Raw genomic sequence first — 54,286 nt, forward strand, 5'->3', positions numbered from 1 at the left:
TTGCCCTGCTTGCCCTTGTCCTTGCCGGTGATGACCTGGACCAGGTCGCCCTTCTTGATCTTCATGCTTACAGCACCTCCGGCGCGAGCGAGATGATCTTCATGAACTTCTTCTCGCGCAGCTCACGGCCGACCGGGCCGAAGATGCGGGTGCCGCGAGGGTCGCCGTCGTTCTTCAGAATGACGGCGGCGTTCTCGTCGAAGCGGATGTACGAGCCGTCCGGACGGCGGCGCTCCTTGACGGTGCGAACGATGACCGCCTTGACGACGTCACCCTTCTTCACGTTGCCACCGGGGATCGCGTCCTTGACGGTGGCGACGATGACGTCACCGATGCCCGCGTAGCGGCGACCGGAGCCACCGAGCACACGGATGCAAAGGATCTCCTTCGCACCAGTGTTGTCGGCGACACGCAGTCGCGACTCCTGCTGGATCACGTCTATCTCCTGATCGTCTGCCGGTTCCCCGGGGGCCGCCTCTCAGCGGCCCCCGGAGCCTGGCGGAACTGACCTGCGGGGTTTGCCCCGCAGGAATTACTTGGCCTTCTCGAGGATCTCGACGACGCGCCAGCGCTTCGTCGCGGACAGCGGCCGGGTCTCCATGAGGAGGACGCGGTCGCCGACGCCCGCAGCGTTCTGCTCGTCGTGGGCCTTGAGCTTGTTCGTACGGCGGATGACCTTGCCGTACAGCGCGTGCTTCACACGGTCCTCGACGGCGACGACGACGGTCTTGTCCATCTTGTCGCTGACGACCAGACCCTCACGGGTCTTGCGGAAGCCTCGGGCTTCGGTGTTCTCAGTCACGTTGCTCTCGCTCATCAGGCGCTCTCCACCGTCTCGATGCCCAGCTCGCGCTCACGCATCAGGGTGTAGATCCGCGCGATGTCCTTGCGGACGGCCTTCAGCCGACCGTGGTTCTCGAGCTGACCCGTCGCCGCCTGGAAGCGGAGGTTGAACAGCTCTTCCTTGGCCTCGCGGAGCTTCGCCAGAAGCTCCTCGTTGCCCAGCTCGCGCAGCTCGGACGCCTTGGTACCGGCCGACATCACGCTTCACCTGCCTCGCGCTTGACGATCCGGCACTTCATCGGCAGCTTGTGGGCCGCACGCGTGAGCGCCTCACGGGCGATCTTCTCGTTGGGGTACGACAGCTCGAACATCACACGTCCGGGCTTGACGTTGGCGATCCACCACTCCGGAGAACCCTTACCGGAACCCATGCGGGTCTCGGCCGGCTTCTTGGTGAGGGGACGGTCCGGGTAGATGTTGATCCAGACCTTGCCGCCACGCTTGATGTGGCGGGTCATCGCGATACGAGCCGCCTCGATCTGGCGGTTCGTCACGTAGGCCGGGGTCAGCGCCTGGATGCCGTACTCGCCGAACGCAACCTGCGTTCCACCCTTGGACATACCGTTGCGCTTCGGGTGGTGCTGCTTGCGGTGCTTGACCCTACGGGGGATCAGCATGACGGTCAGGCCTCCGTTCCGGTGCTCTCAGCCGGAGCGGCGGCGGGAGCCTCGGCCTTGGGGGCCTCGGCACCGGCAGCCTGCTGCGGCTTGCGACCGCGCCGCTCGCCACCGCGGCCACCACGGGCCGGGCGGTCGGCGCCACCGCGGGCCGGGCGGTTACCCGCACGGGCGGCAGCGTTCTCGGCGCGGACCTCGGCGATGTTCTTGACGTCGCCCTTGTAGATCCAGACCTTCACACCGATGCGGCCGAAGGTCGTCTTGGCCTCGAAGAAGCCGTAGTCCACGTTCGCACGGAGCGTGTGCAGGGGCACACGGCCCTCGCGGTAGAACTCCGAGCGGGACATCTCGGCGCCGCCGAGGCGGCCACCGCACTGGATCTTGATGCCCTTGGCGCCGGCCTTCATGGCGGACTGCATGCTCTTGCGCATGGCCCGACGGAAGGAGACGCGGGAGGAGAGCTGCTCGGCGACGGCCTGGGCCACGAGCTGAGCGTCGGTCTCGGGGTTCTTGACCTCGAGGATGTTCAGCTGGACCTGCTTGCCCGTGAGCTTCTCGAGGTCACCGCGGATGCGGTCGGCCTCGGCGCCACGGCGGCCGATGACGATGCCCGGACGAGCGGTGTGGATGTCCACACGCACGCGGTCACGGGTGCGCTCGATCTCGACCTTGGAGATGCCGGCGCGCTCCATGCCGGACGTCATCATCCGACGGATGGCGACGTCTTCCTTGACGTAGTCCTTGTACAGCTTGTCGGCGTACCAACGCGACTTGAAGTCGGTCGTGACACCGAGCCGGAACCCGTGCGGGTTTACCTTCTGGCCCATTACCGGGTTCCTTCCTTGCTGCTGACGACCACGGTGATGTGGCTGGTCCGCTTGCGGATCCGGTAGGCACGGCCCTGGGCACGCGGACGGAACCGCTTCAGGGTCGGGCCCTCGTCGACGTAGGCCTCGGAAACGAAGAGGCTGTCGACATCGGTGTGGTCGTAGTTGTGCGCGGCGTTGGCAATGGCGCTGTCCAGCACCTTGCCCACCGGCACCGAGGCGGCCTGCGGAGCGAATCGCAGGACGGCCTGGGCCTCCGTGGCGTCCATGCCACGGATGAGGTCCACCACGCGGCGGGCCTTCATGGGCGTGACGCGGATGTACCGCGCCTGGGCCCTGGCTTCCATGGTTGTCCCTTCAGTTACTTACGTGTCTGAATGCGATCCGCTACTAGCGGCGCTTCGACTTCCGGTCTTCCTTGACGTGGCCCCGGAAGGTGCGCGTCGGCGAGAACTCGCCGAGCTTGTGGCCGACCATCGACTCGGTGACGAACACCGGGATGTGGGTCTTGCCGTTGTGCACCGCGATCGTGTGACCGAGCATGGCCGGGACGATCATCGAGCGACGGGACCAGGTCTTGATGACGTTCTTAGAGCCCGCTTCGTTCTGGGCGTCCACCTTCTTGATCAGGTGGTCGTCGACGAAGGGTCCCTTCTTCAAGCTACGAGGCATCTCAACCCGTCCTTAGCGCTTCTTGTTCGTCTTGCGGCGGCGGACGATGTACTTGTTCGACGCCTTCTTGGGCGAACGAGTACGGCCTTCCTTCTTGCCCCACGGGGACACAGGGTGGCGACCACCGGAGGTCCGGCCCTCACCACCACCGTGCGGGTGGTCAACCGGGTTCATGACCACACCACGGACGGTCGGGCGAACGCCCAGCCACCGCTTGCGGCCCGCCTTGCCCCAGTTGATGTTGCTCTGCTCGGCGTTGCCGACCTCGCCGACGGTGGCGCGGCAGCGCACGTCGACCAGGCGGATCTCACCGGACGGCATGCGCAGGTGGGCGTAGGCGCCCTCCTTCGCGAGCAGCTGCACGGAGGCGCCGGCGGAGCGGGCGAACTTGGCACCGCCACCGGGACGGAGCTCGATCGCGTGGATCGTGGTACCGACCGGGATGTTGCGGAGGGCCAGGTTGTTGCCCGGCTTGATGTCGGCCCCGGGACCGTTCTCCACGGTGTCGCCCTGCTGCAGGTTGCGCGGGGCGAGGATGTAGCGCTTCTCGCCGTCGGCGTAGTGCAGCAGCGCGATGCGCGCGGTGCGGTTGGGGTCGTACTCGATGTGCGCGACCTTCGCCGGCACGCCGTCCTTGTCGTGACGACGGAAGTCGATCACTCGGTAGGCGCGCTTGTGTCCGCCACCCTGGTGGCGAACGGTCACACGACCGGCGTTGTTACGGCCGCCCTTGCTGTGCAGGGGACGGACCAGCGACTTCTCCGGCGTGGACCGCGTGACCTCGACGAAGTCGGCAACGCTGGCGCCACGACGGCCCGGCGTAGTCGGCTTGTACTTGCGGATTCCCATTTCTCAGTCCTCGTCCGATATCGGACGATCCGACCCGCTTACGCGGTCGGACCGCCGAAGATGTCGATACGGTCGCCCTCGGCGAGGGTCACGATCGCGCGCTTGCTGCCGGCACGCTGACCGAAGCCGGTCTTCGTGCGCTTGCGCTTGCCCTGGCGGTTGATCGTGTTGACCCCGGTGACCTTGACGTCGAAGACCGCCTGGACGGCCTGCTTGATCTGGGTCTTGTTGGCGTTCGGGTCGACGATGAACGTGTACTTGTTCTCGTCGAGGAGCGCGTAGCTCTTCTCGGAGACGACCGGCTTCAGCAGGACGTCACGGGGGTCCGTGTACGACTTGCTGAGCGGGGTCTCGACGGTGTTCTTGCCCTCGGTGGCGTGGCGACGCGCCTTGGCGACGCGCGCGGCCTTGGCGGCCTTGGCGGCCTTCGAGGCGATAGCGGGGTGACGGATGGCCATCAGACCTCGCTCCCTTCGGTGTCGTTGGCCTTCGGGCCGGCGACGAAGGACTCGAAAGCGGCCTGGGTGAAGACCACGTCGTCCGAGACGAGAACGTCGTACGTGTTCAGCTGGCCCGGCTCCAGGATGTGGACCTGGGGCAGGTTGCGGGCGGACAGCCACGCGGCCTCGTCGGAGCGCTCGGCGACCAGGAGCAGGTTCTTGCGCTCCGAGATCTTGCCGAACAGGCTCTTGGCGGCCTTCGTGGAGATGTCACCCTCGACCACGCCGGAGACGACGTGGATGCGGTTGTGACGCGCCCGGTCGGTGAGGGCACCGCGCAGGGCGGCGGCCTTCATCTTCTTCGGGGTCCGCTGCGAGTAGTCACGCGGCACGGGACCGTGCACGACGCCACCACCGGCGAACTGCGGCGCGCGGGTCGAACCCTGGCGGGCGCGACCGGTGCCCTTCTGGCGGTACGGCTTCTTGCCACCACCACGGACTTCACCGCGGGTCTTGGTCTTGTGCGTGCCCTGACGGGCAGCGGCCAGCTGCGCGACGACGACCTGGTGGATCAGCGGAACGCTGACCTTGGCGTCGAAGATCTCCGCGGGGAGCTCGACGGAACCGGCCTTCTCGCCAGCCGGCGAAAGGATGTCAACAGTGCTCATCGGTTACCTCAGGCCCCCTTGGCCGCGGTGCGGACCAGGACGAGGCCGCCGTTCGGACCGGGAACCGCGCCCTTGATGAGCAGCAGACCCTTCTCCGCGTCAACGGCGTGGACGGTCAGGTTCTGGGTGGTGACCCGCTCGTTGCCCATGCGACCCGCCATGCGGAGGCCCTTGAACACACGGCCCGGGGTGGCACAGCCACCGATGGAACCGGGGGAGCGGTGCTTGCGCTGGGTGCCGTGTCCGGCGCCGAGGCCACGGAAGTTGTGGCGCTTCATGACACCGGCGAAGCCCTTGCCCTTGCTCTTGCCGGTGACGTCGACCTTGACGCCGGCCTCGAACACCTCGGCGGTGATCTCCTGGCCGAGGGTGTACTCGCTGGCGTCAGCGGTACGGATCTCGACGAGGTGGCGGCGCGGGGTGACGTCGGCCTTGGCGAAGTGGCCCTTGAGGGGCTTGTTCACCTTGCGCGGGTCGATCTCGCCGAAGGCGATCTGGACCGACTCGTAGCCGTCGACGTCGTTCGTACGGACCTGGGTCACGACGTTGGGGCCGGCCTTGACGACGGTGACCGGAACAACACGGTTGTTCTCGTCCCACACCTGCGTCATGCCGAGCTTCTCGCCCAGGATGCCCTTGATCTGCTTAGCCATTCTCAGCCCACCAGCCTCAGAGCTTGATCTCGATGTCGACACCGGCCGGGAGGTCGAGTCGCATCAGAGAGTCAACGGTCTTGGGGGTCGGGTCGAGGATGTCGATCAGGCGCTTGTGCGTGCGCATCTCGAAGTGCTCGCGCGAGTCCTTGTACTTGTGCGGCGACTTGATGACGCAGTACACGTTCTTCTCAGTGGGCAGCGGCACCGGGCCCGCGACCGACGCACCAGTGCGAGTCACCGTCTCGACGATCTTCTTCGCCGAGGAGTCGATGACCTCGTGGTCGTAGGCCTTGAGCCGGATGCGGATCTTCTGTCCCGCCATGGCTACTCAGTAGTCCTGTCTCTTCTTACGCTCTGGAACCCGGCGGATTCCGTCTGCTGCCTTCGTTTCTCCGACCCACGCGGTCGGGCGTGTCGCGTTCCCGCTGACACAGATGTCCCTTGTTCGAACATCCCTGCGGGAATGCACACGGCCCTTCCGGAACCGCAAGCCGGGGGCGGAAGGCCCACCGGGTGCCTGGCCGGTGCCGCGCCCACGCTTCCCGGAAGATTCCCGTACGTCCGCCCCAGCGCTGCCTTACGGCAGTTAGGGCGACGAGTACTGTGGGACTCGCTTCCGGTCCTCCCGGCGGGAGGCGCGCAGCATCAACACTCGACCGAGCAACTCCGACAGTCTGCCATATGGGGCAGGCGCTCCGCCAATCGAGCCGAAGAGATTACCCCGAAGGTGACGTAGGTCAAACGGGGGTCTGCGCTCACGGCCAGTCCATGATCTTGACCTGGCCGCACCCGCGCTGCTCCGCCTCGTGCTCGGCGAAGGCCTTCAGACCGTCTCGTGGCTGGACCGGGGACAGGGCGCGGTAGCCACCACGGATTCGTGATCGAGTCCGCCGAACCCGGTCGACTCGAAGTCCTTGGCGGCGACGCCGTAGTACGCGTACAGCCCGTAGCCGGGCCTCTTCGCGCCGGTCACCAGGTAGCAGTTGGTCTGCGGGGGGTCCGGGTCCGCCGCATACTCCATGATCCCGGACGTGCCGCTCCCCGCCGGCGACGTGTCACGCAGCGCGATCGCAGGCCCCCTGCGCCCGCGCGAGCCGCTTCGCCGTGCCGGGCCTGCCGAGGCGGGCCGTGGACACCCGGGTGAGCGGCTCGCCGGCCTTCACCTGGCAGCCGTACTTCCCGGCCGCCTTCCGGGCGGTCTCGGTGGTCACCCGGCCGAGCCCGGTGACCGCGGTCCCGCCGGAGGCACCGTAGAGATCACCGTAGGCGACGAGCGCCTTGTCCTTCTGGTGCGCGCAGTCGAGCACGACCATGATCTGCCAGGTTCCGTCGTACCGGACGACGCCGGACCACCCGTTCCCGAGCGGTGCCGCCTGCGCCCGCACCCCGTGGTAGTCCGAGTCGTACCAGACCAGGCTGCCCGAGGGGGCGTCCTCGGTGCTCCAGCGCAGGGTGATCCGCACGGCGCGCCCACTCCCGGGGGACGTCATGACGGTGCACCCGGCCAGGGCTCCGGCGTCGCCCTTCTCGGCCTTCAGGTCCGAGGAGCCCAGCGCCGCGGCCAGCCCGTCCTGGGCCAGGGTGCCGTCGCAGGCCCTGCCCAGCGAGCGGCCGTCACGCCAGACGTTCGGAGGCCGGACACGGGCTAGGCGTTCCGGGAGGCGTACGTGACGAAGGCGGACCAGGTGGCGGGGGCGACGGCGAGCCGGGGACCCTCGGTGTTCTTGGAGTCGCGGATGTGGATGGTGGTGGGGGTGGGGGCGACTTCGAGGCAGTCGCCGGGTTCGCTGCTGTCGCTGTAGCTGCTCTTGAACCAGTGGAGTTCTGCGGTGCTCATAGTCTCCCCAGCGCTCGCTCGATGAAGGCTCGCGACTCCCCCGGAGTGAGAGCCTGCGCCCGGATCATGCCATAGCGGAGTTCAAGGATCCGGAGCTCCTTTGGGTTCGAGACCGGGCGGCCCTTGAACACGCCACTGGAACGTCCGATCGCCGTGCCGTCGGCGAACTTCAGCACCTGGATCAGGCCCGACGCTCCGGCGTTCTCCTCCCGGTCGGTCGGCATGACCTGGAGCACGACGTTCCTCAACTGCGCCACCCGCAAGAGGTGTTCGAGCTGTCGGCGCAGCACCATCTTCCCACCGTAGGGACGTTCGAGCGTCACCTGTTCCTGGACGAAGCTGAGCGTCGGTGCGGGCTCCCGCTCGAAGACAGCCTTTCGAGCCATGCGTGCCGCAGTTTCCCGTTCCACGACGTCTTCACTGAGCGCGGGCTGCCTCATCTCGAACAGCGCTCGCGCGTACTCCGGCGTCTGAAGCAGGCCGTGGATGTTGTGGGTGCCGTACAGCAGCATCTCCACCGCCCGCCCCTCCATCTCCGCCAGCTCCCGCACCTTCTTCGGATAGCGGGCCTTCTTCATGTCCTCCGTGAAGGCCCTCAGATGACCCTGCGCCTTCAGGAACGTGTCCGCCCTGTCCAGCAGCTCCGGCCGGGGAATCCGTGCCCCGCGCTCGATCTTGCGGATCATGTCCTCGCCGTACCCCATGGCCTCGCCCAGCTCCGGCACCGAGACCCCGGCCGCCTCCCGGCAGACCTTGAGCAGGCGCCCCACCGCCTGCACCACCGGCTCGATCTCGTCGCCGGGCTCGACATCCCAGCCGGCCTCGTCCACTCCCTCGCCCATGGCTCCTCCTCCGGCGCGCACTCGTACCCGTACAACGCCCGAGACAGCCGAGACAGCCGAGACAAAGCCGGGACAGTCACCGTACGTACAGGCGCAGTCACTCCCTTCACGGAAGCAGAATCCGCCACGCTCAGTGACATGAATCAAGAAATGGCTGCCCCTGAAATCCAACTCGGCGGCACCATCCCCCACTTCAGCGTCCGCCTGTCCCCCACGCCACGCGGCGCCCGTCTCGCCCGGCTGCTCACCGAGCAGCAACTCCGCACGTGGGAGTTGCCATTGGAGACGCCCACGCAGATCGTCGCCGAACTCGCCGCCAACGCCGCCACCCACGGCCGCGTACCCGGCCGCGACTTCCAGCTGCTGCTCTACGTCGTCGGCGGCACGCTCCGCATCGAGGTCACCGACACGCGCGGTGACCGGCTCCCCCGGCTCAGTCCCCCGGACGACGAGGGCGAATCAGGCCGCGGCCTGGTGCTCGTAGCGGCTCTCGCCGACCGCTGGGGCGTCACCGAGGGGCGGCACCCGCGCAAGACCGTCTGGGCGGAGATCGCCCTCCCCGCACCGGAACCCGACGCCCCCTGCTCCGGTGCCACGGGCGGCCTTTCCCCAAGGAACAGCCGGGTGAAAGAACCCCACCAAGCCCCACCCCTCCCGCCCACGGCGCCGACTCACCCGCGAGGGTGAATGCGCCCAACTCGGCTGGATTTCGGACGGCTTGCCTGCCTTACGCTCGGCGCAACACCGCCGCAGACATGCGACGGCCCTCGCCGGGAGTAGCGATCCCATGCGAGGGCCTGACCACCGAGGAAGGCTTCATCTTCCTGATGGACGTTGAAAACCCTAGCGCGCACCCGTACGCCCAGTCCCGTGTTACCGCCGACAACCACCCGAACCGGGCCCGTCACAGCGGCGGGCTCATCCACGACCACACCCGCCACACCACCCGGTTCACGGTGATCGGCAACCACCTCGCCCAGCACCCGGACCTCTCCCTGCTCGCGATCGGCCTGGCCTGCCACATCCAGTCGCTGCCGCCCGGCGCCCGCGTCGACATCAAGACCCTCGCCGCCCGCTTCCCCGAGGGCGCGACCCGTATCGCCGCCGCCCTGCGCGAGCTGGAGGCCCACGGCTACCTGCGCCGCGAGCGCACCCGCGTCCCCGGCGGCCGGATCGTCACCCGCACGATCTCCTGCAACCAGCCGGGTAGGCGGCGTGAGGCGTCCGAGGCCCCGCGCACCCGCCGCGCGGCCACAGCAGGACAGCAGAAACCCGCCCGTCGCGCCGCCCTCCCCGCCGTACCCAAGCCCGCGTACCCCTCCCCCGGCCTTCTGCGCGCGGCCACCGACGTACTCGCCGGCCTGCGCCGCACGGACCCTCGCCTGCTCCTGTCCGCCACCGACGCCGAGCACCTCGCGCCCGGTGTCGCGGCCTGGCTGGAGCGGGACCTCACCCCCACCGCCGTACGCCACGCCCTGACCACGGGCCTGCCGGAGGAACCCCTGATCCGCCCGGCCGCGGTCCTGGCCCACCGCCTGACGGCCGGGCTCCCGCCCCTGCCCCCGTACCGCGCACCCGAGCCGCCCCCGGCCGTCCGGGTTCCCTTCCAGACCTGCGACGGCTGCGAGCGCGCCTTCCGCGGGCCGCGCCCCGGCCACTGCCGCGACTGCCGAACCGCCCTCCAGGAGGCCGCCTAGCATGAAAGCGACGATCCTTGCCCCTGGGCACAGACGAGGAGCGAGCGCCATGACCATCGCACCGGGCAACGCGCGGCAGGGCGCTTCCCACCGCTACCGGGCCATGCGGGATTTCGTTCAGTCCGCGGACGACACCCTGCCCGGCAAGTTCGAGATCACCCAGGAAGGGATCGTCCACGACATGATGTCGCCCGTCGGTCCGCATGAGTTGACCACTGTGCACCTGCGGAGGCGCCTGGAAAGGGTGATGCCGGAGGAGATCGTGGCGCACACGGGCGAGCCGGATGTCGAGGACGAGGCCCAGGGCCTCATGCGCCGACCCGACATCATGGTGATCACCATGGAGGACATGGACGTCCCGGGCTCCTTCGATCCCCGCACTCTCATCGCCGCCATCGAGATCGTCTCCCGCTCCAACCCGGACAACGACTGGGTGGGCAAGGTCCGCGACTACCCCCTGATGGGTGTCCCGGTCTACGCGGTCTTCGACCCCCGCACCGGCACCGGCGCCGTCTTCACGGACATCCACCCCACCCCGGACGGCCCCCGCTACGCCACCCGCAAGGACTTCGTCTACGGCGAGGACGTGACGATCGCCGACTGGACGATCTCGACGGAGGGGCTGCCGCTCTACGGGTGACCCACGCGGCGGCTCTCCAGCGGGCCCAGGTACAGCTGCGGCAGGCCCCCCGTGTCGATCAGCAGGCGTTGCAGGACCACCGTCGGGTCCACCATCCAGAACTTCAGCCGGTGGACGCCCGGCTCCGTCACGGTGTGCGTGGTCGCCGTCGCGTTGACGTTGTCCGAGGTGTGACGGGCCCAGACCGTGTTCAGGGCGCCGTCGTCCGCGCCCGCGGTGATGTCCACCGTGCGGATCGGGCCGTCGTCCAGCGAGATGCCGTAGCGCAGGCCCGGGACGCCGGGGAGGGCCGGGTTGCGGGGGGACAGGTGGGCCCACACGGTCACCTCGGTGGCAGCGGACAGCAGCGTCACCTCGTATTCCAGGCGGGGTGAGTCGCCACCCGGGGTCCGGCTGGGGGCCGTCACCGGCCAGGGGGTCAGGCCCGCCCCGGTCCGGCCGATGCCGTCGATGCGGCGCCACCGGCCGACGGCGCGGTGGTAGTGCCCGGCGTCGATGGCCACGTAGCCGCCGGCCTCCACGAAGCCCCGCACCGGCCCGCCCGAGGGGCGTGCCGCCACGCAGCGGACCGGGACCGACGCGCCCGCGCCGTGCACCGTCAGGGTCGCCTCCGCGCGTCCGGCCGGAGCCCGGGACCAGTCCACCTCCACCTCCAGGCGGACCTGCTGGTCCACCCGGCCCCGGGGACGGTCCACCCGCAGCCACGGCGCCGAGAGCGACACCTCGTAGGGGAAGGGCGTACGGCCCCGGTTGAAGATCTCCACGTACTGCCGGGGGCGGGTCTGGTACGGGCTGAACGGCGGCAGGGACGCGGCTGAGGAGGAGCCCCCCGGCCACCACTCCCCCGCGTCCTCCGCCCCGTCCACGGACACGCCCAGCTCCGCACCGGAGGGCACCTCGATGCGCCGCACCGCCGGGAACAGCACGTCCGGCAGGGCCACGTTGTCCTTCTCGGGCTGCTGCCAGCCCGCGTTAGGCCCGTAGCGGTCGACGTCCCCGTAATCGATGTGCGGCTGGGTCTGGAAGCCCTGCCATTTGCCGCCCGCCACGCGGGAGCCGAAGCGGTCGGCCAGGGCGAAGTCCCGGCCGAGGGCCGCTTCCGCCTGTGCCGCGCGGTCGTTCGTCGCGGCCCGGCCCTGCGCCGCGTACAGCAGGTTCGTGAACTCCGCCGCCCGCAGCGCGTAAAGGTTCGCGGTCGCCGTGACCGCGTAGCCGGCCAGTTCGAACCACGCGTCCTTCAGGTGCGGCGGGAGTCTGCGTTCGACGCGTTCCGCGCGGCGGCCCAGCTCCCGCCACTCCTCGGTGACCCGTTCCAGTTCCCGGTGCGCGAAGTAGTACGGGGTCTGCTGGTCGTCGTAGACCACGCGGTCGCCGGAGAGGGTGATCCGGCGGTTCAGCAGCTCCGGTTTGCGGCGGGCCTGGAGCCGGCCGTAGGCGGCCAGCAGCGAGGCGATCTCCTCGGCCTGCGCGGCGCCGAAGTTCTGCCGGGCGTAGCGCTCCTCCCAGGCGCCGAGGCGTTCGAGGGGCCAGGCGTCGGGGTTCCAGGCGTAGCCGAGGAAGAACTCGGTGGGCAGTTCGTTGCCCTTCAGGTCGCCGACGTTGGCCACCCACAGGCCGTGGTTGCCGTAGGCGTGCGCCTGGTGGAGCTGGTCCCAGACGTTCCTGAGGTTGGCGGTGTCCACCCACTTGTAGTTGCGGCCGGCGCCGACGTAGTCGAAGTGGTAGTAGAGGCCGTAGCCGCCGGGGCGCGGGCCGTCCGGGTGTCTGCGGATGTTGCCCCAGTTGTCGTCCGTGAGGACCACGGTGACGTCGTCCGGTGCGCGCAGCCCGCGGTCCCAGTAGCGCTGCACCTCCTTGTAGAGGGTCCAGACCTGGGGGGTCTCGGCAGCCGGCCTGCCGGTCACCTCCGCGATGATGCGGCGCTGGTCGGCGATGATCTGCTGCATCAGTTCGATGCCGTCGCCGTCGGGGAGGCTGGTGTCGCCGTTGCCGCGCATGCCGAGGGTCACCACGCCCTCGAAGCCCTGGTCGACCATGCGCTGGATACCGGCGCGCCAGTACGCGCGGATCGCCTCCGCGTTGCGGCGGTACGACCATTCGCCCGTTCCCCCGTAGGGGTCGGTCCCGGAGCCGGCGTGCCGGTTCCACTCCTCGATACCCCGCATCATCGGCGCCTCGTGAGACGTGCCCATGACGACGCCGTACTGGGCGGCGCGCCGGTGGTTCTCCGGGTCGTCCTCCGCGAACGCCCGGCCCCACACCGCCGGCCAGAGGTAGTTGCCCTTCAGGCGCAGCAGGACCTCGAAGACCTTGGCGTAGAAGTCCGCCGTGAAGCCGCCGGGGTGGCCCGGGGCCTTCCCAGGGCCGAAGTAGGCCGGCGCCCAGGTGCCGAGCGCGGGATTCTCGTCGTTGACGAAAATGCCCCGGTACTTCACCGCCGGGCTCCCCTGGGTGAAGCGGCCGGGCCGCACCCACACCTGCTCGCGCCGCGCCGGCGGCACGTCGTCCCACCAGTGCCAGGGCGAGACCCCGATGCCGTACGAGACGTCGTACGCCCCGAAGATCGTGCCCCGCGGGTCGCTGCCCGCGATGACGAACGCCCGCTCCACACCGGGCATCGGCCGGTCCACGACCGTCTGCAGCGAGGCCTCCCACCTGCCCCGCACGCCGGTCACGTCCAGCTTCCCGGACCGGATCAGCCCGTCGATCAGCGGGCTGCGCCCGATGGTGCCGAGAAGCACCGGAAAGCGGCCGACCGTGCTGCCCGGACGGACGCCCGTCACCCGTTCGAGGTCGTCCCGGAGATCCCCGGCGACCCGTACGACTCCGGGATGATCCTCCGGGCTCACCACCACGGGCGCGCCCACCAGGGAGAACGCCCCACCCGAGAAGGAGATGTACGCCCCCGGGTCCGTCACCGCCGGGCCGCCCTCTGCGCCGGCCCACGCGACCCCCGAGGCCAGCACCGGCACAGCGGCGAGCCCCGCGCCCAGCACAGCCCTGCGCGCCACAGACATACGTCCCCTCCCACTCCCGGGGTCACTTCCCTCCGCCCCCCGAGCCATTTGCTCAGCGGCATGACAAATAGTGGAGGGAGGCCGCGGCGAGGGGAACGGGTCGTAGGCGCCGAATAGTTTCGAAGGGCCGCGAGTGCTCAGGGGCCGTCCGGCACCAGGTTGTCCGCGCTCAGGACGTTGCCGTCCGGCGGGAGCCCGAGTGACGTGCGCAGGACTCCGACGCCCGGGTCACGGACGGACACCGTCAGGGTGTAGGACGGCTGGCCGGTGATGGTGCGCGAGGAGTCGGTGGGCGGCGCGAGGTGCCCGCCCACGGCCGCCGCGTCGTATCCGGGGCACATCGCCTCAGGCGGCAGGGACAGCTCGGCGCCGCCGCCGTCGGTGAGGTCGATGCGTGTCTTGCCGGCGTCGCCGGGCTGTACGGGCGCGTCCCAGGTGACGGGCACCCCGTGGGCGCCGCCGACCAGTCCGTCCGGGCCCTCGATCTCGACCGCCGCACCCTCGCCGCCCAGGGTCCGCGACAGCTGCAGCGAACCCTTCGGGCCCGGAGCGAAGAGCAGGCCGACGGTGAGGCGGCCAGGGGCGCGGCGGGATAACTTCACGTACCCGTAGGACCGGAGGACGAGCTGCGGGCCGGGCGGCGGATCCGCGGACTTCGGGGCCGGTGCGGAGGCGGCCGCCGGCAGCGGGAAGTGGTGGTGGCCCCTGGCCCCGCAGTGGTCGCCGTCGGAGACACCGCCGCCCGGCAGGGCGACGGCCCGGGCCGGGCCCGGCTCGTCCGCCCCGCCCCACGAGAGCAGGCCCTGCTCCCAGGCGCCGTAGACGACCACGGCCGCCGCGGCCAGCCAGGGCACGACCGCCTGCAGCCCCGCGCGTACCGAGAAGCGGGCGGGACGCCGGAGCCCGCGGCGCAGTCCGGCCAGGAGCCGGCGGAACCGCGTCCTGGCGCGGGCGGACGGCTCCCTGGGGGCGCCGGCACCGCCGCCCTCGACGGCGTCGCGCAGGAACGCCGCCCACTGCTCGTCGGACAGGGGAAGGCGGTCGGGCCCTTCGGCGGGCGGCACGGTACTCACGCGGAGAACCGTATGCGCTCCCGGCCGACAGGCCTCGGGAAAGCAGAAGAGGCCCGTACGACCGAAGTCGTACGGGCCTCCCCTAGGTCAGCCAGTGACCCTCAAGCAAGCGGAACTTACTTGACGATCTTGGTGACCTGGCCGGCGCCCACGGTGCGGCCACCCTCACGGATGGCGAACTTCAGGCCCTCTTCCATGGCGACGGGCTGGATGAGCTCCACCTTCATCTCGGTGTTGTCACCCGGCATGACCATCTCGGTGCCCTCGGGGAGGGTCACCACGCCGGTCACGTCCGTCGTACGGAAGTAGAACTGCGGACGGTAGTTGTTGAAGAACGGCGTGTGGCGGCCACCCTCGTCCTTGGACAGGATGTAGGCCTGCGCCTCGAACTCGGTGTGCGGGGTGACCGAGCCCGGCTTGATGATGACCTGGCCGCGCTCGACGTCCTCGCGCTTGATGCCACGGAGGAGCAGACCGACGTTCTCACCGGCCTGGCCCTCGTCGAGCAGCTTGCGGAACATCTCGATGCCGGTGACCGTGGTGGTGGTCTTCTCGGTCTTGATGCCGATGATGTCGACGGTCTCGTTGACCTTGAGGACACCACGCTCGATACGGCCGGTGACGACCGTACCGCGACCGGTGATGGTGAAGACGTCCTCGATCGGCATGAGGAACGGCTTGTCGACGTCGCGCTCCGGCTGCGGGATCGACTCGTCGACGGCCTTCATCAGGTTGAGGACGGAGTCCACCCACTCCTGCTCGCCCTCGAGGGCCTTGAGCGCGGAGACCTTGACGACCGGAACGTCGTCGCCGGGGAACTCGTACTCGGAGAGGAGCTCACGGACCTCGAGCTCGACGAGCTCCAGGATCTCCTCGTCGTCCACCATGTCGGCCTTGTTCAGGGCGACGACGATGTACGGAACGCCGACCTGGCGGGCCAGGAGCACGTGCTCCTTGGTCTGCGGCATCGGGCCGTCGGTGGCGGCGACCACCAGGATCGCGCCGTCCATCTGCGCGGCACCGGTGATCATGTTCTTGATGTAGTCCGCGTGACCCGGGCAGTCGACGTGGGCGTAGTGACGCGCCTCGGTCTGGTACTCGACGTGCGCGATGGAGATGGTGATACCGCGCTGACGCTCCTCGGGCGCCTTGTCGATGTTGTCGAACGGGGTGGCCTCGTTCAGGTCCGGGTACGCGTCGTGCAGCACCTTGGTAATGGCGGCCGTGAGGGTCGTCTTACCGTGGTCGATGTGACCGATGGTGCCGATGTTGACGTGCGGCTTAGTCCGCTCGAACTTCGCCTTCGCCACTGGGGTCCTCCTGGGAGTGGTTCTGGTACGCCTTACTTCATCGGCGCCAGGTGATCTTTGCTGTAAAGGCCCGGAACCCGGGGCAGACGCTCACGATTGCGGACGTTTGCCCCTTGAGGCTCCGGAGTCAAGCCTACGGCGTGTGAACGCGGTGCGTTACTCGCCCTTGGCCTTCGCGATGATCTCCTCGGCGACGTTCCGCGGAACCTCGGCGTAGGAGTCGAACTGCATCGAGTAGCTTGCGCGACCCGACGTCTTGCTGCGGAGGTCGCCGACGTAGCCGAACATCTCCGACAGGGGCACGAGGCCCTTCACGACACGGGCACCGGCCCGCTCCTCCATGGCCTGGATCTGGCCACGGCGGGAGTTGATGTCGCCGATGACCTCACCCATGTAGTCCTCGGGCGTGGTGACCTCGACGGCCATCATCGGCTCGAGCAGCACGGGGCTGGCCTTGCGCGCGGCCTCCTTGAAGGCCTGCGAACCGGCGATCTTGAAGGCGAGCTCGGAGGAGTCGACCTCGTGGTAGGCGCCGTCGTGGAGGATGACACGGACACCGGTCATCTCGTAGCCGGCGAGGATGCCGAACTGCATGGCCTCCTGCGCACCGGCGTCCACCGAAGGGATGTACTCCTTCGGGATACGGCCACCGGTCACCTTGTTCACGAACTCGTACGAGACGTCGCCGCCCTCGAGGGGCTCGATGCCGATCTGCACCTTCGCGAACTGACCGGTACCACCGGTCTGCTTCTTGTGGGTGTAGTCGACGCGCTCGACGGCCTTGCGGATCGTCTCGCGGTAGGCCACCTGCGGCTTGCCGACGTTGGCCTCGACCTTGAACTCGCGCTTCATGCGGTCGACGAGGACCTCGAGGTGAAGCTCGCCCATACCGCCGATGACGGTCTGGCCGGTCTCCTCGTTGGTGTGCACCTGGAAGGAGGGGTCCTCCTCCGCGAGACGCTGGATGGCGACACCCAGCTTCTCCTGGTCACCCTTGGACTTGGGCTCGATCGCGACCTCGATGACCGGCGCCGGGAAGTCCATGGACTCCAGGATCACCGGGTTCTTCTCGTCGCAGAGCGTCTCACCGGTGGTGGTCTGCTTCAGGCCCATGACGGCGACGATGTCGCCGGCGCCCACCGAGTCGATCTCCTCACGCTTGTTGGCGTGCATGCGGTAGATCTTGCCGATGCGCTCCTTCTTGCCCTTGACGGAGTTCAGCACCGAGGTGCCGGACTCCAGGCGGCCCGAGTAGACCCGGACGAAGGTGAGCTTGCCCAGGTGCGGGTCGCTCATGATCTTGAACGCCAGCGCCGACAGCGGCTCGTCCTCGGACGGCTTGCGCTTGACGACCGTCTCGGCGTCCTTGACGTCGTGGCCCTCGATGGCCTCGATGTCGACCGGGGACGGCAGGTAGCGCACGACCGCGTCGAGCAGGGGCTGGACGCCCTTGTTCTTGAACGCGGTGCCGCAGAACACCGGGGTCACGGTGGTGCCGGTGCCCTTGCCGGACGCGATGGTGATACGACGGATCGCGGCGTACAGCTGCTCCTCGGAAGGCTCCTCGCCCTCGAGGTACAGCTCCATGATCTCTTCGTCGTTCTCGGCCACGGCCTCGATCAGCTTGCCGCGGTACTCCTCGGCAGCCTCGGTGTGCGTGGCCGGGATGTCGACGACGTCGTACATCTCGCCCTTGGTGGCCTCGGCGGACCAGACGAGCGCCTTCATGCGGACCAGGTCCACGACGCCCTGGAAGTCGGCCTCGGCACCGATCGGGAGCTGCATGACGATCGGCTGCGCGCCCAGGCGGTCCGAGATCATGTCCACGCAGCGGTGGAACTCGGCGCCCGTGCGGTCGAGCTTGTTGACGAAGCAGATACGCGGAACGCCGTAGCGGTCCGCCTGACGCCACACCGTCTCGGACTGCGGCTCGACACCGGCGACGCCGTCGAACACCGTCACGGCACCGTCGAGCACGCGCAGGGAGCGCTCCACCTCGACGGTGAAGTCGACGTGACCCGGGGTGTCGATGATGTTGATCGTGTGGTCGACGTCTTCCAGCGACCAGTGACAGGTGGTGGCAGCAGAGGTGATCGTGATGCCACGCTCCTGCTCCTGCTCCATCCAGTCCATGGTGGCAGCGCCGTCGTGGACCTCACCGATCTTGTAAGACACACCGGTGTAGAACAGGATCCGCTCGGTGGTGGTCGTCTTGCCCGCGTCGATGTGGGCCATGATGCCGATGTTGCGCACCTTGGCCAGGTCAAGTGAAGTGGTAGCCATAAGGCTTCAGTCTTCTCTCGGTCTCGATGTGGGTAGCGACTACCAGCGGTAGTGCGCGAAGGCCTTGTTGGACTCGGCCATCTTGTGGGTGTCCTCGCGCTTCTTCACGGCCGCACCGAGGCCGTTGGAGGCGTCGAGAAGCTCGTTGAGGAGACGCTCGGTCATGGTCTTCTCGCGACGGGCGCGGGAGTAACCGACCAGCCAGCGCAGCGCCAGGGTGTTGGCGCGGCCGGGCTTGACCTCGACCGGCACCTGGTAGGTGGCGCCACCGACACGGCGGGACTTGACCTCGAGGGTCGGCTTGATGTTCTCGAGAGCGCGCTTCAGCGTGATGACCGGGTCGTTGCCGGTCTTCTCGCGCAGGCCCTCCATGGCGCCGTAGACGATGCGCTCGGCGGTGGAGCGCTTGCCGTTCAGCAGCACCTTGTTGATCAGGGAGGTCACCAGAGGAGAGCCGTAGACCGGGTCGATGATGACCGGGCGCTTCGGGGCGGGGCCCTTACGAGGCATTCTTACTTCTCCTTCTTGGCGCCGTAACGGCTGCGAGCCTGCTTGCGGTTCTTGACACCCTGGGTGTCGAGCGAGCCGCGGATGATCTTGTAGCGAACACCCGGCAGGTCCTTCACACGGCCGCCGCGCACGAGCACGATGGAGTGCTCCTGCAGGTTGTGTCCCTCACCCGGAATGTAAGCAGTGACCTCGATGCCGCTGGTCAGACGCACACGCGCGACCTTGCGGAGGGCCGAGTTCGGCTTCTTCGGGGTGGTCGTGAACACACGCGTGCAGACGCCACGACGCTGAGGGGAACCCTCGAGTGCGGGCGTCTTGTTCTTCTCGACCTTGTCCTGCCGGCCCTTACGGACCAGCTGCTGGATCGTAGGCACTACTTCTCCGGTTTCTGTGTGCCGATCGGGTACAGCTAACCTGGAACGTCGCCGACCCACGCGGTCGGGTGTGTCGAATCCGCCAGACTCCCGCCGCAAGGCGAAAAGGGCGCGAATTACGGTGGCCGCTCGCGGCTCGCCATGCGGTTAACAGGCACGCACAGGAGCCAGGGCACACCCCAGGCACAAGGTCTGAGCGTACCTACCTCATTGGCTGCGGTCAAAACAAATGGGGTGCACCTGATCACACCCGGCGCGCCGACGCGGTAAGGGCCGGGGCGCAGCACGGCCGCCAGGGCCCGTCAGGCTCCCGCCCGCGCCCGCGGGGGGCCGGCGTCGGTCTCCGCCGCCCGGGTCACCGCCACAGCCGTCCTGCGGCGGCGTGGACCCCCTCACGGGCGTCGGCACACCGGACAACGCCGAAGGGCGGCCACCCCGTGGGGTGGCCGCCCTTCAGTGGACGTGCGCCTTACTGGTTGTACGGACCGTAGTCGTAGTCCTCCAGCGGAACGGCCTGGCCGGAGCCCGTGCCGAACGGCGAGTAGTCGATGTCGTCGTAGCCGACGGCCGAGTACATCGCGGCCTTGGCCTCCTCGGTCGGCTCGACCCGGATGTTGCGGTAGCGGGACAGACCCGTACCGGCCGGGATGAGCTTACCGATGATGACGTTCTCCTTGAGGCCGATGAGGCTGTCGGACTTGGCGTTGATCGCCGCGTCCGTCAGGACTCGGGTCGTCTCCTGGAAGGAGGCGGCCGACAGCCAGGATTCCGTCGCCAGCGAGGCCTTGGTGATACCCATCAGCTGCGGACGACCGGAGGCCGGGTGACCGCCCTCCTGGACCACACGACGGTTCTCCTGCTCGAAGCGGGAGCGCTCGACCAGCTCGCCGGGCAGCAGCTCGGCGTCGCCGGACTCGATGATCGTCACGCGGCGCAGCATCTGCCGGATGATGATCTCGATGTGCTTGTCGTGGATCGACACACCCTGCGAGTTGTAGACCTTCTGGACCTCGCCGACCAGGTGGACCTGGACGGCACGCTGGCCCAGGATGCGCAGCACGTCGTGCGGGTTGGTGGCACCCACGGTGAGCTGCTGGCCCACCTCGACGTGGTCGCCCTCGCGGACCAGGACCTTGGCACGCTTCGAGATCGGGTACGCCGTCTCGTCGCTGCCGTCGTCCGGGGTGACGACGATCTTCTTGGTCTTCTCGGTCTCCTCGATCCGCACGCGGCCGGAGGCCTCGGAGATCGGGGCGACACCCTTCGGGGTACGGGCCTCGAAGAGCTCGACGACACGGGGCAGACCCTGGGTGATGTCGTCACCGGCCACACCACCGGTGTGGAAGGTACGCATCGTCAGCTGGGTACCGGGCTCACCGATGGACTGGGCGGCGATGATGCCGACCGCCTCACCAATGTCCACCAGCTTGCCGGTGGCCAGCGAACGGCCGTAGCACATCGCGCAGGTACCGACGGCGGACTCGCAGGTCAGGACCGAGCGGGTCTTGACCTCCTCGACGCCACGGCCCACGAGCTCCTCGATGAGGACGTCGCCCAGGTCGGTGCCGGCCGGGGCCAGCACCTGGCCGTCGACCACGATGTCTTCGGCGAGGCAGCGCGCGTACACGGACGTCTCGACGTTGTCCGTCTTGCGCAGCACCCCGTCGGCACCGCGGTCGGCGATCCGCAGCTTGAGGCCGCGCTCGGTACCGCAGTCCTCCTCGCGGATGATGACGTCCTGCGAGACGTCCACCAGACGACGGGTCAGGTAACCCGAGTCGGCGGTACGCAGGGCGGTGTCCGCCAGACCCTTACGGGCACCGTGCGTGGAGATGAAGTACTCCAGCACCGACAGACCCTCACGGAACGAGGCCTTGATCGGACGCGGGATGGTCTCGTTCTTCGCGTTCGACACCAGACCACGCATACCGGCGATCTGCCGCATCTGCATCATGTTTCCTCGGGCACCCGAGTCAACCATCATGAAGATGGGGTTGGTCTTGGGGAAGTTCTCGTTCATCGCCTCGGCGACCTCGTTGGTCGCCTTGGTCCAGATCGCGATGAGCTCCTGAGTGCGCTCTTCCTTGGTGATCAGACCGCGCTCGTACTGCTTCTGGACCTTCTCGTCCTGCGCCTCGTAACCGCGGACGATCTCCTTCTTCGCCTCGGGAACGACGACGTCGGAGATGGCCACGGTGACACCGGAACGGGTCGCCCAGTAGAAGCCGGCCGCCTTCAGGTTGTCGAGCGTCGCCGCCACGATGACCTTGGGGTAGCGCTCGGCCAGGTCGTTGACGATCTCGGAGAGCTGCTTCTTGCCCACCGAGTAGTCGACGAACGGGTAGTCCTCGGGCAGCAGCTCGTTGAAGAGCGCGCGGCCCAGGGTGGTGCGCAGGCGGAACGAGTCACCCTGCTGCCACTCCGGCTCGCCCTCCTCGCGCGTCGGCGGCGTCCAGCCGCGCGGCGGGATGGTGCCCACCGGGAAGCGGATGTCGATCGGCGACTGGAGCGCGAGCTCGCCGGCGTCGAACGCCATGATCGCCTCGGCCGTGGAGCCGAACGCGCGGCCCTCGCCCTTGGTGTCACGCAGCTCGCCGTCGGTGGTGAGGAAGAACAGACCGAGGACCATGTCCTGGGTCGGCATCGTCACCGGACGGCCGTCGGCCGGCTTGAGGATGTTGTTCGAGGACAGCATCAGGATGCGGGCCTCGGCCTGCGCCTCCGCGGACAGCGGCAGGTGCACGGCCATCTGGTCACCGTCGAAGTCCGCGTTGAACGCGGTGCAGACGAGCGGGTGGATCTGGATGGCCTTGCCCTCGACCAGCTGCGGCTCGAAGGCCTGGATGCCGAGGCGGTGCAGGGTGGGCGCACGGTTCAGCAGCACCGGGTGCTCGGCGATGACCTCTTCGAGGACGTCGTACACGACGGTGCGGCCGCGCTCCACCATGCGCTTGGCGCTCTTGATGTTCTGCGCGTGGTTCAGGTCGACCAGACGCTTCATCACGAACGGCTTGAACAGCTCCAGCGCCATGGCCTTGGGCAGACCGCACTGGTGCAGCTTCAGCTGCGGGCCGACGACGATGACGGAACGCGCCGAGTAGTCGACTCGCTTACCGAGCAGGTTCTGCCGGAAGCGACCCTGCTTGCCCTTCAGCATGTCCGACAGCGACTTCAGCGGACGGTTGCCGGGGCCCGTGACCGGGCGGCCACGACGGCCGTTGTCGAAGAGCGCGTCGACGGCCTCCTGGAGCATGCGCTTCTCGTTGTTCACGATGATCTCGGGCGCACCGAGGTCGAGAAGGCGCTTCAGGCGGTTGTTGCGGTTGATGACACGGCGGTACAGGTCGTTCAGGTCGGAGGTCGCGAAGCGGCCACCGTCCAGCTGCACCATCGGACGCAGGTCCGGCGGGATGACCGGGACGCAGTCCAGGACCATGCCCTTGGGGCTGTTGGAGGTCTGCAGGAACGCGGAGACGACCTTCAGCCGCTTGAGGGCACGGGTCTTCTTCTGGCCCTTGCCGGTGCGGATGATCTCGCGGAGACGCTCGGCCTCCTCCTCGAGGTCGAAGGACTCCAGGCGCTTCTGCAGCGCCGCGGCACCCATCGAGCCGTCGAAGTACGTGCCAAAACGGTCACGCAGCTCGCGGTAGAGCAGCTCGTCGCCCTCCAGGTCCTGGACCTTGAGGTTCTTGAACCGGTTCCACACCTCGTCGAGGCGGTCGATCTCGCGCTGCGCGCGGTCGCGCAGCTGCTTCATCTCGCGCTCGGCACCCTCGCGCACCTTGCGGCGCACGTCGGCCTTGGCGCCCTCGGCCTCCAGCTCGGCCAGGTCGGCCTCGAGCTTCTTGGCGCGGGCCTCCAGGTCGGCGTCCCGGCGGTTCTCGATCTGCTGGCGCTCGACGGAGACGTGCGCCTCCAGGGAGGGCAGGTCGCGGGTACGGCGCTCCTCGTCGACGTACGTGATCATGTACGCCGCGAAGTAGATGACCTTCTCGAGGTCCTTGGGCGCCAGGTCCAGCAGGTAGCCGAGGCGCGAAGGAACACCCTTGAAGTACCAGATGTGCGTGACGGGCGCCGCCAGCTCGATGTGGCCCATCCGCTCACGGCGCACCTTGGCGCGCGTGACCTCGACACCGCAGCGCTCGCAGATGATGCCCTTGAAGCGGACGCGCTTGTACTTGCCGCAGTAGCACTCCCAGTCCCGGGTCGGACCGAAGATCTTCTCGCAGAAGAGTCCGTCCTTTTCGGGCTTCAGGGTGCGGTAGTTGATGGTCTCGGGCTTCTTGACCTCGCCGTGGCTCCACTGACGGATGTCGTCAGCGGTGGCCAGGCCGATCCGGAGCTCGTCGAAGAAGTTGACGTCGAGCACTATGCGTCAATCCCTCTCAGGGTCGAAAGTCTGTGGTCTGATACGGGGGCCTGGGGGTCGGCGGGGCCCTGTGGGTGAGGGCCCCGCCGGACTCCCGTCAGACCTCTTCGACGCTGCTCGGCTCGCGCCGGGACAGGTCGATACCGAGCTCCTCCGCAGCGCGGAAGACGTCCTCGTCGGTGTCGCGCATCTCGATGGACATGCCGTCCGAGGACAGCACCTCCACGTTGAGGCACAGGGACTGCATTTCCTTGATGAGCACCTTGAAGGACTCGGGAATGCCGGGCTCAGGGATGTTCTCGCCCTTGACGATGGCCTCGTAGACCTTCACGCGGCCGGTGACGTCGTCGGACTTGATGGTCAGCAGTTCCTGGAGGGCGTACGCGGCGCCGTAGGCCTCGAGGGCCCACACCTCCATCTCACCGAACCGCTGGCCACCGAACTGGGCCTTACCACCCAGCGGCTGCTGGGTGATCATCGAGTACGGACCGGTCGAACGGGCGTGCAGCTTGTCGTCGACCAGGTGGTGCAGCTTGAGGATGTACATGTAGCCGACCGAGATCGGGTCCGGGAACGGCTCACCGCTACGGCCGTCGAACAGCCGCGCCTTGCCGGTCGGGAGCACCATGCGCTCGCCGTCCCGGTTCGGGATGGTGTGCTGCAGCAGACCCGCCAGCTCGTCCTCACGCGCACCGTCGAACACCGGGGTGGCGACGTTGGTGCCGGGGGCGACCTGGTCGGCGCCGATGGCCTGCAGGCGCTGGGCCCACTCGTCGGCGAGACCGGAGACGTCCCAGCCGCGGCTGGCGAGCCAGCCGAGGTGAATCTCCAGAACCTGTCCCGGGTTCATTCGGGACGGCACACCCAGCGGGTTGAGGATGATGTCGACCGGAGTTCCGTCCTCGAGGAACGGCATGTCCTCGATGGGCAGGATCTTCGAGATGACACCCTTGTTGCCGTGGCGGCCGGCGAGCTTGTCACCGTCGGTGATCTTGCGCTTCTGCGCGACGTAGACGCGGACCAGCTGGTTCACGCCCGGCGGCAGCTCGTCGCCCTCCTCACGGTCGAAGACGCGCACGCCGATGACCTTGCCGGTCTCGCCGTGCGGCACCTTCAGCGAGGTGTCACGGACCTCACGGGCCTTCTCACCGAAGATCGCGCGCAGCAGGCGCTCCTCGGGGGTCAGCTCGGTCTCACCCTTCGGGGTGACCTTGCCGACGAGGATGTCACCGGCGATGACCTCGGCACCGATACGGATGATGCCGCGCTCGTCCAGGTCCGCGAGGACCTCCTCGGAGACGTTCGGGATGTCCCGGGTGATCTCCTCGGGGCCGAGCTTGGTGTCACGGGCGTCGACCTCGTGCTCCTCGATGTGGATCGAGGAGAGGACGTCGTCCTGCACGAGGCGCTGCGACAGGATGATCGCGTCCTCGTAGTTGTGACCCTCCCACGGCATGAACGCCACGAGCAGGTTCTTGCCGAGGGCCATCTCGCCGTTCTGGGTGGCCGGGCCGTCGGCGAGGACCTGGCCCTCGATGACGCGGTCGCCCTCGTTGACGATGACCTTCTGGTTGACCGAGGTGCCCTGGTTGGAGCGGGCGAACTTGGCCAGGCGGTACGTGATGTACGTGCCGTCGTCGTTGGCGGTGGTGATGTAGTCCGCGGAGACCTCCTGGACCACACCGGCCTTCTCGGCCTTGACGACGTCGCCGGCGTCGACGGCGGAGCGGTACTCCATGCCGGTACCGACGAGCGGGGCCTCCGACTTAATCAGCGGAACGGCCTGGCGCATCATGTTCGCGCCCATGAGGGCACGGTTGGCGTCGTCGTGCTCGAGGAAGGGGATCATGGCGGTCGCGACCGACACCATCTGGCGCGGCGAGACGTCCATGTAGTCCACGTCCTCGGGGCCGACGTAGTCGACCTCGCCGCCACGACGGCGGACGAGCACGCGGCTCTCCTCGAAACGGAGGTCGTTCGTCAGCGGCGCGTTGGCCTGCGCGATGACGAAGCGGTCCTCCTCGTCGGCGGTCAGGTAGTCCACCTCGTCGGTGACCTGGCCGTCGATGACCTTGCGGTACGGGGTCTCGACGAAGCCGAACGCGTTGACCCGGCCGTAGGAGGCGAGCGAGCCGATCAGACCGATGTTCGGGCCTTCCGGCGTCTCGATCGGGCACATACGGCCGTAGTGCGACGGGTGCACGTCACGGACCTCGAAGCCGGCCCGCTCACGGGAGAGACCACCCGGGCCAAGAGCCGACAGACGGCGCTTGTGGGTGAGACCCGACAGCGGGTTGTTCTGGTCCATGAACTGGGACAGCTGGCTGGTGCCGAAGAACTCCTTGATGGAGGCGACGACCGGCCGGATGTTGATAAGGGTCTGCGGCGTGATCGCCTCGACGTCCTGGGTCGTCATGCGCTCGCGGACGACACGCTCCATACGCGCCAGACCCGTACGGACCTGGTTCTGGATGAGCTCGCCGACGCTGCGCAGACGACGGTTGCCGAAGTGGTCGATGTCGTCGGTCTCGACGACGACCGTCTCGCCGTTGTCGCCGGTCGTCTCGGTCTCGCCGGCGTGCAGCTTCACCAGGTACTTGATCGTCGAGATGATGTCCTCGACGGTCAGGATGCCCGCGTCCAGCGGGGTGTCCGTACCCAGCTTCTTGTTGACCTTGTAACGGCCGACCTTGGCGAGGTCGTAGCGCTTGGGGTTGAAGTAGAGGTTCTCCAGCAGCGTCTGCGCGGCCTCACGCGTGGGGGGCTCGCCCGGGCGCAGCTTGCGGTAGATGTCGAGCAGCGCGTCGTCCTGGCCCTGGGTGTGGTCCTTCTCCAGGGTGGCGCGCATCGACTCGTAGTCGCCGAACTCCTCGAGGATCTGCTCGGTCGTCCAGCCGAGCGCCTTCAGCAGCACGGTGACCGACTGCTTGCGCTTGCGGTCGATGCGGACACCGACCATGTCGCGCTTGTCGATCTCCATCTCCAGCCAGGCACCCCGGGACGGGATGATCTTGGCGGAGAAGATGTCCTTGTCGGACGTCTTGTCGATGGTGGAGTCGAAGTAGACACCGGGGGAACGGACCAGCTGCGACACCACGACACGCTCGGTGCCGTTGATGACGAAAGTGCCCTTGTTCGTCATGAGCGGGAAGTCGCCCATGAAGACGGTCTGGGACTTGATCTCACCGGTCTCGTTGTTGGTGAACTCGGCGGTGACGAAGAGCGGGGCGGCGTACGTGAAGTCGCGCTCCTTGCACTCGTCGATCGAGTTCTTCGGCGGCTCGAAGCGGTGGTCCCGGAACGTCAGCGACATCGACCCGGAGAAGTCCTCGATCGGAGAGATCTCCTCGAAGATCTCCTCCAGACCGGACTTGGTGGGGACGTCCTGACCGTTCTCCAGAGCCTCCTCGACCCGAGTCTGCCAGGCGGTGTTGCCGAGCAGCCAGTCAAAGCTCTCGGTCTGCAGCGCGAGCAGGTTCGGAACCTCGAGGGGCTCCTTGATCTTTGCAAAGGAGATGCGCAGCGGGGCGGTGCTGGCGCCGTTGTTCGTATTCGCGGTCGAGGCAGTGCGCGAGGCGGCCAAGAGGGGGTCCTTCCGAGGGCTCGGACTCACTACGCGCGTACCGGTCCCTCTCCCGTACACAGCGACGGAAACCCCAGGTCAGGGGGGCTCGGTCGACTGTGCTCGAGTGAGGGCAGACCCCTGGTGACGGGCAGGGGACAGCTAACAGGCAGCGCAAAGGGTCAGTGTAGCCACTTGGCACACTGATGTCCAGTGCGGGTTTTCGAAGACCCTCGTTGTGCTCAACACCCTTGTCAACGCCCTCGGCATTCCGCCCTCAACGCACGTTGATACTGCCCTCTTCGTCGTCGATCCATGCCTCGGATTCGGATCCTTGTGACGACGCGTCCTGAGAATTGCGCGCTGCGTGCGGTTCGTCAAGGGCTCCTTGCCGGAACCGGGACTACGGGAGACACGACGAAGATCACCTTACCCCTCACGAACACAGGTGCAAGGCAGGCCAGGCCGGGCCCCGGGGAACGCCGAAGGGCGACCACCCGGATGGATGATCGCCCTTCGGTGCGTTCGCGTTACAGCCCTAGCGGGCCGTTTCTGCGGTCGCGAAGGTCTTACTTGACCTCGACGGACGCGCCGGCGCCCTTGAGGGCCTCGGCGGCCTTGTCGGCCTGCTCCTTGTTGACCTTCTCGAGGACCGGCTTCGGGGTGCCGTCGACGAGGTCCTTGGCCTCCTTCAGACCCAGCGAGGTCAGCTCACGCACGACCTTGATGACCTGGATCTTCTTCTCGCCGGCGCCGGTGAGGATGACGTCGAACTCGTCCTTCTCCTCCTCGGCCTCGGCGGCGGCGCCACCAGCGGCACCACCGGCGACGACGACCGGCGCGGCGGCGGCGGCGGTGACGTCGAACTTCTCCTCGAAGGCCTTCACGAACTCGGAGAGCTCGATGAGGGTCATCTCCTCGAACTGGGCGAGCAGGTCTTCCTGGCTGAGCTTCGCCATGATGGCGGTCCTTCCACTCAAATCGGCAGGTGCCGGATGTACTGGGTAAGGCGGGCGTACGTCGGCCCGCTGCGACCCGCGCCGTTGGTGCGGGTCAGAAAGCGAGCCGAATTACTCGGCACCGCCCTGCTCGGCCTGCTTGGCGCGCAGCGCGTCCACGGTGCGGACGAGCTTCGACGGCAGAGCCTGGAAGACGGAGGCAGCCTGGGACTGCTTCGCCTTGAAGGCACCGGCCAGCTTGCTGAGCAGAACCTCGCGGGACTCGAGGTCCGCAAGCTTCTTGATCTCGTCGGCGGAGAGGGCCTTGCCCTCCAGGACACCGCCCTTGATGACGAGATTGGGGTTGTCCTTGGCGAAGTCACGCAGACCCTTCGCCGACTCCACCGGGTCACCGGTGACGAAGGCGACGGCCGTCGGGCCAGCGAAGAGCTGGTCCTCCAGCGTGATCCCGGCCTCCTTGGCCGCAATCTTGGTCAGCGTGTTCTTCACCACGGCGTACTGGGCGTTCTCACCGAGCGACCGGCGCAGCGTCTTGAGCTGCGCCACGGTGAGACCGCGGTACTCGGTCAGCACGGCGGCGTTGGAGCTGCGGAACTTGTCCGTCAGCTCCGCAACCGCGGCAGCCTTGTCGGGCCTCGCCATAGAGCCTCGGCCTCCTTCCGGGTGATTCGGACCGCGCGGACCCGAAGGAGGACTGGGTAAAACGAAACGCCCCGGCGCAGGCGCACGGGGCGGACTCGACCGGCCGCACACGCGCTGGGCGCGCGCACTCCGGGAGTCTTCCACTGTCACCTGCGCGGGTCGCCCACTTTTCAGCGGATCCTTCGGCCACCGCACCCTCATGCGAGCGCACGGCAACGACCAGCGGTCTTTGGCTTCTGCAAGAGAGTACGGGACCCGGGCCCGGTCGAGCAAATCGGCCGTTTGGGACCGATCCTCCCGGGGCAGGGCCGGCTTTCTGCCCGGGCAAGGCAGGCCTCTGGCCGGGGCAGGCCGGGCAATGGCGGCCAGGACCCCCCGAGGGGCGCTGAGCGCGCCTCAGGGGGTCCTGCAGGGCCGTCGGGCCTGGGGAAGGCCGGGAAGGCCCTCGGGTCAGGAGGTGGCGCCGGTGCCGCCCGTCAGGCCGCCGGACTTCATCATGTCCGCGAAGTCCTTGGTGTCGCCGGCCGGGGGCGCCTCGGCGGCGACCTTCACGCCGTAGTCGCTGTAGAGCGTGGTGCTGGTCATGGCGCCGTTGGTCGTGTCGGCCTTCTCGGTCTTCTTGACCAGCAGGTCCTGGTCGTTGATCCAGACGTCGACGGTCTCGGTGGTGACGCCGGCCTGGGTGAGCTGCTTCTTCAGGGCGGACATCTGCTCGGCGGTGAGGTCGCTGGACTTCTCGGCGAGGTCGGCGACGTCGACCTTGCCCGAGTAGTGCGTGGTGTGGGCGCCGGAGACCGTCTCCTCGCCGACCTTCTTGACGTCACCGGAGGCCAGCAGCAGCTTCACGGACTGGTTCGGCGTGGAGTTCTGGAGCTGGTCCTTCATGAAGGACCCGGAGGCGCCGCCGAGCTTGGCGAGGTCGTCGTAGGAGTACTTGATCCAGTGCTTGCCGCCGCCCGCCTGCTGGGCGTAGGCGTCGCTCATGTGCGCGTAGTAGGCGTCCGGCAGATACCGGGCCTCCATCGACGCGGTGCCGGCCTTCTTCATCATCTCGGCCATCTGGCCGCCGGTGTACGTGATGGTGAGGTTGCCCTGCAGGCCGTCGCCCCAGGTGAGGGCGCCGTTGGCGGTCATCGACATGAGGTCGCCGACGGAGGTGGTGGAGCGCACCTTGGCCGAGTCGGCCTTGTCGGTGGACTTCTCGGCGGAGCGCAGGGCCGCGATGGGGCTGACGTGCGTCACCGTCTTGCCGGCCGCCTTGCCACCGTCCTTGCCGGAGTCGGAGGAGCCACAGGCGGCAACCCCGGTCAGCGCGGCAACCACCGCTATGGAAAGGGCCGCCCTGCGCGCGGTAGTGCTGTTCATCTACTCCCACCCCTATTGCGTGTCCCGTGCCTGCACCGTAATCCAGGCCACTGACAGTCGTACGAAAGGTCGCACAAAGAAAGGACGGGCCCGGAACCTCCAGGGTTCCAGGGCCCGCCCTTTTTACGCGTCCGTGACGCGGCTACCGGCTCCGAGCCTCAGGCTCAGACGGCGGCCGGGTCCTCCTCGACGAGGAGGTTGCGGGTGCGGTTCGGGTCGACCGGGATGCCGGGGCCCATGGTGGTGCTGACCGCGGCCTTCTTGATGTAACGACCCTTGGCGGCGGACGGCTTCAGACGGAGGATCTCCTCCAGCGCGGCGCCGTAGTTCTCCACCAGCTTGGCGTCGTCGAAGGACGCCTTGCCGATGATGAAGTGCAGGTTCGAGTGCTTGTCGACGCGGAACTCGATCTTGCCGCCCTTGATGTCGGTGACGGCCTTGGCCACGTCGGGGGTGACGGTGCCGGTCTTCGGGTTCGGCATCAGACCACGCGGGCCGAGGACGCGGCCGAGGCGGCCGACCTTGCCCATGAGGTCCGGGGTGGCGACGACGGCGTCGAAGTCCAGACGGCCCTTCGCCACCTCGTCGATGAGCTCGTCGGCGCCGACGATGTCGGCGCCCGCGGCACGCGCGGCCTCGGCACGGTCGCCGGTCGCGAAGACCAGGACCCGGGCGGTCTTACCGGTGCCGTGCGGAAGGTTCACGGTGCCACGGACCATCTGGTCGGCCTTGCGCGGGTCGACACCCAGACGGAAGGCGACCTCGACGGTGGCGTCGAACTTGGTCGTGGAGGTCTCCTTGGCGAGACGGACGGCCTCGAGCGGGGCGTACAGCTTCTCCCGGTCGACCTTGGCGTCCGCAGCGCGGAGAGCCTTGCTGCGCTTGCTCACAACTGCTCCTGTGTGTTCTGAAAGGAGTCGTGGTCACTGGGCCGAGCAGGCCCTGCCACGCGCGGCTGCGTATCCCTGGCAGCCGCATGACTTACGAAAGGTGGGGTTCAGCCCTCGACCGTGACGCCCATGGAACGCGCGGTACCGGCGATGATCTTCGCGGCGGCGTCCAGGTCGTTCGCGTTCAGGTCGGGCATCTTGGTCTGGGCGATCTCGCGGACCTGCGCCTCGGTGATCTTGGCGACCTTGGTCTTGTGCGGCTCGCCGGAGCCCTTCTCGATGCCCGCGGCCTTGAGGATCATCTTCGCGGCCGGCGGCGTCTTGGTGATGAAGGTGAAGGAACGGTCCTCGTAGACCGTGATCTCCACCGGGATGACCCAACCGCGCTGCGACTCGGTCGCGGCGTTGTAGGCCTTGCAGAACTCCATGATGTTGACGCCGTGCTGACCCAGCGCCGGGCCGACCGGCGGAGCCGGGTTGGCGGCGCCGGCCTGGATCTGGAGCTTGATGAGCCCCGTGACCTTCTTCTTCTTGGGAGGCATGCTCTCTCCGGGTCCTTACTGAGAGGTTGACTGCCATCCGTGCACGGGACCTGCACCCATGGGGGCAAGATCACACAGATGGCATACCGCACCACGATAGCCGCTTCCCCACCAGACAAGAAATCGCCCTGGTCAGGCGGGTTGCGCGGGACCTCGAGACCGTCGCTCGCGCAGGTACGCGACTGCGCCCGGCAGGGTGAGCACGGTCGCCGCGCCCGGTACGGCGAGCAGCGCGGCCACGGTCCCGCGTCCGGTGTCCTCGGCGAGCGCGACCCGCCGCGGGTCTCCGGGCGCGTGCCGTACCTCCACTGTGTCACCTTCGGCATGCCCACGCGCGCGCGTGCCGAGCGGGAGGGCGGCCGTGACCTCCTCGCCCGCCAGCGGGAAGGTGACGCTGCACCGGCCCAGGACGCACGCACCGCCGTGGAAGGTGGCCGTGGCCGGCTCCGCGTCGCGCAGTTCGCTCCGCAGCCAGGCCGCCGGCAGGCACACGGCGTACGCCGCCACCAGCAGCGCCGCCGCGGCGCAGAGGACGGCGGGGCGTACACGGCGAGAGCGCCCCGGCCCGGTGCTCACCGGTGGGGCGCTCTCGGGCGACGTGATCAGTTCTTCTGGATCTGGTCGAAGGACAGCTCGACCGGGGTCTCGCGGCCGAAGATCTCGACCAGGCCCTTGACCTTCTTGGAGTCGGGGTTGATCTCGTTGATGGTCGCCTGGAGCGTGGCGAACGGGCCGTCGGTGACGGTGACCGAGTCGCCGACCTCGAAGTCCAGGACCTGGACCTCGACCTTGCGCTGCGGGGCGGGCTTGCCCTCGGCCTCGGCGGCCTCGCGGGCGGCCTTCTCCTCGGCCTCCGGGGCGAGCATCTTGACGATCTCGTCCAGGGTCAGCGGGTACGGGTCGTAGGCGTTGCCGACGAAGCCGGTGACGCCGGGGGTGTTGCGAACGACGCCCCAGGACTCGTTGGTCAGGTCCATGCGGACCAGGACGTAACCCGGCAGCTTGTTCTGCTTGATCGTCTTGCGGTCGCCGTTCTTGATCTGGACGACCTCTTCCTGCGGCACCTCGGCCTGGAAGATGTAGTCCTCGACGTTCAGCGAGACGGCGCGCTGCTCCAGGTTGGTCTTCACGCGGTTCTCGTAACCCGCGTACGTGTGGATGACGTACCACTCGCCGGGCAGGGTGCGCAGTTCCTCGCGGAGGGCCTCGACCGGGTCCACCGGGGCGGCCGGCTCCTCCTCGGCGGCCTCCTCGCCGGCCTCGGCGACGGCGGCCTCCTCGTCGGCCTCTTCGTCCTCGGCCTCGGCGTGCAGGGCGGCCTCCTCGGCCGGCTCACCCGCCTCGGCCTCGGCAGCCTCGAACTCGTCCTGCTCGTCCGCGCCCTCGACGATGTCGAGCTCGTCATCCACCGTCTCGGCAGCCAGCCCGCGGGGCTCAATGGCGTCGTCGTTCAGGTTCGGGTCAGACACGATGGCTGCTTCTTCCTGGATACATAGGGGTGGAACATGCGAAAACGGGCGCCGGTGCCACGGCGCCCTTCGCTCTTGGCTCAGCCGAAGACGTACTTGGCCGCGTGGTTGAGCCCATAGTCAATCACGGTCACCAGGGCGATCATGATGACGACGAAGAAGATCACCACGGTGGTGTACGAGGTCAGCTGGTTGCGCGTCGGCCAGACGACCTTGCGGAGTTCCGCGATGATCTGGCGGTAGAAGGTGGCCAGGCGCTTGAGCGGGCCCTTCTTGGCGCGCTTGCCGCCCTTGCGGGCCTTCTTCTTGGACTCGGGCACCTCGTCCTGGGCATCAGGCGTGTCGATGGAGCCCACGGCGTCCGTCATTGTCCTCACCTGGTCCCGGGTCGTGGCCGTGCCGCGCCCGGTTTCTGAGCCGCACGGCGGTGCATTGCTGTACGTACATGCGCACACATCCTGGCGGTGTGTGTAGCAGGGCCGGAGGGACTTGAACCCCCAACCGCCGGTTTTGGAGACCGGTGCTCTACCAATTGAGCTACGACCCTTTGTGTGTCCCCCAACGTACCGCATCCGACCGGGTGCTCGTTGTGCACCGGCCCGGCTGCTGAAGGCCAACGAGGTGAGAGTGTACGTGGTCCACGGCCCGGCGTCGAACAGAAAGCGCCCGTCCGGGGCCGCGTGGCTGAAGATCGTCCTGGCCGGAGGCCGGATTCGGACCCGTGTTCACGACTCGACCCTTCCTGTTCAGTCTGTGAAACCCGTGTGCCGCGCGCATTTCCGGTCTGGAACGATGGGCCGCATGAGCGCTGCAATCCCTCCCACCGAGCGCCGGGTCTCCGCCCGAGTCGGCGCGATCTCCGAGTCCGCCACCCTCGCCGTGGACGCCAAGGCCAAGGCCCTGAAGGCCGCCGGGCGTCCGGTGATCGGCTTCGGCGCCGGTGAGCCCGACTTCCCGACCCCGGACTACATCGTCGAGGCGGCCGTCGAGGCCTGCAAGAACCCCAAGTACCACCGCTACACCCCGGCCGGCGGCCTGCCCGAGCTGAAGGCCGCGATCGCCGCGAAGACGCTGCGCGACTCGGGCTGGGAGCCGGACGTCTCCCAGATCCTCGTCACCAACGGCGGCAAGCAGGCCATCTACGAGGCGTTCGCCGCGATCCTCGACCCGGGCGACGAGGTCATCGTCCCGGCGCCGTACTGGACGACGTACCCGGAGTCGATCCGCCTGGCCGGCGGTGTCCCGGTCGAGGTCGTCGCCGACGAGACGACCGGCTACCGGGTCTCGGTGGAGCAGCTGGAGGCGGCGCGCACGGAGAAGACGAAGGTCGTCCTCTTCGTCTCCCCGTCCAACCCGACCGGCGCGGTGTACTCCGAGGCCGAGACCGAGGCGATCGGCCGCTGGGCCGCCGAGCACGGCCTGTGGGTGCTCACCGACGAGATCTACGAGCACCTCGTCTACGGCGACGCCGTCTCGGTGTCCCTGCCGGCGCTCCTGCCCGAGCTGCGCGACAAGTGCATCGTGGTCAACGGTGTGGCGAAGACGTACGCCATGACCGGCTGGCGCGTGGGCTGGGTCATCGGCCCGAAGGACGTCGTCAAGGCCGCGACCAACCTCCAGTCGCACGCCACTTCGAACGTCTCCAACGTCGCCCAGGTGGCCGCCCTGGCCGCCGTCTCCGGCGATCTGGAGGCCGTGGCGACGATGCGCGAGGCCTTCGACCGGCGCCGCAAGACCATCGTGCGGATGCTCAACGAGATCGACGGCGTGGTCTGCCCGGAGCCCGAGGGCGCCTTCTACGCCTACCCCTCGGTCAAGGCGCTGCTCGGCAAGGAGATCCGCGGCAAGCGCCCGCAGGACACCGTCGAGCTGGCCGCGCTGATCCTGGAGGAGGCCGAGGTCGCGGTCGTCCCGGGCGAGGCCTTCGGCACGCCGGGTTACCTGCGGCTGTCGTACGCGCTCGGTGACGAGGACCTCGTCGAGGGCGTGAGCCGGATGCAGAAGCTGCTGGCGGAGGCGCGGGACTAGTTCCCGGCGCCCAGGCGCGCGTGCGGGCCGTTTCCCTCCGGGGAGGCGGCCCGCTTCTGTGTGCGAGCAAGACCACGTCAGGGGAAACGGCTACCGGGACAGCGGTGACGTACGGCAGGATCTGGGAATGGAGCGTGTACGTGATCTCTCTGAGCTGCCGAAAGCCCATCTGCACCTGCACTTCACCGGCTCGATGCGGCCGGCGACGGTCCTGGAACTGGCCGACAAGCACGGCGTCCGTCTGCCCGACGCGCTGACGGAGGCGCTGACCAGCGGTGAACCACCGAAGCTGCGGGCCACGGACGAGCGGGGCTGGTTCCGTTTCCAGCGGCTGTACGACGCGGCGCGCTCCTGCCTGCGCGAACCCGAGGACATCCGGCGCCTGGTCCGGGAGGCCGCCGAGGAGGACCTGAAGGACGGCTCGGGCTGGCTGGAGATCCAGGTCGACCCGACGTCGTACGCGCCCCGGCTGGGCGGTCTGATCCCGGCCCTGGAGATCATCCTGGACGCGGTGGAGACGACCTCCCGGGAGACCGGTCTCGGCATGCGGGTGCTGGTCGCCGCGAACCGGATGAAGCACCCGCTGGACGCGCGCACGCTGGCCCGGCTGGCGGTGCGGTACGCGGACCGGGGCGTGGTCGGTTTCGGGCTCTCCAACGACGAGCGGCGGGGCATGGCGCGGGACTTCGACCGGGCCTTCCACATCGCGCGGGAGGGCGGTCTGCTGTCGGTGCCGCACGGCGGTGAGCTGACCGGCCCGGCGTCGGTCCGGGACTGCCTGGACGACCTGCACGCGGCGCGGATCGGGCACGGGGTGCGCGCGGCCGAGGACCCGCGGCTGCTGAAGCGGCTCGCCGACCGGGGTGTGACCTGCGAGGTGTGCCCGGCCTCGAACGTGGCGCTCGGCGTGTACGAGAAGCCGGAGGACGTCCCGCTGCGCACGCTCTTCGAGGCGGGCGTCCCGATGGCCCTCGGCGCCGACGACCCGCTGCTGTTCGGCTCCCGGCTGGCCGCCCAGTACGAGATCGCCCGCACCGCGCACGGCTTCACGGACGCCGAGCTGGCGGAGCTGGCCCGTCAGTCGGTGCGCGGTTCGGCCGCCCCGGAGGAGGTCAAGGCACGCCTGCTGGCGGGCGTGGACGACTGGCTGGCACGCCCGGCGGTCTGAAGTGGGCGTACGGCGGATAGGGCTTGAAGCCGATCATGACCTCGACGGGGTGCCCGCCGCCGGGCGGATCGACCAGGGGCAGGAACGATCCCAGGTACGCCATGCGTCCATCGCCGACACCCTTCTGATACGGCCCCCGGCTCGCCGCGTACGCGAAACCGGTGGCCGCCTCGGCGAACACGCCCCGGCTGCCGAAGAGGAAAAACGTACGCGCGTGCGTGGCGTGCCGCAGCTCGTCCCGGCAGCCGGCCCGGTCCCGGCGTTCGCGCCGCGCGGCGGCGTCCCGCCCGGTGCGTGCCTCGTCGGTGCGGACCGTCAGCGGGGTGCCCTGTCGTAGCCTGCGGCGCAGGTCGGGCCACTGGCTGGGGCGCAGGCCGAGGCCGTGGTGGGCGAGGACCAGGTCGACCGGCTCGCCGACGCCCTCGTCGGGCGGGACGCCGTCGCGCAGCGGCACATGGACGATCGTGTGCCGGGAGCAGGCGGCGAAGGAGAACAGTCCGGCGAGCCGGCTGAGCCCGTCGTGGTCGCCGACCAGCAGGCCGATGGGGTCGGGGGCGCGCAGTGAGGTGTGGCGCAGGGGGTGCCGGGGCTGGACGATCCGGTGGGTGTACGGCCCGGAGCGGGGCCGGAACTCGCGCAGCCTCAGCCGCATGTGCGGTGCCTCATGGCAGCAGGGTCGCGGCCCTCAGGGTCGGTCCGCAACGGAGATTCCGCCCAGCAGGGTCCTGACGAGCCGGGTGGCGAACGCGTCCACGGGCGGGCGTTCGCCGGTCTCGGTGGCGTCGTAGGCGAAGGCGCGCTGTGCGCAGGCCCCCAGGAGGAGGGAGGCGGCGGCGTAGGTGTCGGCGTCGGCGCGGACCCGGCCGGCGGCCTGTTCGGCGCGGAGGTAGGCGTCCAGGCCCTGGATGGGCAGGTGCGGGCCGGAGCCGAGGGTGCGCAGGGCGTCGTCGTGGCGGCGTTTGAGCTGGGTCTCGGCGTACAGGGAGGCGGCGATCGGGAAGCTCTGCTCGTAGAAGAGCGCGGCCTGGCGGGCGATCTCGGTGAGGTTCTCCTCCAGCGTGCCCCGGCCGGGCCCGGCGGCGAGGCTGTCGAGCAGCGGCGTGAGCCGGGGCAGGCGTTCGGTGAGGACCCGCACGAACAGCTCTTCCTTGCTGTCGAAGTTCTTGTAGAGGGCCGCTTCGGAGCAGCCGGCCGCGCGGGCGATCTCCTTGGTGGTGGCGCGGGCGAGTCCGACGGTCAGCATCAGCTCGTGGGCGGCGTCGAGGATGCGGACCCGCGCGGGCTTCGTCTCCATGGGGCTCCGATCCGGCCTTGACGGGTGGGTAAGTGCTTACCCACTCTAGACGGGTACGGGGTGAGTAAGTACTCACCCACCACTGCGGCCAGAGAGTCGGTAGTCACCATGAAGCTCACTGTTTTCGGCGCCACCGGAGGGATCGGCCGGGAGCTCGTCCGCCAGGCCCTGGACGCCGGTCACGAGGTCACGGCGGTCGTCCGCGACCCGGCCGGGCTCGCTGTCACCGGTGACCGCTTGGAGGTCGTCCGCAGTGCCCTGACCGGCCCGGAAGAGCTGCGCGGCGCGGTCCGGGGCCGGGACGCCGTCCTGTCCGGCCTGGGCGCGCGCAGCCGCAAGGACGCGGGGGTGGCGACCCGGCTGACCCGGACGGTCCTGGGCGCCATGGAGGCGGAGGGCGTCCGCCGGCTGCTGGTGGTCAGCGCCGGCCCGGTCGGCCCGGCCCCGGTGGGCGACGGTCCCCTGGACCGCGGAGTGCGGGGCCTGGTGTCGGCGATCCTGAAGGACGTCTACGCCGACCTGCGCGCGATGGAGGCCGAGCTGGCCGGCAGCGCGACGGACTGGACGTCCGTACGGCCGCCGCGTCTGCAGGACAAGCCGCTCACCGGCCGCTACCGCACCGTCGTCGGCGGCTTCCCGCCCAAGGGCCGCTTCATCGCGCGCGCGGACGTGGCGCACGCGATGCTGTCGATGATCGATGCCGGGGAGACCCTGAAGCAGGGCGTGGGGGTCGCCTACTGAGCCGGCGGGCCGGCCCTTCCGCCGGCCCGGCCCGCGCTACGGCCGGAGGCTCACGCCCACCGTCACCGGCTCGTTGACCAGCGTGATCCCGAACGCCTCGCGGACACCGGCGACCACCTCGCGGGCCAGCGCCAGCAGGTCCTCCGTGGTGGCGCCGCCCCGGTTGGTGAGGGCGAGGGTGTGCTTGGTGGAGATGCGGGCAGGGCCGCTGCCGTACCCCTTGGTGAAGCCCGCCTTGTCGATCAGCCAGGCCGCGGAGGTCTTCGTACGGCCCTCCCCCGCCGGGTAGGCGGGCGGCTCGACGCCGTCGCCCAGCCGCTCGCGCACCCGCGCGTGGAACGCGGCGAACTGCTCGTCGGTGAGGATCGGGTTGGTGAAGAAGGATCCGGCCGACCAGGTGTCGTGGTCCTCGGCGTCCAGCACCATGCCCTTGCCGGCGCGCAGCTTCAGCACGGTCTCGCGCGCGTCGGCCAGCGGCACCCGGTCGCCGGGCTCCACACCCAGCGCGCGGGCCGCCTCGGCGTACCTGACCGGCGCGGACAGCCCGCCCGCGTCCTCCAGCTCGAAGCGGACGCGGAGCACGACATAGCGCTCGGGGTCGCCCTTGAAGCGGCTGTGCCGGTACGAGAAGGCGCACTCCTCGTTCGTCAGCGTGACGGTCTCGCCGGCCCGCCGGTCGTACGCGATCACCTCCGTGATCGTCGAGGAGACCTCCTGGCCGTAGGCGCCGACGTTCTGGATCGGCGTGGCGCCCGCGGATCCGGGGATGCCGGCCAGGCACTCGATCCCGGCGAGCCCGGCCTCCACGGTGCGGGCGACGGCGTCGGTCCACACCTCGCCGGCCGCCAGCTCCAGGATCCTGCCGCGCAGTTCGACCCCGCGCGTGGCGATGCGCAGGGCGGTGCCGTCGAAGCCCTTGTCGCCGATGACCAGGTTCGATCCCCCGCCGATGACCAGCAGCGGCGTACCGCTGTCGTCGGCCTCACGGACGGCGGAGATCACCTCGGCGTCGGTCGTGGCGGTCACCAGCCGGGTCGCGGGACCGCCCAGCCGGAAGGTGGTCAGCGGGGCAAGGGGGGCGTCGTGGAGTACCTGCACGCGCCCAAGACTACGAGACACCTCCGACAGCCCCGCGCCCGCACGAGCGTGGCCGCACACCCCGGGCGCGGGCACATGAGCCGCGCAGACGCGCAAAAAGCGCGCACGCGCGCGTGGACCGACGTAGGCACTGTCGGTCCACGCGCGCGTGCGCGGTGCTGCCGGCCGGCTGTCGTGTCAGCCGAGGCCGGGTCAGCGGGAGGCGGTTTCGAGGACTGGTGCGGGTGCCTCTCCGGCCGCCGTGGCGGGGTGTCCGGTGCCCCGGCGGGCGGGGATCACCAGGGCCGCGACCGCCGCGAGGGCGACCACCGCCGAGCCGGTGACCAGGGCCGGCCGCAGGCCGTCCACGAAGCTCTGTGCGGACTCGTAGCCGCCCTGCGCCGAGAAGATCGACGACATGACCGCGATGCCGAGCGCGCCGCCCACCTCGCGCAGCGCGTTGTTGGCGCCGGAGGCGATGCCCTGCTCCTGCGGGCCGACGCTGGACATGACCAGGTTGGCGGCCGGGGCGAAGTACAGGGCCATGCCGACCCCGCTGATGATCAGTGCGGGCAGCTGGACCGCGTAAGAGGCGTCCGCGGTGGCCACCCAGGCCATGTAGCCGAGACCGGCGGCCTGCAGGAACAGGCCCGCGGCGACGACCGGCCGGCCGCCGATCCGGTCGGAGAGGATCCCCGCGACGGGGGCGACGAGCATCGGCATGCCGGTCCACGGCAGCATCCGCAGCCCCGCCTCGGTGGGCGAGTAGCCGAGGACGCCCTGCATGTACTGGCTGAGCAGGAAGATCGAGCCGAACATGCCGACGAACATCAGCAGGCTGGCCGCGTTGATGCCGGAGAAGGCCCGGGAGCGGAACAGCCGCATCGGCAGCATCGGGGCGGCCGCGCGGGAGCTGTAGCCGACGAAGCCCACCAGCAGCGCTCCGCCCGCGCTCAGCGCGGTCAGCACCACGGGGTCGGTCCAGCCGTCGGCAGGGCCGCGGACCAAGCCGTACACGACGCCGAAGAGTCCGCCGCTGGCCAGCAGCGTGCCGGGTATGTCGAGCCGGGCGCCGGTGCCGTACGACTCGGCGAGACGCAGCCGGGCGAGCGGCAGCGCGGCCAGGCCGAGCGGGACGTTCAGCCAGAAGATCCAGTGCCAGGAGACGTGCTCGGTGAGGCTGCCGCCGATGAGCGGCCCGGAGGCGACGGCGAGCCCGTTGACGGCGCCCCAGATGCCGTACACCGTGCCACGCCTGGCGGCGGGTACGGCCGCGGTCAGCAGGGTCAGGGTGAGCGGCATCATCACAGCCGCGCCGACGCCCTGGACGGCTCGGGCGGCGATCAGGGAGCCGATGCCGGGCGCCACGGCCGCGGCGGCGGAGGCGCCGGTGAACACGGCGAGTCCGGCGATGAAGAGCCGGCGGCGGCCGAAGCGGTCGCCGAGCGCGGCGCCGAACATCAGCAGGACGGCGAAGGTGAGCGTGTAGGCGCTCACGGTCCACTCAAGGTCGTCCAGCGCGCCGCCGAGGTCCTCGCGGATGGAGGGCAGGGCGGTGGTGACGACGAGGTTGTCCAAGGCCGCCATGAACCCGGCGACGCTGGTGATGACGAGGGCCCACACCGCCCGCGCGCGGGATGTGGTGGTACCGGTTGTTGCTGTCTCCTGTGACATCGCTCCCCCAGTGGTGATGGTTAGTTAGTTATCGATGACTAACTTTCGTGGCCATGAAAAGGCGTCGCCCTTCCCTGCCGCTCACGCTTCCAGGCGCCCCTTGAGCCGGGCCGACGGGTACAGCCCCTCCCACACCCGGTGCTCAGGCGGAAAACCCATGGCCACCAGGCAGTTGATGAGCATCCCGTACGCCATGAAGACGGTGGTGTCGTTGACGTCCGCGCCGAGCGGCAGATGCACGGTGTCCCACAACCGCATCCAGCCGGCCCGGACCTTCTCGCCGAACTCGCGGTCACCCTCCTCCTCGGCCGCCGCCACGGCGACGTACATCTGCATCTGCATCAGCAGCCGCTCGGGCTGCTCCGCGATGACCTTGGTGTACGCGTTCGCCATGGCGTGCAGGGCCTCTTCGCCCCGCAGCCCCTTCGAGGCCTCCTCGAAGGTCCGGATGGTGTCCTCCACGCAGCGTTCGGCCACCGCGAGGAAGATCGCCTTCTTGCCCGGGAAGAGCCGGAACAGGTACGGCTGCGAGACACCGACCCGCTTGGCGATCGCCTCCGTGGAGGTGCCGTGGTACCCGCCGCGCGCGAACTCGGCGGTCGCGGCACGAATGACGCTCTCGCGCCGCTCCTCTGCGCTCATCCTGGGCATGCGGCTAAGTTAGTGCTCAATCACTAACTTGGTCAAGAGTGCCGGTCGGCGTGGTACGCGTAAGGGGCGCCCCGCCAGGGAGGACGCCCCTTACTGTCGCATCACGGCCGTCAGGCGAGTCGTACGACCGCCCGGGACATGCCCAGCACCTTCTGGCCGCCGCTCATGGCCGTCAGGTCCACCCGCACGGTGTTGTCGTCCAGCTTGGCCGCGACCTTGCCGCTGACCTCGATCAGGGCGCCCTGGTCGTCGTTCGGGACCACGACGGGCTTGGTGAAGCGGACGCCGTACTCCACGACCGCACCCGGGTCCCCGGTCCAGTCGGTGACCACGCGGATCGCCTCGGCCATGGTGAACATGCCGTGCGCGATGACGTCCGGCAGGCCCACCTCCTTGGCGAACTTCTCGTTCCAGTGGATGGGGTTGAAGTCCCCGGAGGCGCCCGCGTAGCGCACCAGCGTGGCACGGGTCACGGGGAAGGTCTGGGCCGGCAGCTCGGTGCCGACCTCGACGTCGTCGTACGCGATCTTCGCCGTCATCGGGTCCTCACGCCTCCTCGGCCGCGCGGGCCACGAGCTTGGTCCAGGCGGTCACGACGTGCTCGCCGGCCTCGTCGTGCACCTCACCTCGGATGTCCAGGATGTCGTTGCCCGCGAGGGACTTGATGCCCTCGATCGTGGAGGTGACCGTGAGCCGGTCGCCGGCGCGCACCGGGCGGGCGTAGGCGAACTTCTGGTCGCCGTGCACCACGCGGCTGTAGTCCAGCCCGAGCTGCGGGTCCTGGACCACCTGTCCGGCGGCCCGGAAGGTGATGGAGAACACGAAGGTCGGCGGGGCGATCACATCGGGGTGGCCGAACGCCTTGGCGGCCTCGGGGTCCGTGTACACCGGGTTGGTCTCGCCCACCGCCTCGGCGAACTCGCGGATCTTTTCCCGGCCCACCTCGTAGGGCGCGGTGGGCGGGTAGGTCCGTCCCACGAAGGACTGGTCGAGCGCCATGGCCCGGCACCTCCTGATCTCTGCTCTGATGGCCCCAAATTAGCGGGAAACCGGTCACGGTATGCGCACGGGCCCGGAGGGACGCCGTGGACGCCGGACCGCGGAAAACGCCGTGAGGCCGCCCCCTCGGAAGGGGACGGCCTCACGGACGAGCCTGTTTTATCGCGTTTCGCGGTGCGCAGTGTGCGCGTTGCAACGCGGGCAGTGCTTCTTCATCTCAAGACGATCCGGGTTGTTACGCCGGTTCTTCTTGGTGATGTAGTTCCGCTCCTTGCACTCCACGCAGGCCAGCGTGATCTTCGGGCGGACGTCGGTGGCAGCCACGTGAGTGCTCCTAAGACGAACGGATGGACTAATTCAACGCAAGAAAGAGTAGCCGATCGAAGGACCGACCCCGCAATCGGCTACTGTCAGTAGCGGTGACCGGACTTGAACCGGTGACACAGCGATTATGAGCCGCTTGCTCTACCGACTGAGCTACACCGCTTTGATGAGATCAGCTCCCGTCTCGCGACGGGAACCTCTCACACCAGAGCCCCAAAACGGAATCGAACCGTTGACCTTCTCCTTACCATGGAGACGCTCTGCCGACTGAGCTATTGGGGCGAGCGATGAAGACATTACACGGTCTGCCGCCGTTCACCCAAATCCGTATCCCGCCGCCCACCGCACCCCTCGTCCCAGGCCTCCCGGCGGCCCACGGAGCCCCCTGCGGCGCCGCCCGCCGTCGGCTGCACGCGCGCGTACGCGTGCGCGCCGCCGGGCACGGTGTCCGTCACACGCGCGGGCGACGTACGCCCCGCCCGGGCCGGACCACGCCGGTACGACTATTGCGCTCCTGCGCGCTGTGCGCGGCTCGCCACCCTAGGCTCGACTCACTCTGCGTGATCATGGGCCGGCCACGGGCCGGATCCCTCACGCCAGCCCGCCCGAGCCCCCGGCCCCACCCTGGAGCGCGATGCCCGACAGCCAGCCGCAGCCGCACCCGCCGTCGAACTCGTCAGGGTCCTCGGGATCGTCCGACCCGGCCGCCCTCCTGCTCTGCGGGGCGCGGCTCACCGACGGCCGGACCGTGGACGTACGGCTGGGCGGGGGGCGCATCGAAGCCGTCGGTACGACCGGCAGCCTCGCCCCGGGCCCGGCCCGCAAGGGCGTCACGCGCGTGGACCTGAGCGGCTACCTGCTGCTGCCGGCCCCGGCTGAACCGCACGCCCACGGCGACACCGCGCTGTCCGCGGAGCGCCCCGGCCCGGCGTCGTACGCCCCCGAGGACGTGCAGCGCCGGGCGACGGAGGCGGCCCTGCTGCAGCTCGGGCACGGGGCGACGGCGCTCCGCGCGCACGTGCGCGTAGGGGACGTCCAGGGCCTGGGCGCGCTGGGCGCGGTACTCCAGGCGCGGCGGTCGCTGCGGGGGCTGGCGGAGCTGACGACCGTGGCGATGCCCCGGCTGCTGACCGGGGTGGCCGGCGCCGACGGGCTGGTGATGCTGCGGGACGCGGTCAAGATGGGCGCCTCCGTGGTGGGCGGCTGCCCCGACCTGGATCCGGATCCGACCGGCTACGTGGAGGCGGTCCTGGAGGTGGCCTCCGAGCACGGCTGCCCGGTGGACCTGCACACGGACGCCGCCGATCCGGCCCGGCTGTCCCGGCTCGCGGCCATGGCGGGGGGCCTGCGCCCGGGCGTGACGATCGGACCGTGCGCCGGTCTCGCGCGCCTGCCCGCCGACGCCGCCGCCCGCGTCGCCGACCAGCTCGCGGCGGCAGGCGTGACGGTGGTGTGCCTGCCCCAGGGCGGCTGCGGCGGCGCCGACCGGCGGGGCGCGGCACCGGTACGGCTGCTGCGCGCGGCCGGGGTGCGGGTGGCGGCCGGCAGCGGCGCCCTGCGCGACGTCTCGAACCCCGTGGGCCGCGGCGACCCCCTGGAGGCCGCGTACCTGCTCGCCTCCGCCCACGGGCTGCGCCCGGAGGACGCCTACGACGCCGTGTGCGCCTCGGCACGCGCGGTGCTGGGGCTGCCGGAGGTCCGCGTGGAGGCGGGCTTCCCGGCCGAGCTGCTGGCCGTACGCGGCGACCATCTGGCCGGCGCGCTCTCCCTGGCCTACAGCCGGATCGTGGTGCACCGGGGGCGGGTGGTGGCCCGTACGAGCGCGGTACGCGAGTACTGCAACTCGGCGGCGGCAGCGGAGCTCGGGCTGCCGCGGCAGGGGCGGGGGGAGCTGTCGTGAGCGCTTGGCGGGGCGCGCGGCTGGAGTGTGCGTGGGCGCGTTCGCTGGACGCGGGCGAGAGCCGGGGGCGTAACGGGCAGGCGCGTCTACAGGGGCGCGGACCTGGCACGCCAGGCCCCGGCCCCGCCGGTTAACTCGTGCGGCGGATGCGGCCCTTCGGGCGTACGGTCGGAATCATGCGCATTGTCATCGCTGGTGGTCATGGTCAGATCGCGCTGCGGCTGGAGCGTCTGCTCTCCGCGCGCGGGGACGAGGTGGCGGGCATCATCCGCAACCCCGAACAGGGCGACGATCTTCGGGCGGCGGGTGCCGAACCGGTCCTGCTCGATCTGGAGTCCGCCTCGGTGGAGGAGGTCGCGGCGCATCTGCAGGGCGCGGACGCGGCGGTCTTCGCGGCCGGCGCGGGTCCGGGCAGCGGCGCGGCCCGCAAGGACACGGTGGACCGGGGCGCGGCGGTGCTGTTCGCGGACGCCGCCGTACGCGCGCGCGTGCGCCGTTTCCTGGTGGTGTCCTCGATGGGCGCGGATCCCGCGCACCAGGGGGACGACGTGTTCGACGTGTACCAGCGCGCCAAGGGCGAGGCCGACGCGTACGTCACCCGGCAGGACGCCCTGGACTGGACGATCCTGCGCCCGGGCTCGCTGACGGACGACGCGGGTACCGGTCTGGTCCGGCTGGAGGCGCACACCGGGCGCGGCGCGGTCCCGCGGGACGACGTGGCGGCCGTCCTCGCGGAGCTGGTGGACACGCCGGCGACGGCCGGTCTCACGCTGGAGCTGATCAGCGGTTCGACGCCGGTGTCGGTCGCGGTGAAGTCGGTGGCCGGGAACTGAGCCCGGGCACCGGTCGTCGACCCGTCGAACGCCAGCCGCACGCCTGCCCGGACCGACCCGCTGACGAGCCGTCGGACGGCCCGCGCCGCGCCCGGTCCGCCGCGCTGCCGGCCCGTCAGGAGTCAGCCGCTCCGCCGGCCCGTCAGGAGTCAGAAGAGCGGCAGCTGCCCGGGAAAGTCCGGCACGGCGTAGCCGTCCAACGACGGCTGCACCGCTCCGAGTTGCGCCGGCTGCCGCGACCCGGCGCAGGAGACGAGTTCGCCGCTCTCCCGGGCGCCGGGCGGGTCGTGCCGTGCGAAGCGGCCCGCGACGACGGCGATCTCGCGGCGGCACACGGGACAGGTTCTGCGTCGGGAGGACATGCCGTCAGTGTGCCCGGGGCGGGCGGTGTGTGCGCCTGCGCCCGGGCGGGAGCGGTGGCCGGTCAGGTCCGGGTCTCCGCCTCCCACCGGTCGGGGCCCACTCCGCGCCAGTCGATCAGCGGCGAGTCGGCGACCTCCTCGGGTTCGATCTCCAGCCCCGCCCGGCGGAGGAACTCCACCAGGTCCCGCACGTTGTGCGCGAGGCCGAGGATCTCGCCGTCCACCCGCACCCGGCGACCGCCGGTCGGGGACGGCAGGTGCACGACGATGGGACGTTTCCCGGCCATGGCTCCAGCATCTTCCGGACCGGCCGGGCCCGCACCCGGGCCGGTCATTCGAGAATCCCCAGCGCGGTGTCCGGCCGGCACAGCGGGCACGCGGGGACACCTCCGTCGGTGAGGGCCCGTACCGCCTGCTCCCGGCCGACGCCCTTCGTCCGGCCGTCGGCGCCCGTGCAGCCGCCGACGTGGACGTAGACCGCGCTCCGGCCGTTCAGGCCACGCTCGATCGCCCATTCCGGAGCAGCCTGCCGGGCGGCGAGACGGCGCTGCCGCTCGGCCTCCCGGCGTTCCTCGTCGGCGATCCACCGGTCCATCAACGCAAGCTGCCGGGCAGCCTGGTGTTCGACGACGCGGCGGGCGAACCGCAGCATGTCGAGACGCGTCAGCGGACGGTCCTCGTTCACACGTTCGATTCTAGTGACCTCGCGGAGAAGCGCGAGCACCCGCACCCGGCCTGCAACGACGAAGGCCCCGTGATCTGCTCTCGCAGATCACGGGGCCTCGCTCCCGTGTGGCGGCGCCAGGATTCGAACCTGGGAAGGCTGAGCCGGCAGATTTACAGTCTGCTCCCTTTGGCCGCTCGGGCACACCGCCGGGTAATGCTGCCGTTTCGAACCCGCTTTCGGCGGTGTTCCCCGGCAACGACGTAAACAATACCCGATGCACAGGGGTGCTTCGCCACCCCATTGATCTCCACCCGCGGGGCACGGGATGGCTAGGCTGGTGCGGATGCGGCCCGGTGCTCCACCGGGCCCGGCGGTCGCCGCCGCGCACCAGATACGCACCCCGATACAAGGAGCCACAGGACATGGCCGACTCCAGTTTCGACATCGTCTCGAAGGTCGAGCGGCAGGAGGTCGACAACGCCCTCAACCAGGCCGCCAAGGAGATCTCGCAGCGCTACGACTTCAAGGGCGTGGGGGCCTCGATCTCGTGGTCCGGTGAAAAGATCCTCATGGAGGCGAACTCCGAGGACCGGGTGAAGGCCATCCTCGACGTCTTCCAGTCGAAGCTCATCAAGCGCGGCATCTCGCTGAAGGCGCTGGAGGCGGGCGAGCCGCAGCTCTCCGGCAAGGAGTACAAGATCTTCGCGTCGATCCAGGAGGGCATCTCCCAGGAGAACGCGAAGAAGGTGGCGAAGATCATCCGCGACGAGGGCCCCAAGGGCGTGAAGGCCCAGGTCCAGGGTGACGAACTGCGCGTCAGCTCCAAGAGCCGCGACGACCTGCAGACCGTCATCGCCCTCCTCAAGGGCAAGGACTTCGACTTCGCGCTGCAGTTCGTGAACTACCGGTAAGACCGGGCAAGACGGGGAGAAAACGAGGGTGGGCACCCGGCGGTGCCCACCCTTTCCGTCTGCCGCGGCTTACGCGCGCGCTCAGTCGCGTGAGTTGCCGAACAGGATCCGGTAGACGACCAGCAGCACCAGGGAGCCGCCGACGGCCGCGGCCCAGGTGGCACCGTCGTAGAAGTGCTTGCTGATCGGGTGGTCCAGCCAGCGGGCCGAGATCCAGCCCCCGATGAAGGCGCCTGCGATGCCGATGAGGGTGGTCCCGATGAAGCCGCCGGGGTCGCGTCCCGGCAGCAGGACCTTGGCGATGGCCCCGGCCAGCAGTCCCAGAATGATCCAACTGATGATGCCCATGCCGTGAACCTGCCCTTCCGCGCTGTGTCCGCACTGTAGGGCCCCTGGGATTTGGGTGGGACCCGCTGTCCGTCGCGCGCGTTCTCGTGCCGTGTCGGTTAAGAGGACGTCACAGGTCCGCCCGCCGGTTGCCGGGATCACTAGGGTGCGGCGCATGACACGGACCGATGCCGCTCTGCGCCGCACTCTGGGCGTGCGGGACGCCGTGGTCGTCGGCCTGGGCTCGATGGTCGGCGCCGGCGTCTTCTCCGCTCCGGGACCGGCCGCGCGCGCGGCCGGGTCCGGGCTGCTGCCCGGGCTCGCGCTCGCCGCCCTGGTGGCCTACTGCAACGCCATGTCCTCGGCCCGGCTCGCCGCCCGCTATCCGGCCTCCGGCGGGACGTACGTGTACGGCAGAGAGCGGCTCGGCGCCTTCTGGGGCTATCTCGCCGGCTGGGCCTTCGTTGTCGGCAAGACGGCCTCCTGCGCGGCCATGGCGCTCACCGTGGGCGCGTACGTGTGGCCGGGGCAGGCGCATGCGGTGGCGGTCGCGGCCGTGGTGGCCCTGACCGCCGTGAACTACGGCGGGATCCACAAGTCGGCCTGGCTGACGCGGGCGATCGTGGCCGTCGTCCTGGCCGTTCTCGCGGCCGTGGTCGTGGTGTGCCTGACCTCCGGACGAGCCGACGCCGGGCGGCTGGACATCGGCCTGTCCGCGGGGGCCGGCGGGGTGCTCCAGGCGGCCGGGCTGCTGTTCTTCGCGTTCGCCGGGTACGCGCGGATCGCCACCCTCGGCGAGGAGGTGCGCGATCCGGCGCGCACGATCCCGCGGGCGGTCCCGCTGGCCCTGGGGATCGTTCTGGTGGTGTACGCGTGCGTGGCCGTCGCGGTGCTCGCGGTCCTCGGCGCTGACCGGCTCGGGCATGCGGCGGCGCCGCTGGCCGACGCCGTGCGGGCGGCCGGGACGCCGGGGCTCGCGCCCGTGGTGCGGGCCGGGGCCGCGGTGGCCGCCCTGGGCTCGCTGCTCGCGCTGATCCTCGGGGTGTCCCGGACGACGCTCGCCATGGCCCGGGACGGGCACCTGCCGGGCGCCCTCGCGGCCGTGCACCCACGGTTCCGGGTGCCGCACCGGGCGGAGCTGGCCGTGGGCGCGGTGGTCGCCGTGCTGGCCGCGACGGGCGACGTGCGCGGCGCGATCGGCTTCTCGTCCTTCGGCGTGCTCGCCTACTACGCCGTCGCCAACGCCTCGGCCTGGACGCTCGATCCGGCCCCGCGCGCCCGCGTGGTGCCCGCGGTGGGCCTGCTGGGCTGCGCCACACTGGCGTTCGCGTTGCCCGCGGCCGCGGTGGCCGTCGGCGCGGGCGTGCTCGCGGCGGGCGTGGCGGCCTACGGGGTACGACGGTGGTGGGTGGGCCGGCGCGGGGCGTGACGCCGGACCGACGGACCCGGCACGCGCGCGTGCACACGCACGTGCGGCGGCTCGACTACGGCGTCCCGGTCAGCGGGTCGCGAACGGCTGGTCGGTGCGGACGATTTCGCGGCCCAGCGGCAGCAGGGCGACCGGGATCAGCTTGAAGTTGGCGATACCGAACGGGATGCCGATGACCGTGATGCACAGGGCGATGCCCGTGGCGATGTGGGTGAGCGCCAGCCACCAGCCGGCCAGGAGCAGCCACAGGATGTTGCCCACGCAGGACGGCGCGCCCGCGTCGCGCCGCTCGACCGTGGTGTACCCGAACGGCCAGAGGGCGTAGATGCCGATGCGGAAGGCGGCGATGCCGAAGGGGATGCCGATGACGGTGATGCACAGCAGGACGCCGGCGGCCAGGTAGCCCAGGAACAGCCAGAAGCCGCTCAGGACGAGCCAGATGACGTTCAGAATGGTCTTCACAGGCGTCCTGCCATCCTCTCCAGGCGGGCGATGCGCTCCACCATCGGCGGGTGGGTGGAGAACATCTTGGACAGTCCCTGCCCCGCGCGGAAGGGGTTGGCGATCATCATGTGGCTCGCCGTCTCGAGCCGGGGCTCGGGCGGCAGCGGCAGCTGCTGGGTGCCCGTCTCCAGCTTGCGCAGGGCACTGGCCAGGGCGAGCGGGTCACCGGTGAGCTGGGCGCCGGAGGCGTCCGCCTCGTACTCCCTGGAGCGGCTGATGGCCAGCTGGATCAGGCTGGCGGCGAGCGGGCCGAGGATCATGATCAGCAGCATGCCGAACAGGCCGGGGCCGTCGTCGTCGTCCGAGCGGCCGACCGGGATCAGCCAGGCGAAGTTCACCAGGAACATGATCACCGAGGCGAGTGCGCCGGCGACCGAGGAGATGAGGATGTCCCGGTTGTAGACGTGGCTCAGTTCGTGGCCGATCACACCGCGCAGCTCCCGCTCGTCCAGCAGGCGCAGGATGCCCTCCGTGCAGCACACGGCCGCGTTGCGCGGGTTGCGGCCGGTGGCGAAGGCGTTGGGGGCCTCCGTCGGTGAGATGTACAGCCGGGGCATGGGCTGGCGGGCCTGCGTGGACAGCTCCCGCACCATCCGGTACAGCGCCGGGGCCTCGAACTCGCTGACCGGGCGGGCGCGCATCGCGCGGAGCGCCAGCTTGTCGCTGTTCCAGTACGCGTACGCGTTGGTGCCCAGGGCGACCAGGACCGCGACGACCAGTCCGGTGCGGCCGAAGAAGCTGCCGATGACGATGATGAGTGCGGACAGTCCCCCGAGGAGTACGGCGGTCCTGAGCCCGTTGTGCCGGCGGTGCACGGTGCGCCCTCCAAGTCGTGCATCTGGGGAACACTCTGATCCAGTGGACCCTCCCGCTGATGACAACGCCGGGCGGCGGCCACGAGTTCCCCGACGGGTACGGCCGCGCGCGTGGGCTGCCCGGGTGACGTGCGGGTTCGGCCACGCGCGTGTGCCGGCACGGGTGCCCCACGCGCGCGTGACGACTCCTCAGAAGAGTCCGCCGGCCGCGAAGCGGAGGACCAGCTGGGGTGCCCCGGACAGGGCGACGCCGAGGACACCGGTCAGGGCGAGCGCGGCCGTGAGGGGGGCCGGGACGCGGTGCCGGGCGGGCTCGCCCTCGGGGGCGCGGAACAGCAGGGCCGTCCACTGCAGGTAGTAGAAGAGGGCGATCACGACGTTGACGGCCATGACGACGGCGAGCCAGCCGAGGCCGGCGTCGACGGCCGCCGAGAACACGGTGACCTTGGCGAACAGGCCGATGACGCCCGGCGGCAGCCCGGCCAGGCACAGCAGGAAGAAGGCCAGCAGCAGCGCGCTGAGCGGGTTGGTGGCGTACAGGCCCCGGTAGTCGCTGATCCGGTTCAGGGCGCGGCCGCGGCCCACCAGGGCGGCCACCGCGAAGGCGCCGAGGTTCACGGCGGCGTACATCAGGGCGTACGCGACCGTGGAGCCGATCGCCTTCTGGGCGTCCTTGGTGTATCCGGCGGCGGCGATCGGCACCAGCAGGTAGCCGGCCTGGCCGACGGAGGACCAGGCGAGCAGCCGTACGGCGCTGTACGCGCGGGTGGCCTGCTGGCGCAGGGCGGCGACGTTGCCGACGGTCATGGTGAGGGCGGCCAGGGCGGCGAGCGCGGGGCCCCACACGTCGGCGTAGGAGGGGAACGCGACGACGGTGACGAGGATCAGGCCGGAGAAGCCGACCGCCTTGCCGACGACGGACAGGTAGGCGGCGACGGGCAGGGGCGCGCCCACGTAGGTGTCGGGCACCCAGAAGTGGAAGGGCACGGCTGCCGTCTTGAAGGCGAAGCCGACCAGGGTGAGGACGACGCCGGTCTGGGCGAGGGTGTGCAGCTGCCCGTCGACGTGCGGCAGGCGCTGGGCGACCTGGGTGAGGTAGAGGGTGCCGGTGGAGGCGTAGACGAAGCTGATGCCCATGAGGCTGACCGCGGTGGCGGTGACCGAGGACAGGAAGAACTTCAGGGCGGCCTCGGAGGACCGCTTGTCGCCGTGCCGGATGCCGACGAGAGCGAAGGCGGGCAGGGAGGCGACCTCCAGGGCGACGATCAGGGTGGCGAGGTCACGGGAGGCGGGCAGCAGGGCGGCCCCGGCGGCGGAGGACAGCAGCAGGAACCAGAACTCGCCGGCCGGGACGCGGCGCCGGTCGTCGTCCAGGTGGGTGACGGAGAGCAGGGCCGCGAGCAGGGCGCCGCCGAGGACCAGGAACTGGATGACGAGGGTGAAGTGGTCGGCGGTGTAGCTGCACGCGCGCGCGTGGCCGTCGGTGCAGAAGGTGCTGCGGTCACCGTCCAGGAGGGGCAGCAGCAGCGCGGTCGCCGCGGCCAGTCCGGCCACCGAGACCCAGCCGAGCACGGCCTTGCGGGGCTCCTGCACGAACAGGTCGGCGACGAGGACGGCGAGCGCCACGACGGCCGCGAGGGTGGGCGGGGCGATCGCGAGCCAGTCGACGGACTGGACCAGCGACTCGGCAAGCGGCTGGGCGCTCATCGGGTGCCTCCTGCGAGGAGCTGCTGCACGGCCGGGTCGGTCAGGCCGAGCAGGGCCCTCGGCCACAGTCCGGCCAGGACGGTGAGGGTGACGAGCGGGGCCCAGGCGGCGAACTCGTACCCGTGCACGTCGGCGAGTTTCGGTACCTCCTGCTCCGCGCCGCCCATGCAGACGCGGCGGACCACGATCAGCATGTACGCGGCGGTCAGCAGGGTGCCGAACGCGCCGATCGCCATGAAGGTGAGGAAGGCGGGCCGGCTGAGGTCGGCGCCGGGCCGGAACGCGCCGAAGAGCGCGAGCATCTCGCCCCAGAACCCGGCGAGTCCGGGCAGGCCGAGGGAGGCGACGGCGCCGAAGGCGAGCAGCCCGCCGAGGCGCGGGGCCCTGCCGTACAGCGCGGCGCCGGTCTGGGATCGGTTTGGCGCGGCGGAGCCGCTCGTTGAGGGGTGGTGGTCGGGCGACGGGAGGGCGAGGGTGTCGAGGTCGGTGCTGCCGGTGCGGTCCTTCAGCGCGCCGACCAGGAAGAACAGCAGGCCGGTGATGAGGCCGTGGGCGATGTTGGCGAACAGGGCGCCGTTGACGCCGGTCGGGGTCATGGTGGCGATGCCGAGCAGCACGAAGCCCATGTGGCCGACGGAGGAGTAGGCGATCAGGCGTTTGAGGTCGCCCTTCGCGCCCTGCCTGGCGAGGGCCAGGCAGGCCAGGGACCCGTAGATGATCCCGACGACGGCGAACGCGGCGAGGTACGGCGCGAAGGTGTGGAAGCCGTGCGGCGCGATCGGCAGCAGGATCCGGACGAAGCCGTACGTTCCCATCTTCAGCAGGACACCGGCCAGCAGGACCGAGCCGACGGTCGGGGCGGCGGTGTGGGCGTCGGGCAGCCAGCTGTGCAGCGGCCACATCGGCGTCTTCACCGCGAGCCCGATCCCGATCGCCAGAACGGCGATGACCTGCACGGATGTGGTCAGCGACCGGCCGTTGTCAGTGGCGAGTGCCACCATGTCGAATGTGCCCGCCTTGATTCCGGTCAGGAGCAGGCCGAGCAGCATGACCACGGAGCCGAGCAGCGTGAACAGGATGAACTTCCACGCGGCCCGGGTCCGGCCCTCGCCGCCCCAGCGGGCGATGAGGAAGTACATCGGGATGAGCACCATCTCGAACGCGAGGAAGAACAGCAGCAGGTCGAGGACGGCGAAGGTCGCGAGGGTGCCGGACTCCAGCAGGAGCAGCAGGGCGACGAACGCCTTCGGGGACGGGCCCGACGGCGGCTTGGCGTAGGAGTAGAGCGCGCAGAGGAAGGTCAGCAGCGCGGTCAGGACCAGAAGGGGGAGGGAGATGCCGTCGGTGCCGAGGTGGATCCGCACGTCGAGTGCGGGGATCCAGCTGATGTCGGTCGTGGCCTGCATCTTCGACGGATGGTCGTGGTCGAAGCCGAGCGCGAGGACGATCGCGGCGATGAGGACGGCGCCGGTGACGGTCACACCGTGCCGGAGCACGGCCTGCCCGGGTGACTTCCCCTTCAGTCCGGGCGGGGCGGGCAGGAGAGCGGCGGCGGCACCGAGGAGCGGGCCGACGACGACGAATGCCAGAAGGAACTGCATCACGGACTCGTTGATATCGATCACGCCTGCTCACGCTCCCGTGGCGACGAGGAGGACGGCGACCGCCAGGACGACGGTGCCGGCGAGCAGCGCGCTCACATAGGTCTGCACGTTGCCGGTCTGGGCGCGCCGTACGGCGGCCCCGAGCAGCCGGGGCAGGGCGGCGGCGCCGTGGACGTAGGTGTCGACGACCTCGCGGTCGAGGAACCGGACGAGACTCGCGCCGGCCTGGACCGGGCGGACGAACAGCGCCGCGTACACGGCGTCCAGGCGGAAGCCGGCGGCCGCGGGCCGGTGCAGCGGGCCGAGCAGCAGCCGCCC

Annotated in this window: 60 protein-coding genes and 4 tRNA genes (2 of these 64 only partly in view); 10 read left to right on the forward strand and 54 right to left on the reverse strand. The window is 69.7% G+C overall.

Annotated features, from left to right (window positions below; all coding sequences use genetic code 11):
• From rplX to ACIP4Y_RS16785, 17 genes are all read right to left on the reverse strand, one after another.
• Window positions 1-65, reverse strand: partial view of a 50S ribosomal protein L24 gene (rplX, locus tag ACIP4Y_RS16705; protein WP_030345434.1) — the 5' portion only. 259 nt of this gene lie to the left of the window's left edge; only the first 65 of its 324 coding nucleotides appear in the window; the start codon lies at window positions 63-65; the stop codon falls past the left edge of the window.
• 2 nt (window positions 66-67) lie between these two features.
• Complete coding sequence (gene rplN, locus ACIP4Y_RS16710) at window positions 68-436, reverse strand: 50S ribosomal protein L14 (RefSeq protein ID WP_003998823.1); 369 nt, start codon at window positions 434-436, stop codon at window positions 68-70.
• 96 nt (window positions 437-532) lie between these two features.
• A complete protein-coding gene (gene rpsQ, locus ACIP4Y_RS16715; protein ID WP_014674375.1) occupies window positions 533-817 on the reverse strand; it encodes a 30S ribosomal protein S17 in 285 nt (94 codons plus the stop codon).
• Complete coding sequence (rpmC, locus tag ACIP4Y_RS16720; protein ID WP_003974259.1) at window positions 817-1,041, reverse strand: 50S ribosomal protein L29; 225 nt, start codon at window positions 1,039-1,041, stop codon at window positions 817-819. Before rpmC ends, rpsQ begins: the two co-directional genes overlap by 1 nt.
• A complete protein-coding gene (gene rplP, locus ACIP4Y_RS16725) occupies window positions 1,041-1,460 on the reverse strand; it encodes a 50S ribosomal protein L16 (RefSeq protein ID WP_009190136.1) in 420 nt (139 codons plus the stop codon). Before rplP ends, rpmC begins: the two co-directional genes overlap by 1 nt.
• A 5-nt stretch (window positions 1,461-1,465) precedes the next feature.
• Complete coding sequence (rpsC, locus tag ACIP4Y_RS16730; RefSeq protein WP_014674374.1) at window positions 1,466-2,287, reverse strand: 30S ribosomal protein S3; 822 nt, start codon at window positions 2,285-2,287, stop codon at window positions 1,466-1,468.
• Window positions 2,287-2,634, reverse strand: a complete 348-nt coding sequence (rplV, locus tag ACIP4Y_RS16735; RefSeq protein WP_030778516.1) for a 50S ribosomal protein L22 — start codon at window positions 2,632-2,634, stop codon at window positions 2,287-2,289. The genes rpsC and rplV overlap by 1 nt, the downstream gene beginning before the upstream one ends.
• 43 nt (window positions 2,635-2,677) lie before the next feature.
• The gene (rpsS, locus tag ACIP4Y_RS16740) at window positions 2,678-2,959 is read right to left on the reverse strand and encodes a 30S ribosomal protein S19 (protein WP_095748093.1); all 282 of its coding nucleotides are present in this window, start codon (window positions 2,957-2,959) and stop codon (window positions 2,678-2,680) included.
• Window positions 2,960-2,971: 12 nt separating this feature from the next.
• Complete coding sequence (gene rplB, locus ACIP4Y_RS16745) at window positions 2,972-3,808, reverse strand: 50S ribosomal protein L2 (RefSeq protein WP_030601203.1); 837 nt, start codon at window positions 3,806-3,808, stop codon at window positions 2,972-2,974.
• Window positions 3,809-3,846: 38 nt separating this feature from the next.
• Window positions 3,847-4,266 carry a 50S ribosomal protein L23 gene (gene rplW, locus ACIP4Y_RS16750; RefSeq protein WP_030601206.1) on the reverse strand — a complete coding sequence of 140 codons (420 nt, stop codon included), beginning with the start codon at window positions 4,264-4,266 and terminating at the stop codon, window positions 3,847-3,849.
• Window positions 4,266-4,916, reverse strand: a complete 651-nt coding sequence (gene rplD, locus ACIP4Y_RS16755; protein WP_189750914.1) for a 50S ribosomal protein L4 — start codon at window positions 4,914-4,916, stop codon at window positions 4,266-4,268. Before rplD ends, rplW begins: the two co-directional genes overlap by 1 nt.
• 8 nt (window positions 4,917-4,924) lie before the next feature.
• Window positions 4,925-5,569: a 50S ribosomal protein L3 gene (gene rplC, locus ACIP4Y_RS16760; protein ID WP_014674369.1), complete on the reverse strand. Its 645-nt coding sequence runs from the start codon at window positions 5,567-5,569 to the stop codon at window positions 4,925-4,927.
• 16 nt (window positions 5,570-5,585) lie between these two features.
• On the reverse strand, window positions 5,586-5,894 hold the full coding sequence (gene rpsJ, locus ACIP4Y_RS16765; protein WP_003948644.1) for a 30S ribosomal protein S10: 309 nt from the start codon (window positions 5,892-5,894) through the stop codon (window positions 5,586-5,588).
• Window positions 5,895-6,395: 501 nt separating this feature from the next.
• A complete protein-coding gene (locus ACIP4Y_RS16770; protein WP_401393488.1) occupies window positions 6,396-6,593 on the reverse strand; it encodes a hypothetical protein in 198 nt (65 codons plus the stop codon).
• Window positions 6,594-6,627: 34 nt separating this feature from the next.
• Complete coding sequence (locus tag ACIP4Y_RS16775) at window positions 6,628-7,062, reverse strand: hypothetical protein (protein ID WP_401393491.1); 435 nt, start codon at window positions 7,060-7,062, stop codon at window positions 6,628-6,630.
• Window positions 7,063-7,217: 155 nt separating this feature from the next.
• Window positions 7,218-7,409, reverse strand: coding sequence for a DUF397 domain-containing protein (locus ACIP4Y_RS16780; RefSeq protein WP_401393494.1), 192 nt, complete (start codon window positions 7,407-7,409; stop codon window positions 7,218-7,220).
• Window positions 7,406-8,251, reverse strand: coding sequence for a helix-turn-helix domain-containing protein (locus ACIP4Y_RS16785; RefSeq protein ID WP_401393497.1), 846 nt, complete (start codon window positions 8,249-8,251; stop codon window positions 7,406-7,408). The genes ACIP4Y_RS16780 and ACIP4Y_RS16785 overlap by 4 nt, the downstream gene beginning before the upstream one ends.
• Before the next feature lie 138 nt (window positions 8,252-8,389).
• Here ACIP4Y_RS16785 and ACIP4Y_RS16790 point away from each other — a divergent pair, with 138 nt between their 5' ends.
• The 3 genes from ACIP4Y_RS16790 (at window position 8,390) to ACIP4Y_RS16800 (ending at window position 10,588) form a co-directional block, all read left to right on the forward strand.
• On the forward strand, window positions 8,390-8,938 hold the full coding sequence (locus ACIP4Y_RS16790) for an ATP-binding protein (protein WP_401393500.1): 549 nt from the start codon (window positions 8,390-8,392) through the stop codon (window positions 8,936-8,938).
• 140 nt (window positions 8,939-9,078) lie between these two features.
• Window positions 9,079-9,948, forward strand: coding sequence for a helix-turn-helix domain-containing protein (locus ACIP4Y_RS16795; RefSeq protein WP_401393503.1), 870 nt, complete (start codon window positions 9,079-9,081; stop codon window positions 9,946-9,948).
• A gap of 49 nt (window positions 9,949-9,997) precedes the next feature.
• On the forward strand, window positions 9,998-10,588 hold the full coding sequence (locus ACIP4Y_RS16800; protein ID WP_401393506.1) for a Uma2 family endonuclease: 591 nt from the start codon (window positions 9,998-10,000) through the stop codon (window positions 10,586-10,588).
• Here the strand turns inward: ACIP4Y_RS16800 and ACIP4Y_RS16805 are convergent.
• From ACIP4Y_RS16805 to ACIP4Y_RS16885, 17 genes are all read right to left on the reverse strand, one after another.
• Window positions 10,579-13,605: a glycosyl hydrolase 115 family protein gene (locus tag ACIP4Y_RS16805; protein WP_401393509.1), complete on the reverse strand. Its 3,027-nt coding sequence runs from the start codon at window positions 13,603-13,605 to the stop codon at window positions 10,579-10,581. The genes ACIP4Y_RS16800 and ACIP4Y_RS16805 overlap by 10 nt on opposite strands.
• Before the next feature lie 137 nt (window positions 13,606-13,742).
• Complete coding sequence (locus ACIP4Y_RS16810; protein ID WP_401393512.1) at window positions 13,743-14,678, reverse strand: hypothetical protein; 936 nt, start codon at window positions 14,676-14,678, stop codon at window positions 13,743-13,745.
• 116 nt (window positions 14,679-14,794) lie between these two features.
• Complete coding sequence (tuf, locus tag ACIP4Y_RS16815) at window positions 14,795-15,988, reverse strand: elongation factor Tu (protein ID WP_014674366.1); 1,194 nt, start codon at window positions 15,986-15,988, stop codon at window positions 14,795-14,797.
• Window positions 15,989-16,144: 156 nt separating this feature from the next.
• Complete coding sequence (gene fusA, locus ACIP4Y_RS16820) at window positions 16,145-18,271, reverse strand: elongation factor G (protein WP_401393515.1); 2,127 nt, start codon at window positions 18,269-18,271, stop codon at window positions 16,145-16,147.
• Between the two features lie 39 nt (window positions 18,272-18,310).
• Window positions 18,311-18,781, reverse strand: coding sequence for a 30S ribosomal protein S7 (gene rpsG, locus ACIP4Y_RS16825; RefSeq protein ID WP_003998848.1), 471 nt, complete (start codon window positions 18,779-18,781; stop codon window positions 18,311-18,313).
• A gap of 2 nt (window positions 18,782-18,783) precedes the next feature.
• Window positions 18,784-19,155 (reverse strand): 30S ribosomal protein S12, encoded by a 372-nt coding sequence (rpsL, locus tag ACIP4Y_RS16830; protein ID WP_003948652.1) that lies wholly within the window; start codon window positions 19,153-19,155, stop codon window positions 18,784-18,786.
• A 469-nt stretch (window positions 19,156-19,624) separates the two neighbouring features.
• Window positions 19,625-23,524 (reverse strand): DNA-directed RNA polymerase subunit beta', encoded by a 3,900-nt coding sequence (locus tag ACIP4Y_RS16835; protein WP_401393518.1) that lies wholly within the window; start codon window positions 23,522-23,524, stop codon window positions 19,625-19,627.
• Between the two features lie 97 nt (window positions 23,525-23,621).
• Window positions 23,622-27,107: a DNA-directed RNA polymerase subunit beta gene (gene rpoB, locus ACIP4Y_RS16840; RefSeq protein WP_401393521.1), complete on the reverse strand. Its 3,486-nt coding sequence runs from the start codon at window positions 27,105-27,107 to the stop codon at window positions 23,622-23,624.
• Between the two features lie 548 nt (window positions 27,108-27,655).
• Complete coding sequence (gene rplL, locus ACIP4Y_RS16845) at window positions 27,656-28,045, reverse strand: 50S ribosomal protein L7/L12 (protein WP_030345391.1); 390 nt, start codon at window positions 28,043-28,045, stop codon at window positions 27,656-27,658.
• Between the two features lie 111 nt (window positions 28,046-28,156).
• Window positions 28,157-28,687, reverse strand: coding sequence for a 50S ribosomal protein L10 (rplJ, locus tag ACIP4Y_RS16850; protein WP_014674354.1), 531 nt, complete (start codon window positions 28,685-28,687; stop codon window positions 28,157-28,159).
• 450 nt (window positions 28,688-29,137) lie between these two features.
• On the reverse strand, window positions 29,138-30,052 hold the full coding sequence (locus tag ACIP4Y_RS16855; RefSeq protein WP_401393524.1) for a hypothetical protein: 915 nt from the start codon (window positions 30,050-30,052) through the stop codon (window positions 29,138-29,140).
• 164 nt (window positions 30,053-30,216) lie between these two features.
• The gene (gene rplA / locus ACIP4Y_RS16860; RefSeq protein WP_208033750.1) at window positions 30,217-30,942 is read right to left on the reverse strand and encodes a 50S ribosomal protein L1; all 726 of its coding nucleotides are present in this window, start codon (window positions 30,940-30,942) and stop codon (window positions 30,217-30,219) included.
• A gap of 107 nt (window positions 30,943-31,049) precedes the next feature.
• A complete protein-coding gene (gene rplK / locus ACIP4Y_RS16865) occupies window positions 31,050-31,484 on the reverse strand; it encodes a 50S ribosomal protein L11 (RefSeq protein ID WP_030345386.1) in 435 nt (144 codons plus the stop codon).
• A gap of 132 nt (window positions 31,485-31,616) precedes the next feature.
• Window positions 31,617-32,060 carry a hypothetical protein gene (locus ACIP4Y_RS16870; protein WP_401393527.1) on the reverse strand — a complete coding sequence of 148 codons (444 nt, stop codon included), beginning with the start codon at window positions 32,058-32,060 and terminating at the stop codon, window positions 31,617-31,619.
• Between the two features lie 26 nt (window positions 32,061-32,086).
• Window positions 32,087-32,953 (reverse strand): transcription termination/antitermination protein NusG, encoded by an 867-nt coding sequence (gene nusG, locus ACIP4Y_RS16875; RefSeq protein WP_401393530.1) that lies wholly within the window; start codon window positions 32,951-32,953, stop codon window positions 32,087-32,089.
• 80 nt (window positions 32,954-33,033) lie between these two features.
• Window positions 33,034-33,321 carry a preprotein translocase subunit SecE gene (gene secE / locus ACIP4Y_RS16880; protein WP_358646997.1) on the reverse strand — a complete coding sequence of 96 codons (288 nt, stop codon included), beginning with the start codon at window positions 33,319-33,321 and terminating at the stop codon, window positions 33,034-33,036.
• Between the two features lie 106 nt (window positions 33,322-33,427).
• Window positions 33,428-33,500, reverse strand: a tRNA-Trp gene (locus tag ACIP4Y_RS16885).
• Window positions 33,501-33,754: 254 nt separating this feature from the next.
• On the opposite strand from ACIP4Y_RS16885, the gene ACIP4Y_RS16890 reads away from it, so the two are divergent.
• Together ACIP4Y_RS16890 and ACIP4Y_RS16895 are read left to right on the forward strand one after the other, a co-directional pair.
• A complete protein-coding gene (locus tag ACIP4Y_RS16890) occupies window positions 33,755-34,981 on the forward strand; it encodes a pyridoxal phosphate-dependent aminotransferase (RefSeq protein WP_401393534.1) in 1,227 nt (408 codons plus the stop codon).
• A 127-nt stretch (window positions 34,982-35,108) separates the two neighbouring features.
• Complete coding sequence (locus ACIP4Y_RS16895; RefSeq protein ID WP_401393537.1) at window positions 35,109-36,149, forward strand: adenosine deaminase; 1,041 nt, start codon at window positions 35,109-35,111, stop codon at window positions 36,147-36,149.
• Here the strand turns inward: ACIP4Y_RS16895 and ACIP4Y_RS16900 are convergent.
• Window positions 36,094-36,801, reverse strand: a complete 708-nt coding sequence (locus ACIP4Y_RS16900; RefSeq protein WP_401393540.1) for a hypothetical protein — start codon at window positions 36,799-36,801, stop codon at window positions 36,094-36,096. The two genes, ACIP4Y_RS16895 and ACIP4Y_RS16900, sit on opposite strands and share 56 nt — an antisense overlap.
• A gap of 33 nt (window positions 36,802-36,834) precedes the next feature.
• Entirely contained in the window at window positions 36,835-37,443 is a 609-nt protein-coding gene (locus ACIP4Y_RS16905; RefSeq protein ID WP_401393542.1) for a TetR/AcrR family transcriptional regulator, read from the reverse strand.
• A 108-nt stretch (window positions 37,444-37,551) separates the two neighbouring features.
• On the opposite strand from ACIP4Y_RS16905, the gene ACIP4Y_RS16910 reads away from it, so the two are divergent.
• Window positions 37,552-38,184 carry an NAD(P)-dependent oxidoreductase gene (locus ACIP4Y_RS16910; RefSeq protein WP_401393544.1) on the forward strand — a complete coding sequence of 211 codons (633 nt, stop codon included), beginning with the start codon at window positions 37,552-37,554 and terminating at the stop codon, window positions 38,182-38,184.
• Between the two features lie 36 nt (window positions 38,185-38,220).
• Here the strand turns inward: ACIP4Y_RS16910 and ACIP4Y_RS16915 are convergent, their stop codons facing one another.
• The 8 genes from ACIP4Y_RS16915 to ACIP4Y_RS16950 form a co-directional block, all read right to left on the reverse strand.
• Window positions 38,221-39,312, reverse strand: a complete 1,092-nt coding sequence (locus ACIP4Y_RS16915; RefSeq protein ID WP_401393959.1) for a UDP-N-acetylmuramate dehydrogenase — start codon at window positions 39,310-39,312, stop codon at window positions 38,221-38,223.
• Window positions 39,313-39,474: 162 nt separating this feature from the next.
• Window positions 39,475-40,935 carry a DHA2 family efflux MFS transporter permease subunit gene (locus tag ACIP4Y_RS16920; RefSeq protein WP_401393546.1) on the reverse strand — a complete coding sequence of 487 codons (1,461 nt, stop codon included), beginning with the start codon at window positions 40,933-40,935 and terminating at the stop codon, window positions 39,475-39,477.
• An 81-nt stretch (window positions 40,936-41,016) separates the two neighbouring features.
• Entirely contained in the window at window positions 41,017-41,586 is a 570-nt protein-coding gene (locus ACIP4Y_RS16925; RefSeq protein ID WP_401393548.1) for a TetR/AcrR family transcriptional regulator, read from the reverse strand.
• Between the two features lie 110 nt (window positions 41,587-41,696).
• Window positions 41,697-42,125, reverse strand: coding sequence for a MaoC family dehydratase (locus tag ACIP4Y_RS16930; protein WP_358647013.1), 429 nt, complete (start codon window positions 42,123-42,125; stop codon window positions 41,697-41,699).
• 7 nt (window positions 42,126-42,132) lie between these two features.
• A complete protein-coding gene (locus tag ACIP4Y_RS16935; protein WP_401393550.1) occupies window positions 42,133-42,585 on the reverse strand; it encodes a MaoC family dehydratase N-terminal domain-containing protein in 453 nt (150 codons plus the stop codon).
• 159 nt (window positions 42,586-42,744) lie between these two features.
• Window positions 42,745-42,909, reverse strand: a complete 165-nt coding sequence (gene rpmG, locus ACIP4Y_RS16940) for a 50S ribosomal protein L33 (protein ID WP_003948671.1) — start codon at window positions 42,907-42,909, stop codon at window positions 42,745-42,747.
• Between the two features lie 90 nt (window positions 42,910-42,999).
• Window positions 43,000-43,072, reverse strand: a tRNA-Met gene (locus ACIP4Y_RS16945).
• Between the two features lie 46 nt (window positions 43,073-43,118).
• Window positions 43,119-43,191 (reverse strand) — tRNA-Thr (locus ACIP4Y_RS16950).
• 352 nt (window positions 43,192-43,543) lie between these two features.
• On the opposite strand from ACIP4Y_RS16950, the gene ACIP4Y_RS16955 reads away from it, so the two are divergent.
• Together ACIP4Y_RS16955 and ACIP4Y_RS16960 are read left to right on the forward strand one after the other, a co-directional pair.
• A complete protein-coding gene (locus ACIP4Y_RS16955; protein WP_401393553.1) occupies window positions 43,544-44,809 on the forward strand; it encodes an amidohydrolase family protein in 1,266 nt (421 codons plus the stop codon).
• 176 nt (window positions 44,810-44,985) lie between these two features.
• On the forward strand, window positions 44,986-45,642 hold the full coding sequence (locus ACIP4Y_RS16960) for an SDR family oxidoreductase (RefSeq protein WP_401393556.1): 657 nt from the start codon (window positions 44,986-44,988) through the stop codon (window positions 45,640-45,642).
• 149 nt (window positions 45,643-45,791) lie between these two features.
• Here the strand turns inward: ACIP4Y_RS16960 and ACIP4Y_RS16965 are convergent, their stop codons facing one another.
• The 4 genes from ACIP4Y_RS16965 to ACIP4Y_RS16980 all read right to left on the reverse strand — a co-directional run bounded on the left by ACIP4Y_RS16965 (window position 45,792) and on the right by ACIP4Y_RS16980 (window position 46,879).
• The gene (locus tag ACIP4Y_RS16965) at window positions 45,792-46,004 is read right to left on the reverse strand and encodes a hypothetical protein (RefSeq protein WP_358647021.1); all 213 of its coding nucleotides are present in this window, start codon (window positions 46,002-46,004) and stop codon (window positions 45,792-45,794) included.
• Window positions 46,005-46,066: 62 nt separating this feature from the next.
• Window positions 46,067-46,291 (reverse strand): hypothetical protein, encoded by a 225-nt coding sequence (locus ACIP4Y_RS16970; RefSeq protein ID WP_030345359.1) that lies wholly within the window; start codon window positions 46,289-46,291, stop codon window positions 46,067-46,069.
• Window positions 46,292-46,335: 44 nt separating this feature from the next.
• Window positions 46,336-46,689, reverse strand: a complete 354-nt coding sequence (locus ACIP4Y_RS16975; protein ID WP_401393560.1) for a DUF6233 domain-containing protein — start codon at window positions 46,687-46,689, stop codon at window positions 46,336-46,338.
• Window positions 46,690-46,797: 108 nt separating this feature from the next.
• Window positions 46,798-46,879 (reverse strand) — tRNA-Tyr (locus ACIP4Y_RS16980).
• A 214-nt stretch (window positions 46,880-47,093) separates the two neighbouring features.
• Here ACIP4Y_RS16980 and ACIP4Y_RS16985 point away from each other — a divergent pair.
• Window positions 47,094-47,582 carry a YajQ family cyclic di-GMP-binding protein gene (locus ACIP4Y_RS16985; RefSeq protein ID WP_208033732.1) on the forward strand — a complete coding sequence of 163 codons (489 nt, stop codon included), beginning with the start codon at window positions 47,094-47,096 and terminating at the stop codon, window positions 47,580-47,582.
• Between the two features lie 81 nt (window positions 47,583-47,663).
• On the opposite strand, the gene ACIP4Y_RS16990 is transcribed toward ACIP4Y_RS16985, so the two are convergent.
• Window positions 47,664-47,930: a GlsB/YeaQ/YmgE family stress response membrane protein gene (locus ACIP4Y_RS16990; protein WP_401393564.1), complete on the reverse strand. Its 267-nt coding sequence runs from the start codon at window positions 47,928-47,930 to the stop codon at window positions 47,664-47,666.
• Between the two features lie 154 nt (window positions 47,931-48,084).
• Between ACIP4Y_RS16990 and ACIP4Y_RS16995 the strand changes: the two genes are divergently transcribed.
• On the forward strand, window positions 48,085-49,338 hold the full coding sequence (locus ACIP4Y_RS16995) for an APC family permease (RefSeq protein ID WP_401393567.1): 1,254 nt from the start codon (window positions 48,085-48,087) through the stop codon (window positions 49,336-49,338).
• A 69-nt stretch (window positions 49,339-49,407) separates the two neighbouring features.
• Here ACIP4Y_RS16995 and ACIP4Y_RS17000 read toward each other — a convergent pair whose 3' ends face one another.
• The 5 genes from ACIP4Y_RS17000 to ACIP4Y_RS17020 form a co-directional block, all read right to left on the reverse strand.
• Window positions 49,408-49,800, reverse strand: coding sequence for a YccF domain-containing protein (locus tag ACIP4Y_RS17000; RefSeq protein ID WP_401393570.1), 393 nt, complete (start codon window positions 49,798-49,800; stop codon window positions 49,408-49,410).
• The gene (gene htpX, locus ACIP4Y_RS17005; RefSeq protein WP_358637941.1) at window positions 49,797-50,657 is read right to left on the reverse strand and encodes a zinc metalloprotease HtpX; all 861 of its coding nucleotides are present in this window, start codon (window positions 50,655-50,657) and stop codon (window positions 49,797-49,799) included. The genes ACIP4Y_RS17000 and htpX overlap by 4 nt, the downstream gene beginning before the upstream one ends.
• Window positions 50,658-50,846: 189 nt before the next feature.
• Entirely contained in the window at window positions 50,847-52,364 is a 1,518-nt protein-coding gene (locus ACIP4Y_RS17010) for an NADH-quinone oxidoreductase subunit N (RefSeq protein WP_401393573.1), read from the reverse strand.
• Window positions 52,361-53,989 carry a NuoM family protein gene (locus ACIP4Y_RS17015; protein WP_401393576.1) on the reverse strand — a complete coding sequence of 543 codons (1,629 nt, stop codon included), beginning with the start codon at window positions 53,987-53,989 and terminating at the stop codon, window positions 52,361-52,363. The genes ACIP4Y_RS17010 and ACIP4Y_RS17015 overlap by 4 nt, the downstream gene beginning before the upstream one ends.
• A gap of 6 nt (window positions 53,990-53,995) precedes the next feature.
• Window positions 53,996-54,286 carry the 3' end of an NADH-quinone oxidoreductase subunit L gene (locus tag ACIP4Y_RS17020; RefSeq protein WP_401393579.1) on the reverse strand. The gene runs 1,704 nt beyond the window's last position, so the window shows 291 of its 1,995 coding nt (coding positions 1,705-1,995); the start codon falls outside the window, past its right edge; it ends in the stop codon at window positions 53,996-53,998.

It is taken from the genome of Streptomyces sp. NPDC088810, assembly GCF_044750305.1.
Taxonomy (GTDB): domain Bacteria; phylum Actinomycetota; class Actinomycetes; order Streptomycetales; family Streptomycetaceae; genus Streptomyces.

Bases quoted from the DNA above. Each gene is read 5' to 3' on its own strand.
- rpsQ (WP_014674375.1), bottom strand. From the start codon at position 817: ATGAGCGAGAGCAACGTGACTGAGAACACCGAAGCCCGAGGCTTCCGC.
- rpmC (WP_003974259.1), bottom strand. From the start codon at position 1,041: ATGTCGGCCGGTACCAAGGCGTCCGAGCTGCGCGAGCTGGGCAACGAG.
- rplP (WP_009190136.1), bottom strand. From the start codon at position 1,460: ATGCTGATCCCCCGTAGGGTCAAGCACCGCAAGCAGCACCACCCGAAG.
- rpsC (WP_014674374.1), bottom strand. From the start codon at position 2,287: ATGGGCCAGAAGGTAAACCCGCACGGGTTCCGGCTCGGTGTCACGACC.
- rplV (WP_030778516.1), bottom strand. From the start codon at position 2,634: ATGGAAGCCAGGGCCCAGGCGCGGTACATCCGCGTCACGCCCATGAAG.
- rpsS (WP_095748093.1), bottom strand. From the start codon at position 2,959: ATGCCTCGTAGCTTGAAGAAGGGACCCTTCGTCGACGACCACCTGATC.
- rplB (WP_030601203.1), bottom strand. From the start codon at position 3,808: ATGGGAATCCGCAAGTACAAGCCGACTACGCCGGGCCGTCGTGGCGCC.
- rplW (WP_030601206.1), bottom strand. From the start codon at position 4,266: ATGGCCATCCGTCACCCCGCTATCGCCTCGAAGGCCGCCAAGGCCGCC.
- rplD (WP_189750914.1), bottom strand. From the start codon at position 4,916: ATGAGCACTGTTGACATCCTTTCGCCGGCTGGCGAGAAGGCCGGTTCC.
- rplC (WP_014674369.1), bottom strand. From the start codon at position 5,569: ATGGCTAAGCAGATCAAGGGCATCCTGGGCGAGAAGCTCGGCATGACG.
- rpsJ (WP_003948644.1), bottom strand. From the start codon at position 5,894: ATGGCGGGACAGAAGATCCGCATCCGGCTCAAGGCCTACGACCACGAG.
- ACIP4Y_RS16770 (WP_401393488.1), bottom strand. From the start codon at position 6,593: ATGGAGTATGCGGCGGACCCGGACCCCCCGCAGACCAACTGCTACCTG.
- ACIP4Y_RS16775 (WP_401393491.1), bottom strand. From the start codon at position 7,062: ATGACGTCCCCCGGGAGTGGGCGCGCCGTGCGGATCACCCTGCGCTGG.
- ACIP4Y_RS16780 (WP_401393494.1), bottom strand. From the start codon at position 7,409: ATGAGCACCGCAGAACTCCACTGGTTCAAGAGCAGCTACAGCGACAGC.
- ACIP4Y_RS16785 (WP_401393497.1), bottom strand. From the start codon at position 8,251: ATGGGCGAGGGAGTGGACGAGGCCGGCTGGGATGTCGAGCCCGGCGAC.
- ACIP4Y_RS16790 (WP_401393500.1), top strand. From the start codon at position 8,390: ATGAATCAAGAAATGGCTGCCCCTGAAATCCAACTCGGCGGCACCATC.
- ACIP4Y_RS16795 (WP_401393503.1), top strand. From the start codon at position 9,079: ATGGACGTTGAAAACCCTAGCGCGCACCCGTACGCCCAGTCCCGTGTT.
- ACIP4Y_RS16800 (WP_401393506.1), top strand. From the start codon at position 9,998: ATGACCATCGCACCGGGCAACGCGCGGCAGGGCGCTTCCCACCGCTAC.
- ACIP4Y_RS16805 (WP_401393509.1), bottom strand. From the start codon at position 13,605: ATGTCTGTGGCGCGCAGGGCTGTGCTGGGCGCGGGGCTCGCCGCTGTG.
- fusA (WP_401393515.1), bottom strand. From the start codon at position 18,271: ATGGCTACCACTTCACTTGACCTGGCCAAGGTGCGCAACATCGGCATC.
- rpsG (WP_003998848.1), bottom strand. From the start codon at position 18,781: ATGCCTCGTAAGGGCCCCGCCCCGAAGCGCCCGGTCATCATCGACCCG.
- rplL (WP_030345391.1), bottom strand. From the start codon at position 28,045: ATGGCGAAGCTCAGCCAGGAAGACCTGCTCGCCCAGTTCGAGGAGATG.
- rplJ (WP_014674354.1), bottom strand. From the start codon at position 28,687: ATGGCGAGGCCCGACAAGGCTGCCGCGGTTGCGGAGCTGACGGACAAG.
- ACIP4Y_RS16855 (WP_401393524.1), bottom strand. From the start codon at position 30,052: ATGAACAGCACTACCGCGCGCAGGGCGGCCCTTTCCATAGCGGTGGTT.
- rplK (WP_030345386.1), bottom strand. From the start codon at position 31,484: ATGCCTCCCAAGAAGAAGAAGGTCACGGGGCTCATCAAGCTCCAGATC.
- secE (WP_358646997.1), bottom strand. From the start codon at position 33,321: ATGACGGACGCCGTGGGCTCCATCGACACGCCTGATGCCCAGGACGAG.
- ACIP4Y_RS16890 (WP_401393534.1), top strand. From the start codon at position 33,755: ATGAGCGCTGCAATCCCTCCCACCGAGCGCCGGGTCTCCGCCCGAGTC.
- ACIP4Y_RS16895 (WP_401393537.1), top strand. From the start codon at position 35,109: ATGGAGCGTGTACGTGATCTCTCTGAGCTGCCGAAAGCCCATCTGCAC.
- ACIP4Y_RS16900 (WP_401393540.1), bottom strand. From the start codon at position 36,801: ATGCGGCTGAGGCTGCGCGAGTTCCGGCCCCGCTCCGGGCCGTACACC.
- ACIP4Y_RS16905 (WP_401393542.1), bottom strand. From the start codon at position 37,443: ATGGAGACGAAGCCCGCGCGGGTCCGCATCCTCGACGCCGCCCACGAG.
- ACIP4Y_RS16910 (WP_401393544.1), top strand. From the start codon at position 37,552: ATGAAGCTCACTGTTTTCGGCGCCACCGGAGGGATCGGCCGGGAGCTC.
- ACIP4Y_RS16920 (WP_401393546.1), bottom strand. From the start codon at position 40,935: ATGTCACAGGAGACAGCAACAACCGGTACCACCACATCCCGCGCGCGG.
- ACIP4Y_RS16925 (WP_401393548.1), bottom strand. From the start codon at position 41,586: ATGCCCAGGATGAGCGCAGAGGAGCGGCGCGAGAGCGTCATTCGTGCC.
- ACIP4Y_RS16930 (WP_358647013.1), bottom strand. From the start codon at position 42,125: ATGACGGCGAAGATCGCGTACGACGACGTCGAGGTCGGCACCGAGCTG.
- ACIP4Y_RS16935 (WP_401393550.1), bottom strand. From the start codon at position 42,585: ATGGCGCTCGACCAGTCCTTCGTGGGACGGACCTACCCGCCCACCGCG.
- ACIP4Y_RS16955 (WP_401393553.1), top strand. From the start codon at position 43,544: ATGCCCGACAGCCAGCCGCAGCCGCACCCGCCGTCGAACTCGTCAGGG.
- ACIP4Y_RS16960 (WP_401393556.1), top strand. From the start codon at position 44,986: ATGCGCATTGTCATCGCTGGTGGTCATGGTCAGATCGCGCTGCGGCTG.
- ACIP4Y_RS16965 (WP_358647021.1), bottom strand. From the start codon at position 46,004: ATGTCCTCCCGACGCAGAACCTGTCCCGTGTGCCGCCGCGAGATCGCC.
- ACIP4Y_RS16970 (WP_030345359.1), bottom strand. From the start codon at position 46,291: ATGGCCGGGAAACGTCCCATCGTCGTGCACCTGCCGTCCCCGACCGGC.
- ACIP4Y_RS16985 (WP_208033732.1), top strand. From the start codon at position 47,094: ATGGCCGACTCCAGTTTCGACATCGTCTCGAAGGTCGAGCGGCAGGAG.
- ACIP4Y_RS16990 (WP_401393564.1), bottom strand. From the start codon at position 47,930: ATGGGCATCATCAGTTGGATCATTCTGGGACTGCTGGCCGGGGCCATC.
- ACIP4Y_RS16995 (WP_401393567.1), top strand. From the start codon at position 48,085: ATGACACGGACCGATGCCGCTCTGCGCCGCACTCTGGGCGTGCGGGAC.
- ACIP4Y_RS17010 (WP_401393573.1), bottom strand. From the start codon at position 52,364: ATGAGCGCCCAGCCGCTTGCCGAGTCGCTGGTCCAGTCCGTCGACTGG.